The sequence below is a fragment of the Streptomyces sp. WG7 genome (genome assembly GCF_049975785.1).
Classification (GTDB): domain Bacteria; phylum Actinomycetota; class Actinomycetes; order Streptomycetales; family Streptomycetaceae; genus Streptomyces.
In genome coordinates, this window is record NZ_JBNGGE010000021.1 from 1 (window position 1) to 57671 (window position 57671).

The window sequence follows — 57671 nt, forward strand, 5'->3', positions numbered from 1 at the left end:
CATCGGTGCCGGGCGCGGCACGGCCTCCGCCGCGCGGCCGGCCGCCTCGTCGGCCTCCGTGCAGGGCGAAGTGCTGGGGGCCGGCGCGGGTGCCGGCGCCGGTCAGGCGCCCGGTGCTCCGCAGGGCCTGCAGGCCGCGGGCATGAACGCGCCGCAGGGCCAGGACACCTCGCTCTTCGCCGGCGGACGCGGCTCCTCCGCGCCCCCGCAGCGCGGCAAGCGCCGCGGCAACGCGAACGGCGACGCCGAGCAGGGCCGTCGTCCGCAGCTGCCGCCTCGCGGTGGTCCGCGGGCCGAGCTGCCCGGCGGCAACCCGCAGCCCCGCACGCCCAGCTGGAGCGACGAGAACGCGCAGCCCCCCGTGGCGCGTGCCGCGTTGGACGCCCCGCGCGGCCACGAGGAGCCGGACAGCTCCCGTACGGACCGCACGCCGCGCCCCGACGACCGGCAGGGTCCGGGATCGACCACCGAGATGCCGGTCATCCCCCGGCCCGGTGAGTCCCAGGGCCCCGCCGCCACGGCCGAGTTCGCCCGTCCGGACTTCGACGCCCCGGCCGCTCGCCAGGACGACCCGCAGAACACGGGCCAGTTCACCCAGCCCGGCCGGGACCAGTACGGCCAGGACCGGTCCGGTCAGGACCAGTACGGTCAGAGCCAGTCGGGTCAGAACCAGTACGGCCAGGACCAGTCCGGTCAGAACCAGTACGGTCAGAGCCAGCCGGGCCACGACCAGTACGGCCAGAACCAGCCGGGCCACGACCAGTACGGCCAGAGCCAGCCGGGCCAGGACCAGTACGGCCAGAGCCAGCCGGGCCAGGACCAGTACGGCCAGGGCGGCGTGAGCGCCCCGCAGAACGACCAGTTCGCGCGTCCCGAGCCGGCCGCCCCGCAGCAGAACGGCGGGTCCTTCGTCCGCTCGGACGTCTTCGGCGGTCAGCCCGGTCAGGCGGCGCCGAACGGCCCGGCCGCGACCGGCCCGTTCACCGGCGCCCAGGGCTACGACAACGGCTCTACCGGGCAGCACCGTCTGCCGGACCGTCAGGACCCGGCCGTCACCGGCCAGTTCGAGCGTCCCCAGGTCAACGGCGTACAGGGCGGCAACGACTTCGGTGCCCCGCGGCCGTCGGCTCCCTCGCAGCATCCCGTCCACCAGGAGCCTGCGGGCACCAACGGCAACTCCGGCGGACCCGCCGCGCAGCAGCACGGTGACGGATGGGCGCTGCCGCCGGCCGCCGGTCCCGGTGACGGCCGTACGCCCCTGTTCGACACGCTGGAGACCAACTGGTTCCACGGCGACCGCGAGGCGAGGGCGCAGCAGGACGCGCCGGCCCCGGAGCCGGAGCCGCAGGCCTCCCAGCCCCAGACCCCGGCGGCCCCCCAGCGGCCCGCCACCTCCGCCTGGCGCAGCTCGCCGAACGACGACCTCGTCCGGCAGGCGGAACGCGTCCGGCAACCGGCCGCGGGTGGGATCACCACCTCCGGCCTCCCGCGCCGGGTGCCCCGGGCCAACCTCGTCCCGGGAACGGCTCAGCAGCAGTCGCAGCAGAGCGGTCCGCAGGTGTCGCGTGCGCCCGACGAGGTGCGCGGCCGGCTGACCAATCTCCGTCGGGGAATCGCACAGGGCCGTCAGGCCGGTACCAACCAGACCGGCAGCTATCCGCGGCCCACTCACCAGCAGGAGCGTTAGTTGAGCCCGATGAGCCAGGCGGCACAGAACCTCAACTGGTTGATCACGAATTTCGTGGACAACACCCCAGGGGTGTCCCACACCGTCGTCGTGTCCGCCGACGGACTCCTTCTGGCGATGTCGGAGGGCTTCCCGCGCGACCGCGCCGACCAGCTCGCGGCCGTCGCCTCGGGGCTGACCTCGCTGACCGCCGGCGCGTCCCGGATCTTCGAGGGCGGCAGCGTGGCACAGACGGTCGTGGAGATGGAGCGCGGATTCCTCTTCCTCATGTCCGTCTCGGACGGCTCGTCCCTGGCCGTCCTCGCCCACCCGGAGTGCGACATCGGCCTCGTCGGCTACGAGATGGCGCTCCTGGTCGACCGCGCGGGGGCGGTACTCACGCCCGACCTGCGCGCTGAACTGCAAGGAAGTCTGCTCCACTGAACGGCCCCGGCACCACCCGTGTTACCAAATCACCGTCCGGCCGCCACAATCCCCCCACCGGCCTCGTCAGACGGCACGACTGACCAACCTGCTGTCCCGCCCGGAGGATTCATGACCCCGCCCACCGCCTCTCATGATCCGTACGCGGAGCCGTACGAGGACGAGGGCGACCAGCCGCTGGTACGTCCGTACGCGATGACCGGCGGCCGGACCAGGCCGCGCTATCAGCTCGCCATCGAGGCGCTGATCAGCACGACGGCCGACCCGGCAGCGCTCATGGGGCTGCTTCCCGAGCACCAGCGCATCTGCCATCTGTGCCGCGAGGTGAAGTCGGTGGCCGAGGTGTCGGCCCTGCTGGCGATGCCTCTCGGCGTGGCCCGGATCCTCGTCGCGGACCTCGCGGAGGCCGGGCTGGTCGCCATTCACCAGCCTGGTGGCGACGAGAACAACGGCGGTGCACCGGACGTGACACTGCTCGAAAGGGTGCTCAGTGGACTTCGAAAGCTCTGACGGAGGCCGGGCGACCACCTCCGCGAAGATCGTGGTGGCCGGCGGCTTCGGCGTCGGCAAGACCACGTTCGTGGGCGCCGTCTCCGAGATCAACCCCCTGCGCACGGAGGCCGTGATGACCTCTGCCAGCGCCGGGATCGACGACCTCACACACGCCGGGGGCAAGACGACCACCACGGTCGCCATGGACTTCGGCCGCATCACGCTCGACCAGGACCTGATCCTGTACCTGTTCGGCACGCCCGGTCAGGACCGTTTCTGGTTCATGTGGGACGACCTGGTCCGCGGCGCCATCGGCGCCGTGGTGCTGGTGGACACGCGGCGGCTGGCCGACTGCTTCCCCGCGGTGGACTACTTCGAGAACTCGGGTCTGCCGTTCGTCGTCGCGCTCAACGGCTTCGACGGCCAGCAGCCGTACAACCCGGACGAGGTCCGCGAGGCACTGCAGATCGGGCCGGACACCCCGATCATCACGACCGACGCGCGGCACCGCGCCGACGCGAAGAGTGCGCTGATCACGCTGGTGGAGCACGCGCTGATGGCACGGCTGCGGTAGGTCCACAGACGGTCGCAGCCAAGTCGGCAGGGTTCTACGGCACTTGTCGTAGGCGTAACGGAGCCGACTGTGTCCTTTGACACGGTCGGCTCCGCCGTTCATAACGTTTCGGCAGAGGAATCGGGTGGTATCAACACGCGACGCGGTCAACTGGTCTCACTGTGCGCACGGACGCCCCGTCTTTTGACGGGCCTCGCTCTTTATGACCGTTTTACGCGCGGCTTACATCACGTGTAACCCTCGCGTTCCACTGTTTGGAAGAGCGCTGGTCGCCGTGCTGGAATGCCAGAACTGCCCAATGGTCAAAGACGTACTCAGCAGTAGCGCGTACTCCATGACGAACTGGGCTCTGAGACACAGCGGCACGACGTATGTGCCGACCGCCGAGAGGTTGTTGGTCGAGTGAGGCGAAGCAAGAACAGTCCCGAGCCATCGGCCCGGGGCAACTTCACCCCGCCGCCGCGCGCAGCGGCGCCCGCCCCCGAGCCCGCTGCGGAACCCAAGGCCGTGCCCGCCTCGAGCGGAGGCCGCATCTCCCCGCGCAACTGGCGGGTGACCACCCGGCTGAACGCGATCCTGCTCATACCCGTGCTGGTCGGCCTCGTCATGGGCGGCTTCCAGGTGAAGGGCTCGATCGACACCTGGCAGGACGCCGAGGACGCCGAGAGCACCGCACGCCTGGTGCAGGCCTCCCTCGGTTACGCGGGCGCCCTCTACAACGAGCGCGACGTCACCGCCGCCCCGCTGCTGCAGGGCAAGGGCCAGGAGGACGCCGCCGTCGCCGAGGCACGCCGGGCGACCGACGAGGCGGCCGACGCGTTCGACGAGGCCGCCCAGGGCATGCCCGGCAAGGACGGACTCGAGCGCCGGCTGAAGGTGTTCCGCGAGCAGGAGCCCAAGCTCCAGACGCTGCGCGTGGCCGCGTACACCTCCAAGCTCAAGGGCGTGGAGACCGAGGAGGGCTACACCGGCATCGCCCACCCCCTGATGGAGTTCGCCAACGAGCTCGGTCTGGGCACCGGCAACATCACCTCCTACGGCCGTACCGTCTACGCGATCTCCCTGACCAAGGCGGCGCTCTCCCTGGAGCGCTCCATCGGCATGCACATGCTGATCAAGCCGGGTCCGGACCCCAGCCACCTCGCCAGCCAGCGCGTCGCGCTCTCCTCGTACGCCTACCTGGAGCGCATCGCCATCGAGGAGTACATCGGCGGCGGTACCGAGGCGGACGCGCAGAAGCTCGAGGACGCCCAGGCTCGGCTCAAGACGGACGGGGCGGCCATGGCCAAGGCGGCCAAGGCCAAGGACCCGGACTACGTGCCGCCGCCGGCCAACCCGACCACCATGGTCTCGGAGCTGGCCCGGCTTGACTCCACCGACACCAGTGCGCGGGCCGACCTGGCCGAGCAGGGCATCACCCCGGACAACTGGTGGGCGGTCAACACCCTCAAGTTCGACGCGTACGGCAAGATCGAGTCGGACCTCGCGGACAGGGCGGTGTCCGAGGCGTCCACGATCGCCGACGACGCCGAGCGGGACGCCTACATCACGGGTGCCGCGGTCGTGATCGCGCTGCTCGCCGCGTTCATCCTGGCCGGCATGGTGGCCCGCCAGATGAGCCGCTCCATGCGCCAGCTGCGCAACGCCGCCTTCGGCATCGCCGAGCAGCGCCTGCCGATGCTGGTCGACCAGCTCTCCCGCACCGACCCCGGCCGGGTCGACACCCGGGTCCAGCCGATTCCGATCACCACGACCGACGAGATCGGCGAAGTCGCCCGCGCCTTCGACCAGGTGCACCGCGAGGCCGTCCGGCTCGCCTCCGAGCAGGCTCTGCTGCGGGGCAACATCAACGCGATCTTCACCAACCTCTCGCGCCGCAACCAGTCGCTGATCGAGGGCCAGCTGAGCCTGATCACCGACCTGGAGAACAACGAGGCCGAACCCGACCAGCTGGAGAACCTCTTCCGGCTGGACCACCTGGCCACCCGTATGCGCCGCAACGGCGAGAACCTCCTGGTCCTCGCCGGCGAGGAGCCCGGCCGCCGCTGGGACCAGCCGGTCCCGCTGGTCGACGTGCTGCGCGCCGCCTCCTCCGAGGTGGAGCAGTACGAGCGCATCGAGCTGTCCGGCGTGCCGGAGGCCGAGATCCACGGCCGGGCCGTGACCGACCTCGTGCACCTGCTCGCCGAGCTGCTGGAGAACGCCACCACGTTCTCCTCCCCGCAGACCAAGGTCCGCGTCACCGCGACCCGTCTGCCCGACGGCCGCGTGATGGTCGAGATCCACGACAAGGGCATCGGCCTGACCGCCGAGGACTTCGCGGACATCAACCACAAGCTGGCCAACCCGCCGACCGTGGACGCCGCGATCTCGCAGCGCATGGGCCTGTTCGTGGTCGGCCGGCTGTCCGACCGGCACGGCATCCGCGTCCAGCTGCGCCCCTCCGGCGAGCAGGCCGGCACCACGTCGCTGGTCATGCTCCCGGACGCCATCACCCACGGTGGCGGCGGCGAACAGCAGGCGCGCGACGAGTTCACCGTCTCGCAGATCATCCCGGAGCAGGACTTCCAGGGCGGCGAGAGCTTCGGTCAGGTCGGTCAGCCCATGCGGACCGCCGCCGAGCTGGGCTTCGACGACAGCCGGTACTCCGAGGTCCCCGACGACATACGCGAGCTCGACCCGGTCGGCCGCTCGCTGATGCGCGAGGGGCGCCGCGCGGCCCTGGAGGCGCAGGCGCACCCCGAGCTGTCCGGTCCCGCGGAGCGCGGGCCCGAGAACACCGAGGCGTCCGGCTTCCAGGACCAGTTCACGGGGCAGCAGCCGGGGTTCGACCAGGGCCGGGGCGGCTACCCGGAGCAGCAGAACGGCGCGTACGACCCGCAGTCGGCGTACCCGGACCAGCAGCAGTCGTACCAGGAACCGCAGCAGCAGTCGTACGGCGAGCAGTACTACGCGCCGAACGGCGGTCTGCCGCAGAACGGCGGCTACCCGGCCGACGGCGGCTACCCGGACCCCTCCTTCGCGGAGGCGGGCCAGGACGAGCACCGGCCGGCGGGCTCCGGCGCCCAGGAGGCCTACCCGGCCTTCGAACAGCGGCGCTACCAGGACGACTGGCCCCAGCAGGACGGTCACCGGAACGGCTATCCGGACCAGTACCCCGCGGGTGCCCCGGCTCCGGAATCCGCGCAGGCCGCTGACGTGAACGGTGCGGACCGCGTAGGCTTCGACCGTCCGGGTCCGGCCCCCTCCGCCGCCCACGAGATGACCGACGCCGGTCTTCCCCGCCGCGGTTCGGCCGCGAGCGGCACCGGCGACGCGGGGCACGTGGCCCAGGAGACGCCGGCCACCGCGCCGGGGGCGGGCGGCGAGGACAACTGGCGGTCGGCGAACGACGACCGCTGGCAGCAGGCCTCGGCGCTGCGCAAGCCCAAGGCGGGCGGGGTGACCTCCTCGGGCCTGCCGCGACGGGTACCCAAGGCCAACCTGGTCGAGGGCGCCGCCGAAACCACTCCACAGGGAGGCCCCCAGGTCTCCCGCGCCCCGGAGGACGTCCGGGGCAGGCTGAGCAACCTGCGCCGCGGCGTCGAGCGAGGCCGCAGCGCAGGCAGTGAAACGAACGGCCAGGACACAAGGAATGAACACCGTGGTCCTGACAGCACCTACAACCAGGAGCGTTAGTGTGAGCCCGATGAGCCAGGCGGCGCAGAACCTGAACTGGTTGATCACCAACTTCGTGGAAAACACCCCGGGGGTGTCCCACACGGTGGTGGTCTCCGCCGACGGACTCCTTCTGGCGATGTCCGAAGGGTTCCCGCGCGACCGTGCCGACCAGCTCGCGGCCGTCGCCTCCGGTCTGACCTCGCTGACCGCCGGTGCCTCGCGCATCTTCGAGGGCGGCAGCGTGAACCAGACAGTTGTGGAGATGGAGCGGGGATTCCTCTTCATCATGTCCATCTCCGACGGCTCGTCCCTCGCGGTTCTCGCACACCCGGAGGCGGACATCGGTCTCATTGGGTACGAGATGGCACTTCTGGTGGACCGTGCGGGCACGGTCCTGACGCCCGATCTGCGGGCCGAGCTCCAGGGGAGCCTTCTCAACTAAAGGACAGACGGTGCGTTTTGACGTCCCGTGGCCGTAAAGTTTCGGGACGCGGCTTCCCAGTGTTGGATGCCAGGCACAGTCGGAGGAGGAAAAAGTGGCAACACCCCCAGGCGGTCCGTCTTCGGGCAACTGGTCGTACGGCCCTGGCCAGGGTCAGAACGACGGCTCGGCGAACGGATACGGCTACCCCTCCGTGCCGGGCCACCGGCAGCCGTACGCGCCGCAGGGCCCCGGCCCTTCGCCGTACGACCAGCCGCAGGCTCCGCGCATCCAGCCCGTGCAGCCGCAACGCCGCACCCCTGAGCCGGCGCCCGCAGGGGCGTCGAACAACCCCCTGGTGCGCCCGTACGCCATGACGGGCGGTCGCACCAGGCCTCGGTACCAGCTCGCCATCGAGGCACTGGTACACACCACCGCGCAGCCGCACCAGATGCAGGGCCAGCTGCCCGAGCATCAGCGGATCTGCAACCTCTGCCGGGAGATCAAGTCGGTGGCCGAGATTTCGGCCCTCCTGACGATCCCTCTCGGCGTGGCCAGGATCCTCGTCGCCGACTTGGCGGAGGCGGGCCTGGTCGCCATCCATCAGCCCGGCGGCGACGAGAACGCCGGCGGCCAGCCAGACGTGACACTGCTCGAAAGGGTGCTCAGTGGACTTCGCAAGCTCTAGCGGAGGGCCTTCCCGCTCCACCACTTCCGCGAAGATCGTGGTGGCGGGCGGATTCGGCGTGGGCAAGACGACGTTCGTCGGCGCCGTCTCGGAGATCAACCCGCTGCGCACCGAGGCCGTGATGACATCCGCGTCCGCGGGCATCGACGACCTCACCCACACGGGGGACAAGACGACCACGACGGTCGCCATGGACTTCGGACGTATCACGCTCGACCAGGACCTGATCCTGTACCTCTTCGGTACGCCCGGTCAGGACCGCTTCTGGTTCATGTGGGACGACCTGGTCCGCGGCGCCATCGGCGCGATCGTGCTGGTCGACACGAGGCGGCTCGCCGACTGCTTCCCCGCCGTGGACTACTTCGAGAACTCGGGCCTGCCGTTCGTCATCGCCCTCAACGGCTTCGACGGCCAGCAGCCGTACAACCCGGACGAGGTCCGCGAGGCGCTGCAGATCGGGCCGGACACCCCGATCATCACGACGGACGCGCGGCACCGCGCCGACGCCAAGAGCGCGCTGATCACTCTCGTGGAGCACGCGCTGATGGCGCGGTTGCGCTAGCCGCGCCGGGTTGCGCGACGCCCCCTGCGGCCACTGGGCCGCGGGGGGCTGTTTCGTTGCCGGGTGCGGGCGGCGTGCGGCCGGTCGCGCCCACGCGGCGGATCCGCACATCGACACGGCCCCGCGGCCCCTGGGTGCGCTGCCCAGCCGTCAGCTCATGCGTAGAGGCCCCCTCCTGGGCAGGAGGGGGCCTCTACGTGTACGGGTCAGGTCAGCGCCAGCTGTGCGGGGCGCGGAAGCCCGGCTCGCGCTCCAGGCGGCGCCAGCCGGCGCGGACGCGGCCGCCGCCGTGGCTGGGGGCGATCTCGGCGGGGCGGGCGGCGGCGCGGGCCAGGAGGAGGGCCGTGATGGCGGCGACTTCCTCGGGCTCGGCGTGGCCCTTCTCGACGCGGATGTCGGGAGTGGACATGGAGGGGGCTCCTCGGGTCACTGCGGCGGGTTGCCGTGCTTGCGGGAGGGCAGGTCGGCGTGCTTGGTGTGGAGCATCGCCAGGGACTTGATGAGCACCTCGCGGGTCTCGGCGGGGTCGATGACGTCGTCGACCAGGCCGCGTTCGGCCGCGTAGTAGGGGTGCATCAGCTCGGCCTTGTACTCCTTGACCATGCGGGCCCGCATGGCCTCCGGGTCCTCGGCCTCGGCGATCTGACGGCGGAAGATGACGTTGGCGGCACCCTCGGCGCCCATCACGGCGATCTCGTTCGTCGGCCAGGCGTAGGTGAGGTCGGCGCCGATGGACTGGCTGTCCATCACGATGTAAGCACCTCCGTACGCCTTGCGCAGGATGAGCGAGATGCGCGGCACGGTCGCGTTGCAGTAGGCGTAGAGCAACTTGGCGCCGTGGCGGATGATTCCGCCGTGCTCCTGGTCGACGCCCGGCAGGAAGCCGGGTACGTCCAGGAGGGTGATGATCGGGATGTTGAAGGCGTCGCACATCTGCACGAACCGCGCGGCCTTCTCGCTGGCCTCGATGTCCAGGACGCCGGCCAGGGACTGCGGCTGGTTGGCGACGATGCCGACGACCTGTCCGTCGAGGCGGGCCAGGGCGCAGATGATGTTGCGGGCCCAGCGCTCGTGGACTTCGAGGTACTCGCCGTCGTCGACGAGCTCCTCGATGACCTTGGTCATGTCGTACGGGCGGTTGCCGTCCGCCGGGACCAGGTCGAGGAGGGTGTCACCGCGGCGGTCGGCGGGGTCGGCGCACTCGGTGCGGGGCGGGTTCTCCCGGTTGTTCTGCGGGAGGAGGGAGAGGAGGTAGCGCACCTCGGCGAGGCACGTCTCCTCGTCGTCGTACGCGAAGTGGCAGACGCCGCTGGTCTCGGCGTGGACGTCGGCGCCGCCCAGGCCGTTCTGCGTGATCTCCTCGCCGGTGACCGCCTTGACCACGTCCGGACCGGTGATGAACATCTGCGAGGTGTCGCGGACCATGAACACGAAGTCGGTGAGGGCGGGGCTGTAGGCCGCGCCGCCCGCGCACGGGCCGAGCATCACGCTGATCTGCGGGATGACCCCGGACGCCTTGGTGTTGCGCTGGAAGATGCCGCCGTAGCCGGCGAGGGCGCTGACGCCCTCCTGGATGCGGGCGCCGGCGCCGTCGTTGAGGGAGACCAGCGGGGCACCGGCCGCGATGGCCATGTCCATGATCTTGTGGATCTTCGTGGCGTGGGCCTCGCCCAGTGCGCCGCCGAAGATCCGGAAGTCGTGCGCGTAGACGAAGACCGTGCGGCCCTCGACCGTGCCCCAGCCGGTGATGACGCCGTCGGTGTACGGCTTCTTGGTCTCCAGGCCGAATCCGGTCGCCCGGTGCCGGCGCAGCTGCTCGACCTCGCGGAAGGAGCCCGGGTCCAGGAGCAGTTCGATCCGCTCCCGCGCCGTCAGCTTGCCCTTGGCGTGCTGCGCCGCCGTCGCCTTCTCGCTCGGTCCGGCCAGTGCCTGGGCACGGATCTCGTGCAGTTCGGCCACTCGCCCGCGCGCGTCCGTCGGCTCACCCGGCGCCTCATCCAAAACGGTCATGTAGCGACTGTACGAAGCCGACCAAGGATTGCCAGCCGTCGACTCCGTACAGTCTCCGACGCGTTTTCCTGGTAGCACTGAACAGAACCCCTATGCCATGCAGCCATTTCGACTGCTCAGGGGGCCTCATGCTTGTAGGGGTCGCACAAAGTCTTCAGCTGAGAGTCACCTCACATTCGTGGGTGGTACATACCACCCCTGGAGTGACGCGGAGGTGCAGTCGGCGGCCCGTCGCGCGGATCTCGACCGTCCCGCCGGCCCGTGCCGCGGTTCGCACCGGTCGGTCCCGGAGGGCCTCTACGGGCTCGCGGGTGCGCGGTGGTCCGCTCACGCAGAGGGTAGCGGTACGGCCCCTTCGGTGGATCAGCACACCGGCCCCCGCCGTCGTGGTGAGCGGGCCCGCCGTGCCCGCCTGCCAGAAGTTCGCGGCGGTGCGGCCGAGTGGGGGAACCTCTGCCGCCCGGCACCGGTCGTCGTCGGCGCGGACCGTGAACCCGTGGGGGCCGGCATGAGGGCGTGGGCGTGGACGCAGACGACGCCGGCCGGGTCCGTGCCGTGGTCCGGGCAGAGGGTCCGTCAGGAGGTCGCGCCCGCGGCGCTTCCCCGGCGCGGGGTCCGCCAGGCGGCGGTACGGCCGCTGCGGGTGACGGTCCGCCGGGTTACGAAGGGGAGGCCCGACCGCCGTTCCGGTACACCTCCGTTCCGGTGCGTCCCGATCCGCGACGAGGTGACCATGCGCCTGCTGCTCGTCCATCCCAGCGCCCTGCTGTACTCCGAGATCTTCCTGCGCCTGGAACCCCTCGGCCTCGAACGGGTGGCGGGCGCGGCCCGCGAGGCGGGGCACGAGGTCCGGGTCGTGGACCTCCAGGTGCTGGACCGGGCGACCCTGCGGGACGAGGTGCGGTCGTTCCGGCCACAGGCCCTCGGCGTCTCGCTGAACTACCTGGCGAACATCCCGGAGGCGATCGACCTGGCGGCGAAGGTGAAGCGCGAGGTGCCGGGCTGCTTCGTCTTCTTCGGCGGGCACAGCGTCTCCTTCGTCGCCGAGGACGTGCTGGAGCAGGCGGCCGGCGCGGTGGACGCGGTGGTCCGGGGCGAGGGCGAACCGGTGATGGCGCCGCTGCTGGAGGCGGTGCGCGACGGCGGGGTGGACGGCGTCCCCGGGGTCGTCACCGCCGCCGGGCGGGGACCCGCGCCCCTGATGATGCACGGCATCGACTCCCCGCTCCCGGCCCGCGACCTGATGCGCAACCGGCGCCGCTACTTCATCGGCGAGCTGGACCCGTGCGCCTCCATCGAGTTCACCCGCGGCTGCCCCTGGGACTGCTCGTTCTGTTCCGCGTGGACGTTCTACGGCCGCAGCTACCGCAAGGCCTCCCCCGAGGCGGCGGCCGAGGACCTGGCGAGGATCCGCGAGCCCAACGTGTTCATCGTGGACGACGTGGCCTTCATCCGGCCCGAGCACGGCAACGCCATCGCCGCCGAGGTGGAGCGGCGCGGCATCCGCAAGCAGTACTACCTGGAGACCCGCAGCGACGTGCTGCTGCGCCACCCCGAGGTCTTCGAGCGGTGGGCGCGGCTCGGCCTGCGCTACATGTTCCTGGGCATGGAGGCCATCGACGCCGAGGGCCTGGACCTGTTCCGCAAGCGGATCAGCCCGGACGAGAACTTCCGGGCCCTGGAGGCGGCCCGGCGCATGGGCATCCAGGTCGCGATCAACCTCATCGTGGACCCGTCCTGGGACGAGGAGCGCTTCCGGGTCGTCCGGGAGTTCGCGCTGTCGGTGCCGGAGATCGTCCACTTCACGGTGATGACGCCGTATCCGGGGACGGAGATCTGGCACACCGAGTCCCGCCGCCTCACCACCCGCGACTACCGCCTCTTCGACATCCAGCACGCCGTGGTGCCGACCACGCTGCCGCTGGAGCGCTTCTACGAGGAGCTGGTGCGCACCCAGGCCGTGATCAACCGCAAGCACCTGGGTCTGCGGACGGCGTTCGGCGCGGCCCGCATCCTCGGCCGGAACCTGCTGCGCGGGCAGACGAACTTCGCCCGCATGCTGTGGAAGTTCAACCAGGTCTACAACCCGCGCCGCCAGTTCGCGGACCACGGCATGCCCGTGCGGTACGAACTCCCGCTGCCCCGGCCGGTCGACGTCGGTGACCGGCGGCAGTTGTACGTCCACACGCGGCCGGCACCGCAGGCTTCGCCGCCACGCCGTGCGTAACCATTGAAGGGTGAACGGAATAGGTCTACAGTCGTGACCGTTGGAGTGGTTGAACATTCAACATCACGATCGACCTTTCCCGGAGGCCACCATGACCACCACCGCCGACCTCGCCACCCTGACCGGCGAGTACACGATCGACCCCGCCCACACGACGATCGGCTTCACCGCGCGCCACGCCATGGTCACCAACGTCAAGGGCAAGTTCCTCGACTTCAGCGGAACACTCCACCTGGACGGCACCGACCCGACCCGTTCCACGGCGTCCCTCGACATCACGATGGACAGCATCGACACGGGCTCCGCCGACCGTGACGGCCACCTCAAGAGCGCGGACTTCTTCAAGACGGACGAGTTCCCGCGGATGACCTTCCGGTCCACCGGGGCGGAGGCCCTCGGCGGCGACGACTACCGCATCACCGGCGACCTCACGATCCTCGGCACCACCAGGCCGCTCACCATCGACCTCGAGTTCAACGGCGCCGCCAAGGACCCCTTCGGCAACGAGCGCGTCGGCTTCGAGGGCAAGGCCGAGATCAAGCGCTCCGAGTGGGGACTCACCTGGAACGCGGCGCTGGAGACCGGTGGCGTGCTCGTCTCCGACAAGATCAAGCTGAACTTCGACATCTCCGCGATCAAGCAGGCCTGACGCCGCGCGCTCCCCCGGGAGCGGCGAAGTCCACGTCGACGGCGGCCCGGACCCGGATACTCCGGCCGGGCCGGCCGAGCGTCCGGTGGACCGCGTCGTACCGGGCGATCGAGCGGTGCCGGTTTTCTCGGTCGTGTTCCCCGCCGAATCGCGTTAGCCTGCCCTCCGTGAACAGTCCCGAAGCTTCCAGACTCCGGCCACCGGCTCTCCGGTGGCTGTTCGTGATGTCGGGCTGAGGGGCGCGCTCCGCGCGTACCCGGAGTCGTCGTTGTCGTGATCGCCGCCGGACTGCCGTCCGCCGTGTCATGTTCGCCATCGACTTCGGGGTGCGGAGTTTCTTCATGCCGTTCGCAATCCTTCTGCTGGGCCTTGCCGTGTTCGCCCAGGGAACGTCCGAGTTCATGCTGTCCGGGCTGGTGCCGGACATCGCGAGGGACCTGCAGGTCACCGTCCCGGCGGCGGGGGCGCTGACCTCCGCCTTCGCGGTGGGGATGGTCGTCGGGGCGCCGCTGATGGCGGCGCTGGGACGGCGGTGGTCGCGGCGGGGTGCCCTGCTGGGCTTCCTCTGCGTCTTTCTCGCCGTCCATGTCGTCGGTGCCGTCACCGACGGTTTCGGAGTGCTGCTCGCCACCCGGGTGGTCGGGGCACTCGCCAACGCCGGGTTCCTGGCCGTCGCCCTGGTGACCGCCACGGGCATGGTCGGGCCGGAGGCCAAGGGGCGGGCCACGTCCACGCTGCTGGGCGGGGTCACGCTGGCCTGCGTGGTCGGGGTGCCCGCCGGGGCGCTGCTCGGGCAGGTGTGGGGCTGGCGCTCGGCGTTCTGGGCGGTGGCCCTGCTGACGGTGCCGGCCGTGGTGGCGGTGGCCCGGTCCGTTCCGGGCGGGGCCGCGGACACCACGCGTCCGCCGCTGCGGGGCGAGCTGGCGGCACTGCGCGGCCCTCGCCTCCTGGTCACGCTGCTGCTGGGTGCCCTGGTCAACGGAGCCACCTTCTGTACGTTCACCTATCTCGCGCCGCTGGCCACCGAGGTCGGCGGGCTCGACGACGCGTGGGTGCCCGGGGTGCTGGCGTTGTTCGGGGCGGGGTCGTTCGTCGGGGTGAGTGTGGGCGGGCGGTTCGCCGACCGGCGCCCGGTGCTGGTGGTGACGGCGGGCGGGGCCGCGCTGGGCGCCGGGTGGTGCGTGCTGGCGCTCGGTGCCGGAGACCCGGTCCTGCTGCTCGGGCTCGTGTTCCTGCTGGGCGCCCTGGCCTTCGGGGTCGGTTCCACGCTGATCTCCCAGGTGCTGTACGCGGCACCGGGCGCCCCCACGCTGGCCGGGGGCTTCGCGACGGCCGCGTTCAACGTGGGGGCGGCGTTGGGGCCGTGGGCCGGGGGCGCGGCGATCGGCGCCGGGTTCGGATACCGGTCCCCGGTGTGGGTCAGCGCGGGGCTCGTCGCGTCCGCCGCCGTCGCTCTCGCCCTCGCGGCGTCGGCTGCCCGTTCCGGTCGGACGGCGTACCGGACGACGACGCCGGTCTGATCCCCGGAGCCGCCCTCGCCAGGGCGCCGGCGGAGGCGCCGCACGGCCACCCGGTCAGAAGCCTCCGCCGAAGTCCCCTCCGCCGCCGAAGCCGCCCCCGAAGTCGCCGGGGTCGAAGTCGGCGCCGGAGACGTCGCCGCCCTCGTGGCCGCCGAAGTCGCCGTAACCGGCACCGTAACCGGCTCCGTAGGCGGGGCCCGCCATCATGCTGCCCAGCATGGTGCCGACCAGCAGGCCGGGCAGGATGCCGCCGCCGAAGTAGCCGCCGGCCCAGGGGCCGTAGGCCGGGCCCGCGTCCCAGTAGGGGCGGCGGCCGTACTCGGTGTCCACCTCGCGGATCATCGGGTCCCGTCCGTCGGAGAGGCGGGTCCGGTCGGCGGCGCAGACCGGGACCTGGCGGGTGGCGCCGCCCGGCGGGGTCCAGGTGACGTCGGCGACCGACGGACCGTGGCGCGGGTCGAAGAAGCAGGGCGGGCGGCGTTCGGGCAGGGCCCTGCCCTCGCGGCGGGCCGAGAGTTGCGCCAGCGAGAAGCGGCCGTCCTCCAGGGCCTGGGTCACGGCGCGGACGTCCTCCGGTCCACGGGCGTCCGCCATGAACGTCTTGGCCTGCTCGTAGGCGTCGAGGGCGTGTGCGTAGTCGGTGCGCATCGCGTCGTCGGCGCGCGGTTCCGCAGGGTGGAAGTCCAGGCGGTCGAGTTCCTCGCCGAACGCCGTGATGTCCTCGTCGACCACGACCCGCAGCCTCTCCAGTGCCTCCCGCTGCTCCTCCTCCCGGCGGCGCCGGTTGCGCCGGGAGAGCGCGTAGACGCCCGCACCGCCGACGGCCACGACCGCACCGGCGGTGATCAGGGCACCGGTCGGCACGGAGGCGTCGCCCGCGTCCCAGGACGAGGGTCCGGAGCCGCGCACGCTGCGCAGCGCGTCGTCGACGAAGTCGTTCAGCTGGGCCTTGGCGTCGCCCGCGCCCTGCACGGCCGTGACCAGGTTGTTCACGCCCTGGCGGCTCAGCACGCTGCTGTCGGCGCGCGCGTCGAAGCGGTCGCCGAGGCGGACGCCGTACAGGCCGGTGACTCCGGTCTCAGTGCGGAGGTTCTGGAACAGGTTCTGGGTCGGGTAGTCCGCCGGGAGGACCGCCACGAAGACGGGTTCGTCCGAGTCCTCGATCTTGTCGGCGAGGGCCTCCGCGTCCGCCGACGACAGCAGGTCGGAGGCGGCCGGGTCCACGTACACGGGACTCTCGCGCAGGGCGGCGCCGATCTCGGAGACGTCGGTGGCCGCCTGCGCCCCGGACGCGCCGGGCGCACCGGCCATCAGCACCGCCAGCGCGGCGACGACCGGCGCGACCAGGAGGCGTATGAGGACTCGAACACGTATGTCCGCCATACGTTCGAAAATACCCGAATCGCCCTCAATAAGACATCGGTGCGGGCGGGGAAAACCGGCTCACCCGGCGGGCGTGACCCCCGCCCGCAGCAGCCCGTACGTGTACGCGTCCTGCAGGGCCTGCCAGGAGGCGGCGATGACGTTCTCCGCGACGCCCACCGTGGACCACTCCCCCGTCCCGTCGCTCGTGGAGATGAGGACCCTCGTCGTGGACTGGGTGCCGTGCACGCCCTCCAGGATGCGGACCTTGTAGTCGACGAGGTCGAGCTTGGCCAGCTCCGGGTAGATCTTCTCCAGGGCGACGCGCAGGGCGCGGTCCAGGGCGTTGACCGGGCCGTTGCCCTCCGCCGTGGCGACGATGCGCTCCCCCTTGGCCCAGAGCTTGACCGTGGCCTCGTTGGCGTGGGTGCCGTCGGGGCGGTCCTCGGCGATGGAGCGCCAGGACTCGACGTCGAAGTACTTGAGGGGGCTGCCCTCGGCCTCCGCGCGCAGCAGGAGTTCGAAGCTCGCGTCGGCGGCCTCGTACGTGTAGCCCGCCAGCTCGCGTTCCTTCACGCGCTCGACGACCCGGCCGACCAGTTCGCGGTCGCCGCCCAGGTCGATGCCGAGTTCCTTGCCCTTGAGCTCGATGGAGGCGCGGCCGGCCATGTCGGAGACCAGCATCCGCATGGTGTTGCCGACCAGCTCGGGGTCGATGTGCTGGTACAGGTCCGGGTCGACCTTGATGGCGGAGGCGTGCAGGCCGGCCTTGTGGGCGAAGGCGGAGACGCCGACGTAGGGCTGGTGGGTGGAGGGGGTGAGGTTGACGACCTCGGCGATGGCGTGGGAGATGCGGGTCATCTCGCGGAGCCGGCCCTCGGGCAGGACCTGCTTGCCGTACTTCAGCTCCAGGGCGGCCACGACCGGGAACAGGTTGGCGTTGCCGACGCGCTCGCCGTAGCCGTTGGCCGTGCACTGGACGTGGGTCGCGCCCGCGTCGACCGCGGCGAGGGTGTTGGCGACGGCGCAGCCGGTGTCGTCCTGGGCGTGGATGCCGAGCCGGGCGCCGGTGTCGGCCAGCACGGTGGCGACCACGGCCTGGATCTGCGCCGGGAGCATGCCGCCGTTGGTGTCGCAGAGGATGACGACGTCGGCGCCCGCTTCCGAGGCGGCACGGACGACGGCCTTGGCGTACTCGGGGTTGGCGCGGTAGCCGTCGAAGAAGTGCTCGCAGTCGACGAAGACCCGGCGGCCCTGTGCGACGAGGTGGGAGACGGTGTCCCGCACCATCGCCAGGTTCTCGTCGAGCGTGGTGCGCAGGGCGAGCTCGACGTGCCGGTCGTGGGACTTGGCGACCAGGGTGATCACCTCGGCGCCGGACTCCAGCAGTGCCCTGACCTGGTGGTCCTCGGCGGCGGTGGCGCCCGCGCGGCGCGTGGAGCCGAAGGCGACCAGCTGGGCGTGCTGGAAGTCGATCTCCTCGCGGGCACGGGCGAAGAACTCGGTGTCCCGCGGGTTGGCGCCGGGCCAGCCGCCCTCGATGAAGCCCACCCCGAAGTCGTCCAGGTGCCGTGCGATGGCCAGCTTGTCCGCGACCGTGAGGTTGATGCCCTCGCGCTGCGCGCCGTCGCGCAGGGTGGTGTCGAAGACGTGGAACGAATCGTCGAGTTCGCTGGTTGCGGTCATGATCTGAAGGCTCCTGTAGGGGATCTCGGTCTACCGGAATGACCGGTTCCACCGTCCGTCTATGATCCCTCGCGCTCTCTTCCCGGCTGGGGGTGGGGCCAGGAAAACGAAAAACCTCTCGCGGGTGCGAGAGGTCTGCGCGCGGGCCGAGGACGACGGTGTCCACCCGTACCTGGTCGTACGTGGTGGTCACTGCGGACCGGCGCGCCTGCTGCCAATAATCATGGCGAACGAGAGCACGCGGGCATTCTGGCACAGTCTGTCCCCGTGCTCACCGTCCGTCTCAGGATGCGAACAGTGGGCGTTCAGCGCAGGCGTCGCACGAAACCGTCGTAGTGGCCGTTGGTGTCGCCCGGGACCAGTTGCGCGGAGTCGCTGCCGAGGCCGACGCTCCGGGCGTCTGCGCTCACCCAGGACACCGCCACGGAGGCGTCGGTCACCGGGCCCCCGGCGACGGACTCGCTGACCGTACGGGTGGTGCCGTCGCGCAGGTCACGCAGGTAGACGTTGGCCGGTCCGAGCCGCCCGTCCGCCGAGCGGGGATCCGCCTGGTAGGCCAGGTACCGGCCGTCCGGGCTGAGCACCGGCTGGCGCGGCCGCTCCTCGCCGGCCGTTCCGGGATCGACGCGGCGGGTGACGTCCGTGCGCAGGTCGCGGACGTAGAGGTGGGTGTCGTCCCCGGGGGTCTCGCCCGGCACCAGGTCGTCGCCCCAGTACTGGAAGGCGATGGTCCGGCCGTCCGCGGAGAGCGAGGCGGGCAGCGCGTACCGCTCGGCCGGGGTGCCGTCCGCTCGGACGTTGACCCGCTCCTCGGTGCCGGTGCGGCGGTCGTGGACCCAGGTGGCGCCGTTGGAGCTGCGCGGCACCATCTGCGTGTACGCCACGTGGCGGCCGTCGGCGCTGATGGCCTGGAGCAGGGCGGGGTTGTCGGGGCGGTCGCGGTTGCTGATCCGCTCCACGGCGCCGGTGCGCCGGTCGAGGACGTACACGGCTCCGAAGAGGTCGCCGGGTTCGTGCTCCATCCGGTCGGCCTTGGCGTTGAAGGCGATGTGGCGGGCGTCCGCCGACATGACGGCGCCGCCCGCGTGGGCGGAACCTCCGTCGAGGCCGACGCTGATCCGCTCGGTGCGGCCGGTGCGCCGGTCGTGCAGGTAGATGTCGTACGCCCCCGCGTCCGCGGGCGGGGTCTCCCGGTCGACCAGGTTCCGGGCCTGGGAACGGAACAGGACGTGACGCCCGTCGGAGCTGACGGCGAGCGCCGAGGAGTCGCCGTCGGCCTGCGCGCCGTCCGGGCCGACGTTGACCCGCTCGACGGTTCCCTCGCGCAGGTCGCGCACGAAGACGTCCGCGAGCGCGTTGGTGTCGCCGGGTACCAGGTTGGACGCGTATCCCGAGAAGACCGCGAACCGGCCGTCGGCGCTGAGCCGCGGGCCGTACGAGTCGCCGTCGCCCTGCTCCCCCGTCGCCGCCAGGGTGACCCTCTCGGTCCCCGGCTTCGGCGCCGGTGCCGCCGAGGTCGCCGACAGTGCGACCATCGCCCCCGCGAGCACCGCGACGGACGCTCCACGCATGGATCTGAGCACGATTCCCGACCTGAGCACGATTCCCCCTGTTTCCCCGTTGACGCCTTCCCCCGGCCCCGCGCCGAAGGGCTCCTCCGAGCCAAGCGCATCGCACGCACAGGGTCAATCACCCGTATTACGTACAACCCGGGCACGGGTTCAGGCGTCCGCGAAGAGGCCGTCCGTCAGGAACTCCCGTACGTGGTCGAGCACCTGCGCCCGGTCCGTGCCCCGCAGCCCGATCGCCACGTGGATGGCGAAGCCGTCGAGGAGGGCGCGCAGCCGGGACGCGAAGCGGTCCGGGTCGACGGGGCGGAACTCGCCGCGCGAGACGCCCTCGGCGAGCAGTGCGACCAGGTCGCGGTGCCAGGCACCCTCGATGGCGGCCTGCCGGTCGCGGGCCTCGTCGGCGGCGTTCTGCGAGCGGTTCCAGACCTCCAGCCACAGCGTCCAGTGCGGGTCGCGGTGCCCGTCGGGGACGTACAGGTCGACGTAGGCGTGGAGGCGTTCGCGGGCCGTGCCGGGCCGGGTGAGGAGCCGGCCGCGTGCGACGCCGAGGCGGCCCTCGCTCCACTCCAGGGTGCGCAGCAGCAGTTCGTCCTTGGAGCGGAAGTAGTAGAGGAGGTGGCCGCTGCTCATGCCCACCTCGCGGCCGAGCGCCGCCATGGTGAGCTTCTCCAGGCCGCGCTCGGCGATCATCTCCATGGCGGCGGCGAGGACGTCCTCGCGGGGCGGTGCGTTCTTCCGCGCTCGCGCCGCACCGGCCATGGCCTACTCCCTCTGGATCCTCGGCTGCTGTTGCGTGACGCAGTGGATGCCTCCACCGCTCGCGAAGATCGTACGGGCGTCCACCGGTGTCACCGTGCGCCCGGGGAACAGGCGCCGGAAGATGCCCGCCGCGAGTTCGTCGTTCGGGTCGTCGAAGGCGCACAGGACGACGCCGCCGTTGCAGAGGTAGTGGTTGATGTACGAGTAGTCGACCCAGTCACCCGCCTCGTCCTTCAGGACGGTCGGGGCGGGGACCTCGACGACCTCCAGCCGGCGGCCCTCGGCGTCGGTCTGACCGCGGAGGATCTCCAGGTACGTCTGGGAGCGGGCGTGGTCGGGGTGGGCGGGGTCGCGCTGGCTGTGCACGACGACGGTGCCCGGCCGGGCGAAGGCCGCGACGATGTCGACGTGGCCCTGGGTGCCGTACGTGCCGTAGTCGCCGGTCAGGCCGTGCGGGAGCCAGATGGCCTTGGTGGTGCCGAGCTTGGCGTGGATCTCCGCCTCGACCTGCTCGCGGGTCCAGCCGGGGTTGCGGCCGGGGCCGAGCTGGACGGTGTCGGTCAGCAGGACCGTGCCCTCGCCGTCGACGTGGATCGCGCCGCCCTCGTTGACGAGCGCGCTGCCCAGCACGGGGACACCGGCGAGCTGCGCGACATGGCGGGCGATCTCGGAGTCGTGCTCCCAGCGGGCCCAGTCCTGGGCGCCCCAGCCGTTGAACACCCAGTCCACGGCGGCCAGGCCGCCCTGCCCGTCCGTCACGAAGGTCGGGCCGATGTCCCGCATCCAGGCGTCGTCCAGCTCGCGCTCGACCAGGTCGACGTCCGGGCCGAGCAGCTCGCGCGCCGAGTCGCCCTGGCCGGGCCCGTGCACCATCGTCACCGGTTCGAAGCGGCGCACCGCGCGGGCGACGGACGCCCAGGCGGCGCGGGCCTCGGCCAGCTGCCCGGCGTCGGCGAACGTCGGGTTGGGGCCGGGCCAGGCCATCCAGGTGCGTTCGTGCGGGGCCCACTCGGGGGGCATGCGGAAGGTCATGGAGATGTCCCAGGAGGTCAGAGGAAGTAGAGGCGGTTGAGGGAGACGGAGTCGGCCGGTTCCGAGCGCAGCGGGTCGCCGTCCAGGGTGACCAGGCCGGTGCGCCGGTCGACGTCGACCTGTCCGGTGCGGGAGTTCAGGCGCAGGTCGGCCGGTCCTATGCCGCGGGTGCCGCGCACGGCGACCCGGCGGCGGCGGGTCGGCATGGTGTCGCCGCCCTGGTCGAGGGCGGCCTGCGCGACGAAGGCCACCGATATCTCGGCGGGCGTGGCACCGTGCGCGCCGAACTGCGGTCCGAGGACGAGGGGTTCGCAGGTGTCGGTGGCCGCGTTCGGGTCGCCGACGACGCCGTACGCCGGGAAGCCGGACTTGAGGACGAGCTGCGGCTTGGCACCGAAGTGGTCCGGCCGCCACAGCACGATGTCGGCGAGCTTGCCGGCCTCGATGGAGCCGACCTCGTGGGCCAGGCCGTGGGCGATGGCGGGGTTGATGGTCAGCTTGGCGATGTAGCGCAGGACGCGTTCGTTGTCGTCGTCCCCGTCGGCGCCGAACTGGGCCTTCATCTTCCCGGCCATGGCGAAGGTGCGGCGGACGGTCTCGCCGGCCCGGCCCATGCCCTGTGCGTCGGAGGAGGTGATGCCGATGGCGCCCAGGTCGTGCAGCACGTCCTCGGCGCCCATGGTCCCGGCGCGGATGCGGTCGCGGGCCATGGCGGCGTCGCCCGGCAGGTCGGTCTTGAGGTCGTGGACGGAGACGATCATGCCGTAGTGCTCGGCGACCGCGTCCCGGCCGAAGGGCAGGGTGGGGTTGGTGGAGGAGCCGATGACGTTGGGGACACCGGCCATCTTCAGCACGTTGGGGACGTGTCCGCCGCCGCAGCCCTCGATGTGGAAGGCGTGGATGGTGCGGCCCTCCAGGACGCGGAGGGTGTCCTCCACGGAGAGGCACTCGTTCAGGCCGTCGCTGTGCAGGGCGACCTGGACGTCGTGTTCCTCGGCGACGCGCAGGGCGGTGTCGAGGGCGCGGGTGTGGGCGCCCATGTCCTCGTGCACCTTGAAGCCGGACGCGCCGCCCTCGGCCAGCGCCTCGATCAGGGGCGCCCGGTCGGACGACGATCCCCGGCCCAGGAACCCGATGTTGACCGGCCAGGCGTCGAAGGCGCCGAACGCGTGCTTGAGCGCCCAGGGCGAGTTGACGCCGACGCCCCAGACGGGGCCGAACTCCTGCCCGATGACCGTCGTCACGCCGGACGCGAGTGACGCCTCCATGATGCGCGGGGAGAGCAGGTGGACGTGGGTGTCGACGGCTCCGGCGGTGGCGATGAGGCCCTCGCCGGAGACGATGGAGGTGCCCGTGCCGACCACGACGTCGACGCCGTCGAGGGTGTCGGGGTTCCCGGCCCGGCCGATCGCGTGGATCCGTCCCTCTCGGATGCCGATCGACACCTTGCGGATGTCCTGCGCCGCGTCGATCACCACGACGTTGCTGATGACGACGTCGCAGGTCTCGCGCACGGCGGCGGCCTTCAGGTGGAGTCCGTCGCGGGCGGTCTTGCCGAAGCCGGCGAGGAACTCGTCGCCGTGGCGCTGGGCGTCGGACTCGACGCGGATCACCAGCCCCGAGTCGCCGAGGCGGAGGCGGTCGCCGGCGCGGGGGCCGTGGGTGGCGGCGTAGGCGTGGGCGTCGACGCGGACCGCCTCGCTGACCTCGCGTCCCTTCGAGCGGCTCATCGCCCGTCTCCTTCCGGTGCCTGTCGTGCGACGCCGAGATACCCGCAGGCCGCCGCCCGCCGCAGGGCCTCTTCCTTCGCTCCCGGCGCGTCCAGCGGTCCGTCGACAAGACCGGCGAACCCGATCGCGACCCGCCGCCCGCCGATGGGCACCAGGCCGACCTCGGCGCTCTCCCCGGGCCCGAAGCGGACCGAGGACCCGGCGGGGACGGCGAGGCGCATGCCGTAGGCCCGCGCGCGGTCGAAGTCCAGGCGCGGGTTGGCCTCGAAGAAGTGGAAGTGGGAGGTGACGGAGACGGGCACGGTCGCGGTGTTGGTGACCGGGACGCGTACCGCCGCCTCCGGTTCGGCGAGGGCGGGACCCGGCAGCAGAGCGCCCGGCGCCCGCTCCCCCAGTCCGCCCCCGATCGGGTCGGAGACGACCGCGAGCCGGGAGCCGTCGTCGAAGACCGCCTCCACGTGCACCTCGGTGACGACGTCCGCGACGCCGGGCAGCACGTCGTCCGGGCCGAGCGCGGACCGGGCGCGCTCGACCGCCTCCGCGAGGCGGGCGCCGTCGCGGGCGGCCTCGCACACGGTGTCCGCGATCAGCGCGGTCGCCTCCGGCACGTTCAGCCGCAGCCCGCGGGCGCGCCGGGAGCGGGCCAGCTCGGCCGCCCCGAAGAGCAGCAGCCGGTCACGTTCCGTGGGAGTCAGTCTCACGACGCGACACCTCCTTGCCATCCATAGGTTAGAGCATCACTCTAAACGCGGATTCCTTGGAAGAGAAGCGTTGGTGAGCTCGCCTATAGGCATCGTATTGAACGTCGCTCTAAATGCTGGGCAAGGCGGTGGACATGCCGCCGCCCCCGGGCTCTGCCTCGGCAGGGCCCGGGGGCGGCGCGGACTCAGCCCGTCCGGTGTCCGGTGTCCGGTGTCCGGGAAGGGGGCTGTTCAGCGGGGGCGGTTCAGACCAGGCGGTGCATCCACCCGTGCTTGTCCTCCGCGGTGCCGCGCTGGATGTCCAGCAGGGCCCCGCGCAGGCGCTGCGTCACCTCGCCCGGCTCGCCCCCGCTCTGCTGCCACTGCGCCCCGGCCCGCTTCACCGTGCCGACCGGCGTGATCACGGCCGCCGTACCGCAGGCGAAGACCTCCGTGAGGGTGCCGTTCTCCGAGTCGCGCTGCCACTGCTCGACGGAGACGCGGCCCTCCTCGGCCTCGTAACCGAGGTCGCGGGCGACGGTGAGGAGGGAGTCGCGGGTGACGCCCTCCAGGATGGAACCGGTCAGGGTCGGGGTGACGATCCTGTCGCCGTACACGAAGTACAGGTTCATGCCGCCGAGCTCCTCGACCCACTGGTGCTCGACCGCGTCGAGGTAGCAGACCTGGTCGCAGCCCTTGGCGGCCGCCTCGGCCTGGGCGAGGAGGGACGCGGCGTAGTTGCCGCCGGTCTTGGCGTCGCCCATGCCGCCGGGCACGGCGCGGACGCGGTCCTCGGAGACCCAGATGGAGACCGGCTTGACGCCGCCCGGGAAGTAGGCGCCGGCCGGGGAGGCGATGACGATGAAGAGGTACTCGTTGGCCGGCTTCACGCCCAGGCCGACCTCGGTCGCGATCATGAAGGGGCGCAGGTAGAGGGATTCCTCACCGCCGTGCGCCGGAACCCAGCCCTGGTCCTGCCGCACCAGCGCGTCGCATGCCTCGATGAAGGTCTCCACCGGCAGCTCCGGCATGCCGAGCCGGCGCGAGGACGCCTGGAAGCGCTGCGCGTTCTTCTCCGGGCGGAAGGTGGCGACGGACCCGTCGGGGCGCCGGTAGGCCTTCAGCCCCTCGAAGATCTCCTGCGCGTAGTGCAGGACCATGGTGGCCGGGTCGAGGGAGAGCGGGGCGTACGGAACGAGCCGGCCGTCGTGCCAGCCGCGGCCCTCGGTCCACTTGACCGTCACCATGTGGTCGGTGAAGTGGCGGCCGAACCCGGGGTTGGCCAGGATCGCCTGCCGCTCCGTGTCGGAGAGCGGGTTGGCGGAGGGCTTGAGCTCGATCGTGGGCGTCGTCATGGGTTGATGTCCTTCACCGGTTTGGTTGTGACGGGCCGCGGTCACGCCCGTACGGCCGGTGGCCGGTGCTAGGACGTCCGAGCATTCCCTCATGTCACGGCTTCGCGTTCGATTATCGCGCGCGGTCCGTGACGGATGAAGCGGGGTGAATGCGGCCCAGGTCTCGATGGTCGCACCTTGCGGACGCAGGAGAAAGCCGCCGGGTGCCTTGTTTCTCGGACCCGGCGGCTTCGAAAGGTTGGATTTCGAGTGTGCCGGGTCAGCCGGCTACGCGTACGGCGAGCGCGTCGCCGATCTCGGAGGTGCTCCGGGCGGGCAGGTCACCGCGCTCACCGAGGTCGGCGGAGACGGCGTCCTCGATGCGGGCCGCCTCGGCCTCGTGGCCGAGGTGGCGCAGCAGCAGGGCGACGGACAGGACGGTGGCGGTGGGGTCGGCCTTGCCCTGGCCGGCGATGTCGGGCGCGGAGCCGTGGACCGGCTCGAACATCGAGGGGAAGTCGCCGGAGGGGTTGATGTTCCCGCTCGCGGCGACGCCGATGCCACCCGAGACGGCCGCGGCGAGGTCGGTGATGATGTCGCCGAAGAGGTTGTCGGTGACGATCACGTCGAAGCGCTCGGGCTGGGTGACGAGGTAGATCGTGGCCGCGTCGACGTGCATGTACTCGGTGGTGACGTCGGGGTACTCGGCGGCCACCTTGTTGAAGACGTTCGTCCACAGGTGACCGGCGAAGGTCAGCACGTTGTTCTTGTGGATGAGCGCCAGCTTCTTGCGCGGGCGGGCCTGTGCGCGGGCGAAGGCGTCGCGGACGACGCGCTCGACACCGTAGGCCGTGTTGACGGAGACCTCGGTGGCGACCTCGTGCTCGGTGCCCTTGCGGATGGTGCCGCCGTTGCCGGTGTACGGGCCCTCGGTGCCCTCGCGGACGACGACGAAGTCGATCTCCGGCTGGCCGGCGAGCGGGGTGGCCACACCCGGCAACAGCTTGGACGGCCGCAGGTTGACGTGGTGGTCGAAGGCGAAGCGGAGCTTCAGCAGGAAGCCGCGCTCCAGCACGCCGGACGGCACCGACGGGTCGCCGATCGCGCCGAGCAGGATGGCGTCGTGCGCCTTGAGGGCGTCGAGGTCGGCGTCGGTGAGGGTCTCACCGGTGGCGTGGTAGCGCCGGGCGCCGAAGTCGAACTCCTTGGTCTCCAGCTTCACATCCTGCGGAAGGACGGCGGAGAGGACCTTCAGGCCTTCGGCCACGACCTCCTGGCCGATGCCGTCACCGGGAATCACTGCGAGATTGAGGCTGCGAGACATGACGGCACCCTACCCCTCGTCCCACGGGATGACATGCGACGTCCGGCATGCGGACGCTGGCCCGTCACGCCCGGCTCAGTGGCCGGTGGCGCCGCCGTTGTCGCGGCGGTCGAGGGAGCGCTGGAGGGCGGCGGCCGCGTTCTTGCGGTCGGAGTCGCTGGTGCGGGAGAGGTGGCGGACTCGGCGGCGGACGGTCGTCTCGGCCATGGGAATCGTCTCCTTCGGCGCGCGGGAGCGCGGAAAGCGAGTGGTACGGGGAGACGCCGGAAGGGCGGGGAGCGCGGTGCCGCAGGGGTTGCCTGCACGGGGCCCGGCTCACGACCGCCTTTCGCTCGATCGAGCGGGACGTTCGGCTCCTACAAAACTAAGGGAACGCGGTGCGTCTGTCTCCACAATTACTCGGACTTCCTACTATCTGAGACAGTGCCGTCGGTCACTCCGCCGCGACCTGCGAAAACGTCGGACGGGCCAGGTCGGGGGGAGACCTGGCCCGTCCGGGATCGGGTGGGCGTCAGCCCATGTGCGGGTACGTGTAGTCGGTCGGCGCGACCAGCGTCTCCTTGATGGCGCGGGTCAGGGTCCAGCGCATCAGGTTCTGCGGGGCACCGGCCTTGTCGTTGGTGCCGGAGGCACGGCCGCCGCCGAAGGGCTGCTGGCCGACGACGGCGCCGGTCGACTTGTCGTTGATGTAGAAGTTGCCGGCCGCGTAGCGCAGCTTCTCCATCGTGTACGCCGCCGCCGCGCGGTCGCCCGAGATGACCGAGCCGGTGAGCGCGTAGTCGGAGACCGACTCCATCTGGGTCAGCATCTCGTCGTACGCGTCGGCCTTGCTGTCGTCGTACACGTACACCGCGAGGAACGGGCCGAAGTACTCGGTGCGGAACACCTCGTTCTCCGGGTCGGTGCACTCGACGACCGTCGGGCGGACGAAGTAGCCGACCGAGTCGTCGTAGGAGCCGCCCGCGACGATCGTGCAGGTCTCGTCGGCCTTGGCGCGGTCGATGGCGGCCTTGTTCTTGGCGAAGGACCGCTCGTCGATGACGGCGCCGATGAAGTTCGACAGGTCGGTGACGTCACCCATGGTGAGGTAGTCGACCTCGGCGGCGAACTCCTCCTTGAAGCCGTCGTTCCAGATGGACGCCGGGATGTACGCGCGGGAGGTGGCGCTGCACTTCTGGCCCTGGTACTCGAAGGCACCGCGGGTCAGGGCGGTCTTCAGCACGGCGCGGTCGGCGCTCGGGTGGGCGACCAGGAAGTCCTTGCCGCCGGTCTCGCCGACCAGGCGCGGGTAGGTGCGGTACTTCTCGATGTTGTTGCCGACCGTCTTCCACAGGTGCTGGAAGGTCTTGGTCGAGCCGGTGAAGTGGATGCCCGCGAGGTCGCGGTGCTCCAGGGCGACCTCGGAGACCGCGATGCCGTCACCGGTGACGAGGTTGATGACGCCCTTGGGCAGCCCGGCCTCCTCCAGCAGCTGCATCAGCAGCACGGCGGCGTGGGTCTGCGTCGGGGACGGCTTCCAGACCACCACGTTGCCCATGAGGGCGGGGGCGGTGGGCAGGTTGGCGGCGATCGCGCTGAAGTTGAACGGCGTGATCGCGTAGACGAAGCCCTCCAGCGGGCGGTGGTCCATGCGGTTCCACACGCCCGGGGAGTTGGCCGGGGGCTGCTCGGCCAGGATCTGGCGGGCGTAGTGGACGTTGAAGCGCCAGAAGTCGATCAGCTCGCAGGGGCTGTCGATCTCGGCCTGCTGGGCCGTCTTGGACTGGCCGAGCATGGTGGAGGCGGCGATGGTCTCGCGCCACGGGCCGGACAGCAGCTCGGCGGCGCGCAGGATGATCGCCGCGCGGTCGTCGAAGGACATCGCGCGCCACGCGGGTGCGGCGGCCAGGGCGGCGTCGATCGCGTCCTGGGCGTCCTGCTGGGTGGCGTTCGCGTACGTGCCCAGACGCGCCTTGTGGTTGTGCGGCTGCACGACGTCGAAGCGCTCACCGCCGCCCATCCGCTTCACACCGCCGATGGTGCAGGGCAGGTCGACCGGGTTGTCGGCCAGCTCCTTGAGCTTGGCCTCCAGACGGGCACGCTCGGGCGAGCCGGGGGCGTAGCCGTGCACCGGCTCGTTGACGGGGGTGGGGACCTGGGTCACAGCGTCCATGGGTTCCGTTACTCCTTGACTTGAGCGGGTTGTGCGAGCGGGTGCGGGCTCAGCCCTTGCTCACCATCGAGCGGGCGAAGAACCGGAGGTTGGCCGGCTTCTCCGCGAGACGGCGCATGAAGTAGCCGTACCAGTCGGTGCCGTAGGCGGTGTACACGCGCATGCGGTGGCCCTCGGCGGCGAGCCGCAGGTGCTCGTCGCCGCGGATGCCGTACAGCATCTGGAACTCGTACTCGTCGAGCTTGCGCCCGGCGGTGCGGGCCAGTTCCTGCGCGATGGAGATCAGGCGCGGGTCGTGGGACCCGATCATCGGGTAACCCTCGCCCTCCATCAGCGTCCGCAGGATGCGCACGTACGCCTTGTCGATCTCGTGGCGCTGCTGGTAGGCGACCTCGGCGGGCTCCTTGTAGGCGCCCTTCACCAACCGTACGCGAGAGCCGTTCTCGGCGAGCCGGCGCGCGTCGGCCTCGGTGCGGAAGAGGTAGGCCTGGATGACACAGCCGGTCTGCGGGAAGTCCTTCCGCAGCTCCTCGTGGATGGCGAACATCGAGTCGAGGGTGGTGTGGTCCTCGGCGTCGAGGGTGACCGTGGTACCGATCTCGGCGGCGGCCTCGACGACCGGGCGGACGTTCTTCAGAGCCAGCTCGTGGCCGCCGTCCAGCGCCTGGCCGAACATGGACAGCTTCACCGACATCTCGGCGCGGGTGCCGAGATCCAGCGGCTTCAGCCGGTCGATCAGCTCGAGGTAGGCGTCGCGGGCGGCCTCGGCCTGCTCGGGGGTGGTGATGTCCTCGCCGACGACGTCCATCGTCAGCTCCAGGCCCTGGTCGGTCAGGTCCCTGATGATCGGCACGATCTGGTCGACCGTCTCGCCGGGGATGAACCGGTCGACGACCGGCTTGGTCACCGGCGCGGCCGAGACCAGACGACGCATCCGGTCGCTGCGCGACGCGGCGAGAATCACGGGACCCAGCACGGGGCACCTCCACTTACCAACCAACACGAGGCCGTAGCCCGACGAACGGGGGACGGCACGGAGAACCACCGTGAAATCTAAGGATCCCCCCGATCGTGGGCCATCGACAGCTGTCACGCATCCGTGCCGCAGATCTCAGACAGATGTATGAACCAGGCACGCAAATGCGGCAGAATGCCCGGGTGACGACGGATTCCAGGGGTGACTACCAGGAGCTGGTCGACGAGATCTCCGAACTGCTGGGCGCGCCCGCGACCCTGGAGAACCGCGACTTCGAGCTGATCGCCTTCGGCGCGTACGACAGCGAGGGCGACCTCGACCCCTCCGCGCTGGACCCGGTGCGCACCCGCTCGATCCTCACCCGGCGCTCCACCACGGCGGTCCGGGCCTGGTTCGAGGGCTTCGGCATCACCCGCGCGACCGGCCCGGTCCGCATCCCGCCGACCCCGGAGGCGGGCGTGTACCGGGGGCGCACCTGCCTGCCGGTACGCCATCGGGGCGTCGTCCTCGGCTACGTGTGGCTCCTGGACACCGAGCCCGGCCCGACGGAGCGGCAGCTGACGGCGGCCATGGAGGTCACCGCCCGGATCGGCGCGCTGCTCGCGGACGAGGCGCAGCACGGCGCGGACCTGAGCCGGGAGCTGCGGGCGGTCCTCACCGCCGACCGGGACTGGCAGCGGGACATGGCCGTGGCGGAACTGCGCACCGCGCTCGGCGCCCGCGCGGACACGCCGCACGCGGTGGTGTGCGTGGCCCCCTGGCCTTCGGCCGGCCCCGACGACGCGCCCTCGGTCCGTACGGTGCCGGGGGCGACGGCGCTGTGCACGATGCCGTGGGACGGGGACGCCGCTCACGCCCTCTGGGCGGCGGGGGCCGCGGGCCAGTCGCTGGCGCTGCTGGTGCGGCTGCGTTCGGTGGACGTGCCGACCCCGGCGACGACGGCGGCGGGGCGGCTGCTGGAGCGGGCGCGGGGCGCGGCGGGGGCGGCCGGAGCGGCAGCCGGGGCGACGGCCGGGGTGGCGGCGGGGGTGGCGGCGGGGGTGTCCGCGCCGCGCACCGGGCTGGCGGAGCTGGGGGACGCCTGGTGGGAGGCGTCGGCGGCGGCCCGGGCGGCGCGCGCCGAGAGCCGGTTCGGGCCGGTCGCCGAGTGGACGTCCATCGGGGCGTTCCGCCTGCTGACCGCACTGCCCGCGCGGGTCGTCCACGATCCCGCCGTACGGGGGCTTTTCTCCCCCGCCCACCGCGAACTGGCCCGCACGGCCGAGGTCTACCTCGACTGCGCGGGCCAGGCCGGCCGTACGGCGGCCGAGCTGGGCATCCACCGCCAGACGCTGTACTACCGCCTCTCCCGCGTCGAACAGCTCACGGGCCTGGACCTGGACGACGGCGAGGACCGGCTGCTGTTGCACATGGCGCTGAAGAGCGCGCGCCTCTGACGCACGGTCACGCGGCCATACGGCCACCCCCGGGGCCACTTCTGAAAACGATTGTCATCGTGTTACGGTCATCGAACGCTCAACCTTTGACCGGCCCCTTACTCGGAGTGACCCCGTGCGCGTCTCCGCCCGCCTCCTGCCCGTCCCCGCGGCCCTCGCCGCCTCCGCCCTGCTCACCGGCTGCTTCGCGTCCACGGAGGCCACCGGCACCGGCGCGGGTGGGGGCGAGCGCATCCGCGTCGCGATGATGCAGCCGCCGCGCTCGGGCCTGTCCCCGCTCTCCGACGACGCGTTCAAGCTGTCCCGCTGGTCCACCGCGGAGACGCTCGTCAAACTGAACGCGGACGGCGACGCCCAGCCCTCGCTGGCCACCGAGTGGAAGCAGTCCGGCCGGAGCTGGACGTTCACCCTCCGCAAGGGCGTCACCTTCCACGACGGCACGGAGCTGACCGCCGAGGCCGTCGTCCGCTCCCTCACCGAGGCCGCCACCGCCTCCCCCAAGCCCCGCATCCTGGACGGCGTCGAGCTGACCGTGAAGGAAGGCGGTGCCGGCACCGTGGTCGTCACCACCGCCGAGGTGGACCCCCTGGTCCCGCAGCGGCTCAGCTCCCCGCAGCTGTCGGTCCTCGCGGCGAAGGCGTACCGGGGGAAGACGGTGAACCCGGTCGGCGCCGGCACCGGCCCCTTCGAGCTGACCGAGGTCAACGGCACCTCCTCCGCCGCCCTCGACCGCTACGACGACTACTGGGGCGGCAAGGCCAAGGCACCCGGCATCGACGTGACGTTCGTACCGGACGGCACCGCGCGCGCCGCCGCCCTGCGCAGCGGCGAGGCCGACATCGTCGAGGCGGTGCCCGTCTCGCAGGCCGCGCTGCTGGAGAAGGACCTGATCACCGAGGTCCCGATGCCGCGCACCAACACGCTGTACCTCAACACGGAGAAGGGCCCCTTCAAGGACCCGGCGCTGCGGGCGGCGGCCCGGGAGGCGATCGACGCCGAGTCGATCGTGAAGGGCGTCTACGAGGGGCGGGCCGACGTGGCCGAGGGGCTGCTCGGACCCGCGCTGCCGTGGGCGGCCGGGCTGCGCGAGCCGGTGCGGCGGGCGAAGGCGGGCGACCCGTCCGGGAAGAGCATCACCATCGGCACCTTCACCGACCGGGCCGAGCTGCCCGAGGTGGCCGCCGCGCTGCAACAGCAGCTGAAGAAGGCGGGGTTCGAGGTGAAGCTGGAGGTCCGCGAGTACGCCAACATCGAGTCCGACGCCCTGGCGGGCGCGTTCGACGCGTTCATCCTCTCCCGCGCCACCGTCCTCGACTCCGGCGACCCGGCCGCCTACCTCTACAGCGACTTCGCCTCCGACGGCTCCTTCAACATCTCCCAGCTCGCCGACCCGGCCGTGGACAAGGCCCTGCACAAGGCGGGCACCACCCCGACCGGTGACGCCCGGCGCCGGGCGGTCGTCGACGCGGAGGCCGCCGTGCTCGCCACCGACGCGGCCGTGCCGATGCTGCACGAGCGCGTGATCCAGGGCGACGCCGCCGACGTGGTCGGCACGGCCCACGACCCGCGCGAGCGGGAACTGGTCACGCTCGACACGCACGTCAAGTGAGGCCGACCGCAGCGGGGGTGACGCGCGCCGTCTCCCTCGTCGCCGTGCTGGCCGCCGTGGGCCTGCTGCCCTGGCTGTCCGGCCGGGACCCGGCGCTGACCGTGCTGCGCGCCCGGTCCGCCGAGCAGGAACCGACCGAGGAGGCGCTGTCCGCGATCCGCCGGGACCTCGGCCTGGACGCCGGCCCGCTCTCCCTGCTGGGCGACTGGGCGTCCGGGCTGCTCCGCGGCGACCTCGGCACCTCGTGGGTCTCGGGGACCGAGGTCGCGCCGTCCGTCGTCTCCGGACTCCAGGTGTCACTGGGCCTGATGGCCGCCGCGCTGACGGTGGCCGTGCTGCTGGCGGTGGCGCTGGTGGCACCCGTACTGGTGCGGGGGCGGGGGTCGGCCGGGGCGTTCGCCGCGATGGCCGCCGCCGTCCCCGAGTTCCTGCTGGCGACGGTCGGGCTGCTGGTGTGCGGGGTGTGGCTGGGATGGCTGCCGACGTCCGGCTGGCAGGGGCCCGAGTACCTGGTCCTGCCCGCCCTCGCGCTCGGCGTCCCCGCGGGCGGCCTGCTCGGGCGGCTGGTCGCGGACGCGCTGCCCGCCGTACTGGACGAACGGTGGGTGGAGCTGTGGCGGGGCGCGGGAGTGAGCCGTGCCCGCGTCTCGGCCGCCGCACTGCGCCGCGTACTGCCGCCGCTGGTCCCGCAGTTCGGGATGGTCGCCGTCGGGCTGACGGGCGGCGCGGTCGCGGTGGAGACGGTGTTCGCGGTCCCCGGCATCGGGCGTACGGCGCTGGGGGCGGCCAAGTCGCAGGACCTGCCGCTGCTCCAGGGTGCGGTCCTCGCCCTGCTCGCCCTCGGCCTGGTGGCCGGCGCGGCATCCGCCCTCGTACGGCGCCGGCTGCTGGGCCCCGCCCTGCGCGACGCCGGGCTCTCGCTGCCGCCGGCCCGCCCGGTCCGGGCGCATCCGGCGATCCCGGCCGCCCTCGCCGCCGTACTGCTGGCGGCGATCGGCTGGGGCCTGCTGCGCGACCCGTACGCGGTGGACACGGCCGCCCGCCTCTCCCCACCCTCCTGGGCGTACCCGCTCGGCACCGACGGGCTCGGCCGCGACGTGCTGGCCCGGCTCGGGCACGGCGCCGCCTCGACGGTCGGCACGGCGGCGGCCGTCTGCCTGCTGAGCCTGCTGGCCGGGCTGGCGCTGGGCTTCTGGCCGGGTGTCGCGGCGGGTGCGGCGGACATCGCCAACGCCCTGCCGCCCGTCATCGTCGGCATCCTGGTCGCGGCTGCGGCCGGTCCCGGCACCGGAGGCGCGGCCCTCGCCGTCGCGCTGATCTCCTGGCCGCCGCTGGCCGCGCACGCGGCTGCGCTGGTGCAGGAGGTACGGGCGTCGGCGTTCCTGACCGCGCAACGCGCCATCGGCGCACCGCCGCTGTGGATCCTCACCCGGCACGTCCTGCCGTCCGTCGCCGCCCCGGTCGCCCGCCACGCCCTCCTCCGGCTGCCCGGCATCGCGCTCGCCCTGGCCTCCCTGGGCTTCCTGGGCCTGGGCGCCCAGCCACCGGCCCCCGAGTGGGGCCTGCTCCTGGACGAGTCCCGCGCCTACATCGAACGCGCCCCCTGGGCGGCCCTGGCCCCTGCCGTCGCCCTCGCCCTGCTGGCGGGGCTGGCGGTGTCGGGCGCGGCGCTCGCCCGCGGTCGCGGCACCCGCCGCGGCCCGCACGCCAGGCCCACTGCCGGCCCCGCGTCCCGGAAGGAGACCAACGATGCGGTCCGAGGCACTGCCGTCGGTGCGTGACCCGCGCACCGCCTCCGGCCCCACGGCGGCCCCCCGCGCGAAGCCGCCGGCAGCGGCAACGAGGCCAACAGAGCCCGCGTTGTCCGTGCGTGACACCTCCTCCGGCCTGCCGGCGGCCCCGCACGCGGAGCCGTCGGCATCAGGCGCGGCGCACGGTGACCGCCACGCCCCGCACGCCACACCCGCCCCCCGGAAGGAGGCCACCGATGTCACCCGAGCCCCTGCTGTCCGTGCGTGACCTGCGTATCTCCTTCGGCGCGGCACAGGCCGTGCGCGGTCTGTCCTTCGACGTGCACCCGGGTGAGGTCCTGGGCGTCGTCGGGGAGTCGGGGGCGGGCAAGTCCCTCGTCGCACGCGCGCTGCTGGGCATGGTGCCGCGGAGCGCGGCCACCGGCGGCAGCGTCCGGTTGCGGGGAGCGGCCGACCTCGCCGACGAGCGCGGGCGCCGGATCGCCCTCGTGCCCCAGGACGCCCTGTCCGCCCTCTCCCCCGTCCACCCGGTGGGCGACCAACTTGCGGCCGCCGTACGGTCGGTGCGCCGCGTCTCCCGCAAGGAGGCCCGGGCGCGGGCGGTGGCGGCCCTCGACCGGGTCGGCATCCCCGATGCCTCCCGCCTGGCGCGCGCCTACCCGCACGAGTACTCGGGCGGCATGCGCCAGCGCGCGGTGATCGCCATGGCGACGGTCAACGAGCCGGACGTGGTCGTCGCCGACGAACCGACCACCGCGCTGGACGAGGAGCGCCGCGAGCAGGTGCTGCGCGTGCTCGCCGAGCAGCGGGAGGCGGTGGGCGCCGCACTGGTCCTGGTCACCCACGACCTGGACGTCGTACGCGGCCACGCGGACCGCGTACTGGTGATGTACGCCGGGCGGGCGGTCGAACTCGGACCGGCCGAAGGGGTGCTGTCCCGCCCGCGTGCCCCGTACACGGCGGGCCTGCTGGCGTCGCTCCCGCAGGACGGCCCCCGGCGCCGCCGCCTCCCGGCCCTCCCCGGCACCCCGCCCGCCCCGGACGCCCTCGGCCCCGGCTGCGCCTTCGCCCCGCGCTGCCCACTGGCGGTGGAGCAGTGCCGTACGGCCGAACCGGTGCCCCAGACGGTGGACGGCCGGCTGGTCGCCTGCCACCGCGCGGCCGAGATCCCCGAGCCCCTCAAGGAGTTCGCGTGAACGACCTTCTCCTGGACGTGCGCGACCTGGTCGTCCGCTACGGACCGGTGACCGCCGTGGACCACGTCTCCTTCACCCTGGACGCCGGTGAGACCCTCGCCCTCAACGGCCCCTCCGGCTGCGGCAAGTCCTCCACCGCCCTGGCGGTGCTCCAGCTGCGCCGGCCGGACGGCGGCGAGGTCCGCTTCGAGGGGCGGGAGCTGACGGGCCTGTCCGAGCGGGAACTGCGGCCGCTGCGCCCGCGCATGCAGCCCGTCTTCCAGGACCCCTACGGCTCCCTCAGCCCCCGCCACCGCATCCGCGACGCGGTGGCCGAGCCGCTGAAGGTGCAGGGCCGCTGGAACCCGGCCGACGGCCCGGACCGGGTGGCCGGACTGCTCGACCGGGTCGGCCTGGACCCGTCGTACGGCGACCGGCGCCCGCACGAGCTCTCCGGCGGCCAGTGCCAGCGCGTCGGCATCGCCCGCGCCCTCGCCTCCGAGCCCCGCCTGCTGGTCCTCGACGAGCCGGTGTCGGCCCTGGACGCCTCGGTACGGGCCGGGGTGCTGAACCTGCTCGCCGACCTCCAGGACGAGCTGGGCCTCGGCTACCTGTTCATCTGCCACGACCGGGCCGTCGTACGGCATGTGGCGGACCGGGTGGTCGAGATGCGGGACGGGCGGATCAGCTCCGGGTGACGCCCTCGACCACCCGGCGCAGCCCCTCGGCGAGCTGCTCCGCCTCGGGGGCGTCCTTGGGAGCGAAGGACCACTGCGTCATGAGTCCCATCAGCAGCGTGACGTAGAAGTTCCCGAGGGTGTCCACGGTCTCCTCCGGTACGTCCTCCTCACGCCCGCCCATGAAGAGCGTGACCAGGCCCCGCGCACCCTCCCGCTGGGCCCGTGCCAGGTGATCCCGCACCTCCGGCATCTGGTCGCCCATGGACACGATCTCCATGCTGAGCCGCCACAGCGAGCCCGGGTCGCGCATGGTGCCGATGATGTTCGAGCACACCGCCGAGAACCGCTCCAGCGAGCCGGGTTCGCCGGGCAGATCGCCCTCGGCACCGCCCTCGAAGGCGCCGGACATCGCCTCCACCAACTCGACGTAGGCCTGTACGAGCAGCGCGTCCTTGGACCCGTAGTGGTAGCCGATCGACGCGAGGTTGGTCCCCGACTCCTTGACGATGTCCCGCGCGGTCGTGCGCGCGAACCCCTTCTCCAGCAGGCAGCGCTTGGCGCCGGCGAGCAGATCCTCACGGTGTCCCATGCGCCCACCCTATCCCCGGTCCATACGGACGTCCTATACAAGCGTCATAGACAGACGTCTTACACGTTCGTATAGTCGCTCGCATGACACCCACCCCGTCCCGTGCCGGCCGCCGCGAATGGACCGCGCTCGCCGTGCTGATGCTTCCGCTGATGCTCGTCTCCATGGACGTGTCGGTCCTGTACTTCGCCGTCCCGGCGATCAACGCCGACCTCGCGCCGAGCGGCACCCAGCAACTGTGGATCTTCGACGTCTACGCCTTCGCCGTGGCCGGCCTGCTGATCACCATGGGGTCGGTCGGCGACCGCATCGGCCGCCGCAGGCTGCTGCTGATCGGCGCCGCGGCCTTCGGCGCCGCCTCACTGACCGCGGCGTACGCGGACAGCGCCGGGACGCTCATCGCGGCCCGCGCGCTGCTCGGCATCGGCGGCGCGACGCTGATGCCCTCGACCCTGGCCCTGGTCCGCTCCCTGTTCACCGACCCCGCCCAGCGGGCGCGGGCCATCGCGATCTGGTCCGCCGTGATGACGGCCGGCGTGGCGCTCGGCTCGGTGCTGAGCGGGATGCTGGTGGAGTTCTTCTGGTGGGGTTCGGTCTTCCTGGTGAACCTGCCGGCGATGGCCCTGCTCCTGATCCTCGGGCCGCTCCTGCTGCCCGAGTCGAAGGACCCGGCGCCGGGACGCTTCGACTGGGTGAGCATTCCGCTGTCGATGGCCGCGGTGCTCCCGGTGGTCTACGGCCTCAAGGAGATCTCGGCCGACGGCTGGAACGTCCGGTACGTCATGGCGGTGACCGTGGGTCTGCTGTTCGCGGCGCTGTTCGTGCACCGGCAGCGGACCACCGCCTCGCCGATGGTCTCCCCCGCCCTCTTCCGCGCGCGCGGTTTCGCCCCGGCCGTCGTCCTCAACCTGGTCACGATGTTCGCGATGATGGGCTCGGCGTTCTTCACCTCGCAGTACATCCAGTCGGTCGTGGGCAAGAGCGCGCTGGAGGCGGCCCTGTGGGCGCTGCTGCCCTCGGTGCCGATCGGCTTCGCGGCCCCGCTCGCGGCCCACCTGGTGCAGAAGGGCGTCAACCGCGCCCACGTGGTGTCGGCGGGCTTCGCCCTCGCCGCTTGCGGCTACGCCCTGCTGACGCTGGTGGACACGGACGCGCTGGCACTGGGGCTGGTGGCCGCCGGGGTCCTCGCCTCGGGCGTCACCATGGTGATGTCCCAGATCATGGACCTCGCGCTGAGCGCCGCTCCGGTGGAGCGGGCGGGCTCCGCGTCCTCCCTCATGGAGACCGGCGCCGAGTTCGGCGGGGCGCTGGGGATGGCGGTGCTCGGTTCCATCGGTACGGCGGTCTACCGGCAGGAGATGCCGGACTCCGCTCCGGAGCCGGCACACGAGACGCTGGGCGGCGCGCTGGCCGTCGCCGGGCAGTTGCCGGGGCGCGCGGGAGACGCCCTGGCCACCGCGGCACGGGAGGCGTTCACCGACGGGATGCACGCGGCGGCGATCGCGGGCGCGGTGGTGCTCGCCGGTGCGGCGGTCCTGGCGTCGGTGACGCTGCGGAAGGTCCGGGTGCGCGAGGAGACGTGCGCACAGGACGCCGGACGGGGGGCTGGACGTCCCAGCCCGTCCGGCGTGTGAGGACGAGCCCGTTCGGGGCGAAAGGGTCTCCGGGGGCGGCAGCCCCCGGAGACGGTCGCTCAGACCAGGTTCACCGAACGGGCCGACGTCGCCCCGATCTCCGCCGAGACCTCGGCGAGCACTCCGGCAGGCACCGTGTCGTCGACGGTCAGCACGGCCAGCGCCTCGCCGCCGACCGTCGCGCGGGCGACCTGCATGCCGGCGATGTTGATGCCGGCCTCGCCGATGACGCGGCCGACGGTGCCGACGACGCCGGGACGGTCCTCGTAGCGCAGGACGACCATGTGGTCGGCGAGGGCGAGGTCCACGTCGTACTCGCCGACGGCGACGAGCTTCTGGAGGTGCTTCGGGCCGGCCAGCGTGCCGGAGACCGACACCTCCTCGCCGTCCTGGAGGGTGCCGCGCACGGTGACGACGTTGCGGTGCTCCGGGGACTCCGAGCTGGTCGTCAGCCGGACCTCGACGCCGCGCTCCTGGGCGAACAGCGGGGCGTTGACGTACGACACGGTCTCGTCGACGACGTCCTCGAAGACGCCCTTGAGGGCGGAGAGCTCCAGCACCTTCACGTCGTGCTGGGTGATCTCGCCGTAGACCTCGACGTCGAGGCGGACGGCGACCTCGCCGGCGAGCGCGGTGAAGATGCGGCCGAGGCGCTCGGCGAGCGGCAGACCCGGCTTGACGTCCTCGGCGATGACACCGCCCTGCACGTTCACCGCGTCGGGGACCAGCTCGCCGGCGAGGGCGAGGCGGACCGACTTGGCGACGGCGATGCCGGCCTTCTCCTGGGCCTCGTCGGTGGAGGCGCCGAGGTGCGGGGTGCAGACGACCTGGTCGAACTCGAACAGCGGCGAGTCGGTGCAGGGCTCCTTGGCGTACACGTCCAGGCCGGCGCCGGCGACGCGGCCCTCCTTGAGCGCCGAGTACAGCGCCTCCTCGTCGACGATGCCACCGCGCGCGGCGTTGACGATGCGGACGCTCGGCTTGACCTTGCGCAGCGCCTCGTCGCCGATCAGGCCGAGGGTCTCGGGGGTCTTGGGGAGGTGGACGGTGATGAAGTCGGAGACCTCGAGCAGTTCGTCCAGCGACAGCACCTTGACGCCCATCTGCGCGGCCCGCGCGGGCTGCACGTAGGGGTCGTAGGCGACGACCTTCATGCCGAAGGCCGACATGCGCTGCGCGACGAGGGCGCCGATGCGGCCCAGGCCCACGACGCCGAGGGTCTTCTCGGCCAGCTCGACACCGGTGTACTTGCTGCGCTTCCACTCGCCGTTCTTGAGCGCGGCGTTGGCCTGCGGGATGTTGCGGGCGGTGGCGACGAGCAGACCGCAGGCGAGCTCGGCGGCGGTCACGATGTTGGAGGTCGGGGCGTTGACCACCATCACGCCGGCCTTGGTGGACGCGGCGACGTCCACGTTGTCCAGGCCGACCCCGGCGCGGGCGACGACCTTGAGCTTCTTCGCGGCGGCGATGGCCTCGGCGTCGACCTTGGTCGCGGAGCGGACCAGGATCGCGTCCACGTCGGCGATGGCGGGGAGCAGCTCGGCCCGGTCCGCGCCGTTGCACTGGCGGATCTCGAAGTCGGGGCCGAGCGCGTCCACGGTCGCGGGCGACAGCTCTTCGGCGATGAGTACGACGGGTTTCGAGCTCACGTGAGTCCTCACAAGTCCAATGCGGACGGCCGTCCCGACGGCCGCATGCGGTGGAGGGTTGGTGGCCGCGTGGAAGACGCACGACGCTGTGGGCCTGACGCGTATGTTGTCAGCAGTCTAGTGGCGTGGCGGAGGTCGTCCTGCGCCTTGGCGGAAGGATCACCCGTCCGTGGCCGGACGGGTTGGACAACGCCGCCCCCACGACGTTACCCGGGGTTCGCCGAGGGGGCCGGAGCGGTGTGCTCCGGCCCCCTCGGCCGTGAGGGCTTACGCCTCCTCGTCGACCCAGCTCATGAGCTTGCGCAGCTCCTTGCCGGTGGTCTCCAGGAGGTGCTCGGAGTCCTGCTGCTTGTACTCGTTGTACTTCTTCAGACCGCCGTGGTACTCGTCCATCCAGTTCTTGGCGAACGTGCCGTCCTGGATCTCGGCGAGGACCTTCTTCATCTCGGCCTTGGTGGCGTCGGTGATGATCCGCGGGCCGGTGACGTAGTCGCCCCACTCGGCGGTCTCGGAGATCGACCAGCGCATCTTCTCCAGGCCGCCCTCGTACATGAGGTCCACGATCAGCTTTAGCTCGTGGAGGCACTCGAAGTAGGCGATCTCCGGCTGGTAGCCGGCCTCGGTCAGGGTCTCGAAGCCCGCCTTGACCAGCGCGGCCGTGCCACCGCAGAGGACGGCCTGCTCGCCGAAGAGGTCGGTCTCGGTCTCCTCGGTGAAGGTCGTCTTGATGACGCCGGCGCGGGTGCCGCCGATGCCCTTCGCGTACGACAGGGCCAGCGCGAAGCCGTTGCCCGTGGCGTCCTGCTCGACGGCCGCGATGCAGGGAACGCCGCGGCCCTCCTCGTACTGGCGGCGCACCAGGTGGCCCGGGCCCTTCGGGGCGACCATGCAGACGTCCACGCCGGCCGGGGGCTTGATGAAGCCGTAGCGGATGTTCAGGCCGTGGCCGAAGAACAGGGCGTCGCCGTCCTTCAGGTTGTCCTTGATGTGCTCCTCGTAGACCTGGGCCTGGATCGGGTCCGGGACGAGGATCATGATGACGTCGGCCTCGGCGGCCGCCTCGGACGGGCTCACCACGCGCAGGCCCTGCTCCTCGGCCTTGGCCTTGGACTTGGAGCCCTCGTGCAGACCGACGCGCACGTCGACGCCGGAGTCGCGCAGCGACAGGGCGTGGGCGTGGCCCTGGCTGCCGTACCCGATGACCGCGACCTTGCGGCCCTGGATGATGGACAGGTCGGCGTCGGCGTCGTAGAACAGCTCGGCCACTGGGTTCTCTCCTTGTGTGCAGGTGTTGCGTCCCACCGTATGCCGGTGGGCGGAAGGAAGTTTCGGGGTCTCGGAATGCGGGCGGCAGGAATTCTCACCGGCCGCCCGTTTCCGTCGTTATGCGGACCGGTCGAGTGCGCGCAGCGAGCGGTCCGTGATCGAACGGGCGCCGCGGCCGATGGCGATCGTGCCGGACTGGACGAGTTCCTTGATGCCGTACGGTTCCAGCATCTTGAGCATGGCGGACAGCTTGTCGCTGCTGCCGGTGGCCTCGATGGTCACGGCCTCCGGGGAGACGTCGACGGTCTTGGCGCGGAAGAGCTGGACGATCTCGACGATCTGGGAACGCGTCTCGTTGTCGGAGCGCACCTTCACCAGGACGAGTTCGCGCTGGACGGCCTGGGTCGGCTCCAGCTCGACGATCTTGAGCACGTTCACCAGCTTGTTGAGCTGCTTGGTGACCTGCTCCAGCGGGAAGTCCTCGACGCTCACCACGATGGTGATGCGGGAGATGTCGGGGTGCTCGGTGACGCCGACGGCGAGGGAGTCGATGTTGAAGCCGCGGCGGGAGAAGAGGGCGGTGATCCGCGCCAGGACGCCGGGGGTGTTCTCCACCAGGACGGAGAGCGTGTGCTTGGACATGGTCTCTTCGGTCTCTCTCGCTCAGTCGTCTTCGTTGTCGCCGAAGTCGGGGCGGACGTCCCGGGCGGCCATGATCTCGTCGTTGGAGGTGCCGGCGGCGACCATCGGCCAGACCATCGCGTCCTCGTGGACGATGAAGTCCACGACGACCGGGCGGTCGTTGATGGAGTTGGCCTCCTCGATGACCTTGTCGAGGTCGGCCGGGTCCTCGCAGCGGATGGCGTAGCAGCCCATGGCCTCCGACAGCTTCACGAAGTCGGGGACGCGGGTGCCGCGGGCCCCCGGGTTGACGTCGTCGGGGCCGGAGTGCAGCACGGTGTTGGAGTACCGCTGGTTGTAGAACAGGGTCTGCCACTGGCGGACCATCCCGAGGGCGCCGTTGTTGATGACGGCGACCTTGATCGGGATGTTGTTCAGGGCGCAGGTGGTCAGTTCCTGGTTGGTCATCTGGAAGCAGCCGTCGCCGTCGATCGCCCAGACGGTCCGGTCGGGGACGCCCGCCTTGGCGCCCATGGCGGCCGGGACGGCGTAGCCCATGGTCCCGGCGCCGCCGGAGTTCAGCCAGGTGGCGGGCTGCTCGTACTGGACGAAGTGCGCGGCCCACATCTGGTGCTGGCCGACGCCGGCCGCGAAGACCGTGCCCTCGGGCGCGAGCTGCCCGATGCGCTCGATGACCGCCTGCGGGGAGAGCGAGCCGTCCTCGGGCTGGTCGTAGCCGAGGGGGTAGGTGTCGCGCCAGCGGCTGAGGTCCTTCCACCAGGCGCTGTAGTCGCCCGTGCTGCCCTCGCTGTGCTCCTTCTGGACGGCCTGCACGAGGTCGGCGATGACCTCGCGGGCGTCGCCCACGATCGGCACGTCGGCGGCGCGGTTCTTGCCGATCTCGGCCGGGTCGATGTCGGCGTGGACGATCTTGGCGTACGGCGCGAAGCTGTCCAGCTTGCCGGTGACACGGTCGTCGAAGCGGGCTCCGAGGGCGACGATCAGGTCGGCCTTCTGCAGCGCGGTGACGGCGCTGACCGAACCGTGCATGCCCGGCATCCCCACGTGCAGCGGGTGGCTGTCGGGGAACGCGCCGAGCGCCATCAGGGTGGTGGTGACGGGCGCTCCGGTGAGCTCGGCGAGGACCTTCAGCTCGGCGGTGGCCTGCGCCTTGAGGACGCCGCCGCCGACGTACAGCACCGGCCGCTTGGCGGCGGTGATCAGCTTGGCGGCCTCGCGGATCTGCTTGGCGTGCGGCTTGGTGACCGGGCGGTAGCCGGGCAGGTCCATGACCGGGGGCCAGGAGAAGGTGGTCTTCTTCTGGAGGATGTCCTTGGGGATGTCGACCAGGACCGGGCCGGGGCGGCCGGTGGAGGCGATGTGGAACGCCTGCGCGATCACCCGGGGGATGTCCTCGGCCTTGGTGACCAGGAAGCTGTGCTTGGTGACCGGCATGGTGATGCCGACGATGTCCGCCTCCTGGAAGGCGTCCGTGCCGATCGCGGAGGACACGACCTGGCCGGTGATCGCGACCAGCGGCACGGAGTCCATGTGCGCGTCGGCGATCGGGGTGACCAGGTTGGTGGCGCCGGGGCCCGAGGTCGCCATGCAGACGCCCACCTTGCCGGTGGCCTGCGCGTAGCCGGTGGCCGCGTGGCCGGCGCCCTGCTCGTGGCGGACCAGGACGTGGCGCACCCGGGTGGAGTCCATCAACGGGTCGTACGCCGGGAGGATGGTGCCGCCGGGAATGCCGAATACCGTGTCGACTCCGACCTCCTCGAGGGAGCGGATGAGGGACTGCGCACCCGTGACGTGCTCGGGGGCGGACTGTCCTCCGGATCGGGGCCGGGGCTGCGGGTGATGGGCCCCGGTGGCCTGCTCGGTCATCGGCATTCTCTTCTCGATGCTGAGGGTTTATGCGAGGTTTGTACGACGTGCGGCTGGTGCTCGGCAGGTGCCTGTGCAACAAAAAACCCCTCGTGCCATAGGCAAGCGAGGGGAGCGCGTCGGGTGTGGGGCGCTGGGAGTCCGGGTCGGTCCGGACGTCACCAGCTCAGCCGACGCGCTGTCCAAGTACGAGAATTCGGGTGCGCATGGCACTGACCCTCCCCCCGGCACGCACCCACTGTCAAGTAGGTGGGACGGGAGTCTCATCATGTGAGCGGAGGGCCGTGCCACCACCCAGGACCGCGGGCAGTCCGGGGGCGACACCGCCGACGATCTGGCCGGCGGCGGCGTTGCCGATGCCGGGGCCGACGCCCGTACCGACCCCTGCGCCGCCTCCCGTGCCGACACCCTTCGCGTACACTCCCGCGCCACCGCCCGCGAAGGCCGGTTCGGCGGGTCCGTGCGGCACCGGGTAGTGGCCGGTCCCGAGCACTCTGCGCAGCCGGTACTCGTCCAGCGGCCCGGAGAACGCCATCCCCTGCCCGTGTGTGCAGCCCATCGCGCGCAGGGCGACGATCTGCTCGGGCAGGTCCACCCCGTCGGCCACGGACTTCAGCCCGAGGTCGGTGGCGATGCGCAGCAGACCACTGGTGATCTTGTGCAGCCGCGCCGACTCCACCACGCCCTCGACCAGGCCGCGGTCGAGCTTGATGACGTCCACGGGGAGTCGCCGCAGCGCGGTGATCGCCGCGTAACCGCTCCCGAAGCCGTCCAGGGCGATGCGGACGCCCACCCTCCGCAGGGCGTTCAGCCGACGGTCCAGCTCGTCCAGTCCGACCCGTGGGTCGATGTCCGACAGCTCGATCACAAGGGAACCAGGAGGAAGCCCGTGTCGGGTCAGCAGGGCCTCCACGGAACCCAGCGGCATGGACCGGTCCAGCAGCCGGCGGGCTCCGATGCGTACGGCCACGGCCACCGGCAGCCCGGCGCCCGCGCGTTCGGCGGCCTGCTCCACGGCCTCCTCGAGCACCCAGCGGTCCAGTTCGGCGGTCTTGTCGCCGCCCTCGGCCACCCGCAGGAACTCGGTGGGGGTGAACAGCACCCCCTGCGACGAGCGCCAGCGCGCCTGGGCGCAGACGGATGTGATCCGGCCGTCCGTCAGGGAGACCACGGGCTGGTGCAGCAGCGCGAACTCGCCGTCGTGCAGCGCGGCGCGCAGGCGCGTGGCCAGCTCGGCCTTGCGTACGACGTCCTGCTGCATCTGTGGCCGGTACAGCTCGACACGCCCCTTGCCGGCCGCCTTGGCGCGGTACATGGCGAGGTCGGCGTTGCGCAGCAGTTCGCCCGCGCCCAGGCCCGGTTCGGCGAAGGCGACCCCGATGGAGGCGTTGACCCGGACGTCGTTGCCGTCGATGAGGTAGGGCTGCGAGAGGGTCATCCGGAGCCGGTCGGCCAGTTCCACGATGTGCCTCTCGCGGGCGGCACGGTCCCGGGCTCCGTCCCCGACGATCAGGGCCGCGAACTCGTCGCCGCCCAGCCGGGAGGCGGTGTCCCCCTTGCGTACGGCCTCGTGGAGTCTGCGGGCTGCCTGCACGAGCAGCTCGTCGCCGGCCTGGTGCCCGATGGTGTCGTTGACGGCCTTGAAGCCGTCGAGGTCGATGAAGAGCACCGCCGTGCCGCGCAGGGCGGCGCCGCGGTCGGAGGCACGGCGGCCGGACAGGGCCTGCTGGACGCGCCGGGTGAACAGGGCGCGGTTGGGCAGGTCGGTCAGCGGGTCGTGTTCGGCGTTGTGCTGGAGCTGCGCCTGGAGGCGCACTCTCTCGGTCACGTCCCGGCTGTTGAAGATCAGGCCCCCGTGGTGGCGGTTGACGGTGGACTCGACGTTGAGCCAGCCGCCGCCCCCCGAGCGGAAACGGCACTCGATGCGCGTGGTGGGTTCCTCGACCGGGCTCGCGGCGAGGAACCGGCGCACCTCGTGCACCACGCAGCCGAGGTCCTCCGGGTGGATGAGACCGGCCAGCTCGCTGCCGACGAGCTCCTCGGCGGGGCTTCCGTAGACCCCGGCGGCGGCCGGGGAGACGTAGCGGAGGATGCCGTTGGGCGCGGCGATCATGATGACGTCGCTGGACCCCTGCACCAGGGACCGGAAGTGGTTCTCCTTCTGGGCCAGTTCCTGGGTGAGGGTGATGTTGTCGAGCAGCATGATGCCCTGGCGCACGACGAGCGCGAGCACCACGGTGCCGCCGGTCAGCAGCACCACACGGTCGACGCTGCGGCCGTTGAGGACGTTGTAGAGGATGCCCAGGGTGCAGACCGCGGCGGCCAGGTACGGCGTGAGCGCGGCCAGCGACCCGGCGATGGGCCGGGCCGCCGGATAGCGGCCACGCTCGCCCACCGGTCCGGGTCCCGGTACGGGCCCGGTCATGGACACGGAGGTCTCCTGGCCGACGGTGCCGCGTGGTGCGGGTACGTCCTCGCGCGTCACGCTCGGGTGCCCGTCGGAACCCTCCTCGGCGATCGGCAGCCCGCGCCGGGACGCCGCCCAGGGGGCGTACGCGAGCAGCAGCGAGCCCGCGAACCAGCCCGCGTCGAGCAGTTGACCGGAGCGGTAATTGTTGTGCAGCAGCGGCGAGGTGAACAGGGCGTCGCACATCACGGTCAGGGCGAGCGCGCAGATCGCCGTGTTGACGGCCGACCTGCAGACGGGCGAGCGCCTGAAGTGCAGCGCGAGCACCATGCTGACCAGTGCGATGTCGAGCAGCGGGTACGCCACCGAGAGCGCGGAGTGCGCCACGCTGGACCCGCCGCCGGCCTTCGCCGCCTGGGCGAGCGCCAGGCTCCACGCCAGAGTCAGCAGCGAACCGCCGATCAGCCAGGCGTCGAGGCCCAGGCAGATCCAGCCGGCCTTCGTCACCGGCCGTTTGGCCAGCACCAGCAGCCCCACGATGGCGGGCGGCGCGAAGCACAGGAAGAACAGGTCCGCGTAACTGGGGGTGGGCACGGGCTGGCGCAGGACGACCTCGTACCACCCCCAGACCAGGTTGCCCAGGGCCGCCATCGCCGAGGAGAGGGCGAACAGCAGCCAAGCCGGACGGAAACGGACGTGGCGCCCGCGGGCGTAGAGGAAGCAGGAGACGGCGGCGGTGGCCGCGGCGGCGCTCAGCCCGAAGTCACCCATGATCTTGGCGACGTGCTCCGAACCCCAGCCGAACGCGGAACCGACGGCATATCCCGCGCAGACCAGGGCCAGTACGAGCTGGCGGACGAGGTTCGGTCCGCCGACGGCGGCCGACGGCCGGGGCAGCGACGACCCGGGGGAGGACTGCGTCCGCAGCGCTCCGTCCAGGGTGGACACGGGGGGTGGCGGACTCACCGGAGCCTCCCGGTCCTCGCCGCTCCCGCGTTCCCCGGGCCCCGCCGCACCGGGTGGGGCGGCCTCCCGCGCCCGCTCCGCCGACGCCGGTGAGGGCCGTACCGACCGTCGTGGTCGCCGGGGCTGCCGAGCTGACCGCGTCTGCGCACGGCCGTGGTCGCAGTCGCGGTCGTGATCGTGGTCGCGCTCGTGGTGGTCGTGCGCCAGGGTCGTCGGCGGCGGCTCCGCCGCGTCGGGTCGTTCGTCCATCGGCAGTGCATCGCCCGTCGCCCCCCTCACAGTCTGAGATGTCCATCCCCGGCGCCGAACGGTGCGCGGCGCATCCCCTGTCGGACGATACACCAGTCTCGTCACTCAGGGACATAGGTTCTCTACGCTCCGTGACGACCAGCGGATATGCGCGTACCCTGCGCATCCGGGGAGTCGCGGAGGGTACCTGAAGCGGATTACGCGCCCGTCGTCAAAATCACGTTGCGCAGCGGCTCCTGGTTCACGAAACGGCTCAACTGGTCCACCAGCAGCCGCTTGGCGCGGGGCGGGAAGGCGGAGGTCGGCCCCCCTGCGTGCGGGCTGACGAGTATGCCCGGAGCCTGCCACAGGGGATGGCCCGGCGGCAGCGGCTCGGGGTCGGTCACGTCGAGGGCGGCGGTGAGGCGCCCGCTCTCCAGTTCGGCGAGCAACGCCTTCGTGTCGACGACGGGGCCGCGCGCGACGTTGACCAGCAGGGCGCCGTCCTTCATCCGGGCCAGGAACTCCGCGTCGACCATGCCACGGGTGGCTTCGGTGAGCGGTGTGGAGAGGACGACGACGTCGGCATCCGGCAGCAGGGCGGGAAGTGCGGTGAGCGGGTGCACCGGGCCGCGCGCCGTGGTGCGGGCGGAGCGCGCGACGCGCACCACCGGCGCGACCTCGAAGGGCACGAGCCGGTCCTCGATCGCGGCGCCGATCGAGCCGTACCCGACGACGAGCACCTTCCGGTCGGCGAGCGCCGGCCGGAACCCGCCGAGCCACTCGCCCCGGTCCTGGGCCCGGACGAAGTCGGGGATGCCGCGCAGCGACGCCAGGATCAGGGCGAGGGTGAGTTCCGCGGTGCTGGCCTCGTGCACGCCGCGCGCGTTGCACAGCCGTACGCCCGCGGGCAGGTGCTTCAGTCCGGGCTCCACGTGGTCGATGCCGGCGGAGAGGGTCTGGACGACCTGGACGGAGCGCATCCGCGGCAGCGGGCGTACGCCGATCCCGCTGGGCTTCATGTAGGGGACGACGTAGTACGCGCAGTCGGCCGGATCCGCGGGGAACGACTCCTCGCCGTTCCAGTAGCGGTAGGCGGGGCCCTCGGGGAGGCCCTCGATCTCGTCCGGCGGGATGGGCAGCCACACGTCAGGAGTCATGGTCGGGAGGCTACGTCAGGAGCGCGGAAGGGCAGAGGTTAGGTTGGGTGGCCTGACGAGGGAGGGTCACGACCAGGTGGAGCGCAGGACGATCGGCGCGACGGCACTCGCGGTGGGGGCCGTCGGACTGGGGTGCATGCCGATGAACTGGGCGTACAGCGCGTCGCGGCAGCGCGGCGAGGAGTCGGTCAGGGCGGTGCACCGGGCCCTCGACCTGGGTGCTTCCCTGCTGGACACGGCGGACATGTACGGCCCGTTCACCAACGAGCTGCTGCTGGGGCGGGTGTTGCGGGAGCGGCGGTCCGAGGCCTTCGTGTCGACCAAGGTCGGTCTGCTGGTGGGCGATCAGCACATCGTGGCCAACGGCCGCCCCGGCTATGTGAGACGTGCCTGCGACGCCTCGCTGCGCCGGCTGCAGACGGACGTCATCGACCTCTACCAACTGCACCGTGCCGACCCGGAGATACCCGTCGAGGAGACCTGGGGCGCGATGGCGGAGCTGGTCCGGGCCGGGAAGGTACGGGCGCTCGGGCTCTGCGCGGTCGGTGCGCGGTCGGCCCGGCGGCCGGGGGCGCGGCTGCACGACGCGACGATCCGGCAGCTGGAGCGGGTGCAGCAGGTCTTCCCGGTGAGCGCGGTGCAGGCCGAGCTGTCGGTGTGGTCGCCGGAGGCGCTGCGGACGCTGCTGCCGTGGTGCGTCTCGCGCGGTGTCGGTTTCCTCGCCGCGATGCCGCTCGGCAACGGCTTCCTGACCGGCACGCTGACGCCCGGGCAGGGCTTCGAGCCGGAGGACCTGCGCGCCCGGCACCCCCGCTTCACCGCCGAGATGATGGCCGCCAACCAGCCGATCGTGGCCGGTCTGCGCCGGATCGCGGCCCGGCACGGGGACGGGGTCACACCGGCGCAGGTGGCGCTGGCGTGGGTTCTCGCGCAGGGCCGGCACGTGGTGCCGGTGCCGGGCAGCAAGCGGGAACGCTGGGTGGCCGAGAACGCGGGCGCGGCCCGGCTGCGGCTGACCGAGCGGGACCTGGCGGAGGTGCGGGGGCTGCCGGCGGCGCAGGGGTCGTGGGAGTGACGCGCGCGTGATTGCCGGGTTCGGGATCCGGCGTTCGGGAACTTGGAGGGCGCGTGCGGTGTATGACAAGGAGAACCGCCGCGTCGAAGGGACCATGATCGTGCAACGTCGAGCCGTGTCGGCCGTGTTGGCCGCCACCGCCCTGCTGCTGACGGCCGGCTGCTCCTCCGGCGGCGGAGAACCGTCCGGCGCGGCCGGGAGCACCGCCCCGAGCCGTACGGCGGCGCAGTCGTCGCCCTCGGGTTCCGCCACCGAGGAGACGCCGCCCGCGAAGGGCTCCGTGAAGGTGGTCCGTACGGTCGCCACGGGGCTGACGAGTCCCTGGGGTCTGGCCCCGTTGCCGGGCGGTGACCTGCTGGTCTCCTCCCGTGACGAGGCGACGGTCACCCGGGTGGACGAGGAGACGGGCGAGAAGACGGAGCTGGGCGAGGTGCCCGGGGTGGCGCCGTCCGGCGAGGGCGGCCTCCTCGGCATCGCGCTCTCCCCCGACTACGCGTCGGACCGGATGGTCTACGCCTACTTCACCTCGGCGTCGGACAACCGCATCGTGCGCATGCGGTACGACGAGAAGAAGCCGGCCGGTGAGCAGCTGGGCGCGCCGGACACGGTCTTCCGGGGCATCCCCAAGGGCGTCGTCCACAACGGCGGCCGGATCGCGTTCGGACCCGACGGGATGCTGTACGCGGGCACGGGCGAGAGCGGTGACACGGGCCTGTCCCAGGACAAGGAGTCCCTCGGCGGGAAGATCCTGCGGATGACACCGGACGGCGACCCGGCGCCCGGCAACCCCTTCCCCGACTCCACCGTCTACTCGTACGGCCACCGGAACGTGCAGGGGCTGGCCTGGGACGACAAGCAGCGGCTGTTCGCGGCGGAGTTCGGGCAGAAGGCCTGGGACGAGCTGAACGCGATCAAGCCGGGCGACAACTACGGCTGGCCGGAGGCGGAGGGCGACTCCGAGGGGTCGCAGTTCCACGACCCGCTCGCGCAGTGGAGCACCGACGAGGCCTCCCCCAGCGGCATCGCCCACGCCGAGGGCTCGGTGTGGATGGCGGGCCTGCGCGGCGAGCGGCTGTGGCGTGTCCCGCTGAAGGGCACGGAGGCCGCGGCCGACCCGCAGGCGTTCCTGGAGGGCGAGTACGGCCGGCTGCGCACGGTGGCCCCGACGGGCGAGGGCAAGCTGTGGCTCGTGACCAGCAACACGGACGGCCGGGGCGACGCGAAGGACGGCGACGACCGGATCCTGGAGCTGGAGGTGACGTAGGAGCCGCCGTCACTCGTCCTCTGTGAGGGTCTCCGCCTCCTTGGGGCGCGGCAGGTGGACGACGACGACCTTGCCCGAGGTGAGGTCTATCGGGCCGTGGCTCGGGTCGCCGTCGCCGACGTCCTCGCGGGTCAGTTCCAGTCGGTTCTGCTCGTCGTGGGTGTGCTTGTGGCCCGGGGAGAAGAGTTCCTCGAATGTGTTGAACACAAAGCCTCCGTCGGTCGGCGTCCCGTCCAGCGTAAGCCTGATTCCGCGGAACGGGCGTGAGTTGTCCGGCCGTGAACGGCGCCGGGCCGGTGTGCGGCGGTGGCGAACTCCTCGACGAGGCGGGTCTTGCCGACGCCCGCCGCGCCGCCGAGCAGCAGTGCCTGCGGCTCGGCGGCGTCGGCGCGCACGAGGGCGTCCTTCAACGTGTCCGGTCTACCTGCGCGGCCGACGAACACGGGGCTCACGGACCTGGTCTCCACGGGCCCGGGCATCGCACGCGGGTACGACAGCGGGGCAGCGGTCTCCGGAAGGAGGGCGGCGTGCCCGACGGCGACGGGGAGGGCGGCCGTGCGGCAGCCCTCCCCGGTCCCCGCGCTCACGCGGCCCGGGCGAACCGGTGCCGGCGGAACCGGGACGTATGACTCTCCACCGGGACGGCACCGCGGCGGGTTTCCCGGCGGGCTGCGCGACGGGCGCGGACGGCCTCGCGGGCCAGCCTGGCCCGGTCGGCGCGGCGGATCAGTCCGGCGGCACGGGTTTGCTGGAGCTCGTACGCGTACATGGTGCGTCCCTCGGTGAGAGGTCGGTATCCGCTTCGCTCGCTGCGGTGCCTCGACCGTCTTCTCCCGGGTGGGTCCGCCACATCGGGCGAGTTCCGCGTCTTCGGGCGGAGGGCGGGACCTCAGACGTGCGTGAGGGGTCTCAGGGCCGGCGCCTGATGGACGCCGGGTGCCCCAAGACCCCTCAGGGGCGGGGGAAGCGTCACCCCACGGACGGCACGTCCAGCATGACGTTGGTGTACTTGAGCACGGCCAGGATCAGGCCGATCACGCCCAGCGCGACACCGGCCCAGGAGACCGACTTGATCCACGCGGCCTGCGGCTTGCCGGGCACGCCGAACGCGGGCCGGACCAGGACCACGACGCCGACGATCAGCGCGACCAGCGCGAAGACGCCGCCCCAGAGCGCGGTGGCCTGCCAGGCCTCGCCGTAGCCCTTCTCGAGCATGGTCTGGACGTTCGAGGACGCGGTCGTCTCGAGTTGTCCGAAGACCGACTCGCGCGCGGAGGCGACGGTGCCGACCCAGCTCCCCGTCAGGGACACGATGCCGAGCCCCGCGGAGACGACGGCACCCGCGCCCTGGCCGACGCCGGTTGCGGCCTGGTCCCCGGCAGTGCCGGTCCCGGCCTTGTCGATGGCCGCGTCTTCGCCGGCCGCGTCGTCGAGGTCCACGTCGTCGAGGTCCGCGGTGCCGGCGCCGTCCGGGGTCTCGGCCGCGACGGTTTCGGCCCCGGTGTTCTCAGGAGACTCCGTGGCCTCGCCCGTCTTGTCCTTGTCGGTCTTCACGCCGGTCTCGTCCACTGTCTTCGTTCCCATGTCTCGCACCGTACGGACGCTGTCTGAGAGGTCCCTTAATGATCCTTGTGAGCGGCACGCGCGCGTGCCTCTCGTGCCGCACGCCACTCGGGCGCGAGCACCGCCCACACCTCCATGTCCTGGCGGGCGCCCCGGTAGGGGAAGCTCTCGCGCAGCACGCCCTCCCGCATCATGCCGAGTCGCCGTGCGGCGTTGACGCTCGGGGTGTTGGCGGACGACGCGTGCCACTCCACGCGGTGCATGCCGCGCTCGTCGAACGCCCAGTCGATCAGGACCCGGGCGCCGCGTGTGACGAGGCCCCGGCCCGTCCCGGCGGGCTCCAGCCAGCAGCCGATCTCGCAGACGCCGGTGGCGGCGTCGAAGACCCGGAAGAGCAGGCCGCCGACGAGCTTGCCGTCCAGCCACAGCCCGTGCAGGAAGCCGCTGCCGGCGGCACGGCGGTCGGCGTAGGTCTGGATCAGTTCGCGGGCGGAGTCGAGGTCGGTGGCCTTCACCCCGAAGGGGATGTGCTGTGTGATGAACTCCCTGCCCCGGTCCAGGTGGGCCAGGAACTCCTCGGCGTGCCAGGTCTCCAGGGGGCGCAGTTCGGCTCCGTCGTCACCCAGTGGTATCGCGTACATCCTGCTGCCGTTCCTCCTCCGCAAGGACGTCCGCCACTTCGGCGTCCGTCGCCGCGGCCAGCCTCTCATGTGCGACGCGGCACTCGGGCGGCTCGATGCTGATGCGCGGCAGGAGCTTGTCCAGCCGTCGCGGCAGCCACCAGTTGGCGCTGCCGAGCAGGTGCATCAGGGCGGGCACCAGGAGCGTACGGAGGACGAAGGCGTCCAGGGCGACGGCGGCGGCGAGCGCGATGCCGAACATGGCGATCACGCGGTCGCCGCTGAGGACGAAGGCGAGGAACACCGCGATCATGATGACGGCGGCGGAGTTGATCACCCGGCTGGTCTCGGCGAGGCCGACGCGGACGGCACGGCGGTTGTCGCCGGTCTCCAGCCATTCCTCGTACATCCGGCTGACCAGGAAGACCTGGTAGTCCATGGAGAGCCCGAAGAGGACCGACACCATGATCACGGGCAGGAAGGGTTCGATCGGGCCTGCGCTGCCGAGGCCGAGCAGTTCGCTCCCCCAGCCCCACTGGAAGATCGCCACGACGACACCGAAGGACGCGGCGACGGCGGCGACGTTCATCGCGGCGGCCTTGACCGGTATGCCGACGGAGCGGAAGGCCAGCAGGAGCAGCAGGCTGCCCAGGCCTATGACGACGCCGACGAAGAGGGGCAGCTTGCCGACGATGACGTCGGCGAAGTCGTCGTAGCCGGCCGTCACGCCGCCGACGTGCACGTCGAGCGTGGTGCCGGACTCGGCGCGCGGCAGCACCTCGGAGCGCAGCCGGTCGACGAGGTCGCTGGTGGTCCGGGACTGCGGGGCCGACTCGGGTACGACGGTGAGGTACGCGGTGTCGCCGCCGGAGTCGTACGTCACCGGGGTCACCGAGGAGACGCCCTCGGTGGTGCGCAGGGAGGCTCCGAGGTTGTCCAGCGCGAGCCGGTCCTCGGCTCCGCCGACCTCGGTGACCAGGGTGAGAGGGCCGTTCACGCCGGGTCCGAAGCCCTCGGCGAGGAGGTCGTAGGCCTGGCGGGTGGTGGTGCCCTTGGGGTCGTTGCCCTGGTCGGAGGTGCCCAGGCGCAGCCCCAGGGTGGGCAGCGCGAGGACGGTGATGACGACGAGGGCGACGGCGCCGAGCAGCTTGGGGCGGCGCTCGACCAGCGCCGACCAGCGGGCGGCGAACCCGGTCGGCAGCTCGGGTTCGGGACCGTGCTCCGCGATCCGGCGCCGCTCGCGCCTGCTCAGGGAGCGCGGGCCGATGTACGACAGCAGCGCCGGCAGCAGGGTCACGGAGGCCGCGACGGTGAGGACGACGGTCAGCGCGGCGGCGATGGCCACCCCGTTGAGGAAGCTGAGCCGGAGGATCAGCATGCCCAGCAGGGCGATGCAGACGGTGGCACCCGCGAAGACGACCGCCCGTCCGGTGGTCGCCACGGCGTTCTCGGCGGCCTCGGCCACGGAGAGTCCACGCTTCAGTCCGCGCCGGTGCCGGGTGACGATGAACAGCGCGTAGTCGATGCCGACGCCGAGTCCGATGAGGGTGCCCAGCATGGGCGCGAAGTCCGCGACGGTCATGGCGTGGCCGAGCAGGGTGATGCCGGCGTAGGCGGTGCCGACGGAGACCAGCGCGGTGGCGATGGGCAGCAGGGCGGCGGCGAGGGAACCGAAGGCGAGGAAGAGCACGACCGCGGCCACGGCCACACCGAGGGCCTCGGCGAGATGGCCGTCCGGCGCCTCGGTGAGCGCGACGGCGCCGCCGCCCAGTTCGACCTGGAGCCCGGCGGTCTCGGCCGCCTCGGCGGCGTCGGCCACGGCGCGCGCCTCGCCCGCGTCGATGTCCTGGGAGGCGTCCTCGAAGGTGACCGGGGCGTACGCGGTGTGGGCGTTCTCGCTGATCAGGGGCGAGTCGGGGTCGTCGTACGGGTTGGTCACCGAGGCCACCCCGGGCAGCTCCGCGATACGGTCCAGGGTGCGGGTCATGGCCTGTTCGACGTCGGTGGCGCGGACGGTGTCCGTCGTCGTGTGCCACACGATCGTGTCGCTGCCGCCGCCGAGGCCGGGGAAGCCGGAGGCGAGCAGCCGGGAGGCACGGTCGGCGTCGGTGCCCGGTACCCCGTAGTCGTTGGAGTACGCCGAGCCGGTGACCGCGGCGGCCGTGGCGGCGCCGCCGAAGGCGACGAGCCAGAGCAGGACGGCGACGAGGCGGCGCTGGATGCACCAGCGTGCTAGGGCTGCCACGAACGTGCTCCCAGGGTGTCCGATTGTTGATCTTTGACCGGGAACAGTCGTTCATCGTGTGAACAGCCCGCAAAGAACGCATCAGCGATGCCGAGCCACTCTTTCAGGCATAGATGATCGTTTGAGGTTTTCGTGGGCTTATTCACAATACCGCCGCATCGACCCGCGGGAACTCCCGAGGCAACTCCCGAGGGAACCGCTGGGCCGCATGGTGCTGTCGTTGACTTGGGCGACGAGTGCCGGGCAAGCTGACGCGCGCTCACCTACGGCACCGCATGCTCGTACTGGGCCGTCAACACGTCTACGCCGGGGGGCAATCAACTTGAACAGTGCCATGCACTACATCGGACCGGACACGGCACCCGACCGGTACCGGCTCCTCAACTCGATCGGCCGGGGCGGCGAGGCCGTGCTGTACCGGGCGACGATCCAGCTGGACGGCGAGCCCGAGACGGTGGTCGTCAAGGTGCTCGACGCGAAGAACACGCTCACGCCGGACCAGTTCGAGCGGCTGAGCGCCAAGTGGAACGACCAGGCGGAGCTGCTGCGTTTCGTGGGGCGGCCGGGGGTCGTGGGGGTCCGGGAGCACTTCGAGGGGCCGCCGATCCACTCGCAGGGCGGGGCCGCGTCCGCCGCGGGGCGGGCGCTGGTCCTGGTCATGAACCACGTCGACGGCCTCGACCTGCGGGACTGGCGGGCCGAACGCACCCTCGCCACGCATGCCGAGCGGCGCGAGGCCGGCCGGGTGCTGGAGCAGCTCGCCGACACCCTCGACTGGCTGCACTCCGGCCGGGCCACACCGTCCGGGCGCACCGTGGTCCACGGTGACCTGTCGCCGGGCAACATCATGGTCGACGTCCACGGGCAGGCCACGCTCGTCGACTTCGGCCTCAGCAAGCTCACCGCGGACCACCAGACCGCGGAGGTCTGGTTCACCCCCGGGTACGCGGCGCCCGAGGTGTTCGACGGCAAGCGCACCCCGAACACGGACCGGTACGCGTTCGGGGCCATCGCGTACTTCCTGCTGAGCGGGCAGACGCCGCCGAGCACCCCGGAGCAGCTGCGCGCCGCGCTGGCGGAGCTGCCGTCGGTACAGGCGCTCGTCCCGGACCGTGCCGAGCAGGTCCTGACGATCTGCGCCACGGACCCGGCACAGCGGCCGGAGAGCCTGCGTGCCTGGCTGAGCGACGTACGGGACGCGGTGGTGTCGACGACGAACCCGGTCCGGGACGTCGTACCCCCCGGGTTCACCGGCACCCAGCAGCCGCCCACGACGGTGACGGCCGCACCGACGGCACCGCCGCCGCGCCCGACCCAGGCTCCGCCGACGACGGTGACCGGTTCGGCCGTCTCCGGCCCGGCGGAGCCCCAGGCACCGCCGACCACGGTGACGCACTCGCCCGAGCCCGGGCCGGTCGGCGCCCCGGCGGCTCCGGTGGCCCCGGCGGCGCCGGAGGCGGACGCGGGCGGCAGCGGGCCCGAGCACCCTGCCCCGCTCGGGAGCTTCGGACCACCCGTCGCGCCGCTCCCCGGTGCCGGGGCCGCTACCGGCGCCACGACCGGTGCCGCTCCGGGTCGTCCGGCCGGCGGGGACGGGGCGCGGCGGGTACTGGTCCCCGTGCTGGCCGTGGCGCTCGTCGCCTCGCTGGCCGTCATCGGCGTCCAGGCCATGGCCGACGACGACGGCACCACGAACGGCGCGTCCCCCGCCGTGACCAGGACGGTCACGGCGACGGCCACGGTCACGGCGGCGCCGAGCGCCGCGGAGGAGAGCCCGGTGGCGGACGGGGGGACGACCGCCGGTCCGTCCTCGGACGAGTCTTCGGCGGGTACCGGGAACGACGGGGTGGCGGACCAGGCATCCTCGGTGTCGCTGACGACCTTCGAGACGGTCGCCCAAGCCGTGAGCGCCTCGCTCGCCGTCGGCGACGGCACCATGAACAACCGGCATTACGAGACGGCTCTCGTTCCCGACGGTGGGGACAGGGCGTGCGATGGGTGGGCCGAGTACAACCTGGGTCGTGAGTGGAAAAACCTCACCCTGACCGCCGGGGTGTCCGACGTATCGGCGAACACATCGTCCCGCGTCGAGGTGTCCGTGGACGGACAGTCCCTGTTCACCGGGCAGGTCGATCTGGGCAAGCCGCGCGAGCTGACGATCAAAATCGAGAACGGGCTGCGGCTGCGCATCGCGTACAGCGACCCGGACAACAGCTGCGACATGGGCGACCTGCTGCTCGCCGACCCCACGCTGACGAGGTGAGCACGAGGGGCGGTGCTCCGGGACACGAGGTCCGGGAGCACCGCCCCGTCACGTGGCGCGGGCG

The 57671-nt window shown here is 72.0% G+C and carries 47 protein-coding genes and 1 pseudogene; 20 read left to right on the forward strand and 28 right to left on the reverse strand.

The features are described 5' to 3' along the window. The 8 genes and pseudogenes from ACP4J0_RS21115 to ACP4J0_RS21150 all read left to right on the forward strand — a co-directional run. A pseudogene (locus ACP4J0_RS21115) lies at nucleotides 1-1687 on the forward strand (nitrate- and nitrite sensing domain-containing protein); the annotation flags it as partial. 9 nt (nucleotides 1688-1696) lie between these two features. Next, nucleotides 1697-2110, forward strand: coding sequence for a roadblock/LC7 domain-containing protein (locus tag ACP4J0_RS21120; protein WP_003993189.1), 414 nt, complete (start codon nucleotides 1697-1699; stop codon nucleotides 2108-2110). 111 nt (nucleotides 2111-2221) lie between these two features. Beyond that, on the forward strand, nucleotides 2222-2620 hold the full coding sequence (locus tag ACP4J0_RS21125; protein WP_003973454.1) for a DUF742 domain-containing protein: 399 nt from the start codon (nucleotides 2222-2224) through the stop codon (nucleotides 2618-2620). Continuing rightward, entirely contained in the window at nucleotides 2601-3176 is a 576-nt protein-coding gene (locus ACP4J0_RS21130) for a GTP-binding protein (protein WP_426522086.1), read from the forward strand. Before ACP4J0_RS21125 ends, ACP4J0_RS21130 begins: the two co-directional genes overlap by 20 nt. Before the next feature lie 402 nt (nucleotides 3177-3578). After that, nucleotides 3579-6854, forward strand: a complete 3276-nt coding sequence (locus ACP4J0_RS21135) for a nitrate- and nitrite sensing domain-containing protein (RefSeq protein WP_426600219.1) — start codon at nucleotides 3579-3581, stop codon at nucleotides 6852-6854. 10 nt (nucleotides 6855-6864) lie between these two features. Next, entirely contained in the window at nucleotides 6865-7278 is a 414-nt protein-coding gene (locus ACP4J0_RS21140; protein WP_055421938.1) for a roadblock/LC7 domain-containing protein, read from the forward strand. Nucleotides 7279-7372: 94 nt separating this feature from the next. After that, complete coding sequence (locus ACP4J0_RS21145; RefSeq protein ID WP_426522088.1) at nucleotides 7373-7945, forward strand: DUF742 domain-containing protein; 573 nt, start codon at nucleotides 7373-7375, stop codon at nucleotides 7943-7945. Then, nucleotides 7926-8507, forward strand: coding sequence for a GTP-binding protein (locus ACP4J0_RS21150; protein ID WP_009314218.1), 582 nt, complete (start codon nucleotides 7926-7928; stop codon nucleotides 8505-8507). Before ACP4J0_RS21145 ends, ACP4J0_RS21150 begins: the two co-directional genes overlap by 20 nt. 211 nt (nucleotides 8508-8718) lie before the next feature. Here the strand turns inward: ACP4J0_RS21150 and ACP4J0_RS21155 are convergent, their stop codons facing one another. The 3 genes from ACP4J0_RS21155 to ACP4J0_RS21165 all read right to left on the reverse strand — a co-directional run bounded on the left by ACP4J0_RS21155 (nucleotide 8719) and on the right by ACP4J0_RS21165 (nucleotide 11271). Then, the gene (locus tag ACP4J0_RS21155) at nucleotides 8719-8916 is read right to left on the reverse strand and encodes an acyl-CoA carboxylase epsilon subunit (RefSeq protein WP_426600220.1); all 198 of its coding nucleotides are present in this window, start codon (nucleotides 8914-8916) and stop codon (nucleotides 8719-8721) included. 17 nt (nucleotides 8917-8933) lie between these two features. After that, nucleotides 8934-10517 carry an acyl-CoA carboxylase subunit beta gene (locus tag ACP4J0_RS21160; RefSeq protein WP_426600221.1) on the reverse strand — a complete coding sequence of 528 codons (1584 nt, stop codon included), beginning with the start codon at nucleotides 10515-10517 and terminating at the stop codon, nucleotides 8934-8936. A gap of 154 nt (nucleotides 10518-10671) precedes the next feature. Beyond that, nucleotides 10672-11271 carry a polysaccharide lyase beta-sandwich domain-containing protein gene (locus tag ACP4J0_RS21165; RefSeq protein WP_426600222.1) on the reverse strand — a complete coding sequence of 200 codons (600 nt, stop codon included), beginning with the start codon at nucleotides 11269-11271 and terminating at the stop codon, nucleotides 10672-10674. On the opposite strand from ACP4J0_RS21165, the gene hpnR reads away from it, so the two are divergent. The 3 genes from hpnR to ACP4J0_RS21180 all read left to right on the forward strand — a co-directional run bounded on the left by hpnR (nucleotide 11251) and on the right by ACP4J0_RS21180 (nucleotide 14913). Continuing rightward, nucleotides 11251-12744, forward strand: coding sequence for a hopanoid C-3 methylase HpnR (gene hpnR / locus ACP4J0_RS21170; RefSeq protein WP_426600223.1), 1494 nt, complete (start codon nucleotides 11251-11253; stop codon nucleotides 12742-12744). The genes ACP4J0_RS21165 and hpnR overlap by 21 nt on opposite strands. A gap of 91 nt (nucleotides 12745-12835) precedes the next feature. Then, nucleotides 12836-13393 carry a YceI family protein gene (locus tag ACP4J0_RS21175; protein ID WP_426600224.1) on the forward strand — a complete coding sequence of 186 codons (558 nt, stop codon included), beginning with the start codon at nucleotides 12836-12838 and terminating at the stop codon, nucleotides 13391-13393. A gap of 341 nt (nucleotides 13394-13734) precedes the next feature. Beyond that, the gene (locus ACP4J0_RS21180) at nucleotides 13735-14913 is read left to right on the forward strand and encodes a Cmx/CmrA family chloramphenicol efflux MFS transporter (RefSeq protein WP_426600225.1); all 1179 of its coding nucleotides are present in this window, start codon (nucleotides 13735-13737) and stop codon (nucleotides 14911-14913) included. 54 nt (nucleotides 14914-14967) lie between these two features. On the opposite strand, the gene ACP4J0_RS21185 is transcribed toward ACP4J0_RS21180, so the two are convergent. From ACP4J0_RS21185 to ACP4J0_RS21240, 12 genes are all read right to left on the reverse strand, one after another. Then, the gene (locus tag ACP4J0_RS21185) at nucleotides 14968-16296 is read right to left on the reverse strand and encodes a hypothetical protein (RefSeq protein ID WP_426600226.1); all 1329 of its coding nucleotides are present in this window, start codon (nucleotides 16294-16296) and stop codon (nucleotides 14968-14970) included. 60 nt (nucleotides 16297-16356) lie between these two features. Further along, nucleotides 16357-17961 carry a citramalate synthase gene (cimA, locus tag ACP4J0_RS21190; RefSeq protein WP_426600227.1) on the reverse strand — a complete coding sequence of 535 codons (1605 nt, stop codon included), beginning with the start codon at nucleotides 17959-17961 and terminating at the stop codon, nucleotides 16357-16359. A 305-nt stretch (nucleotides 17962-18266) separates the two neighbouring features. Continuing rightward, nucleotides 18267-19532 carry a TolB family protein gene (locus ACP4J0_RS21195; protein ID WP_426600228.1) on the reverse strand — a complete coding sequence of 422 codons (1266 nt, stop codon included), beginning with the start codon at nucleotides 19530-19532 and terminating at the stop codon, nucleotides 18267-18269. A gap of 150 nt (nucleotides 19533-19682) precedes the next feature. Continuing rightward, a complete protein-coding gene (locus ACP4J0_RS21200) occupies nucleotides 19683-20291 on the reverse strand; it encodes a TetR/AcrR family transcriptional regulator (protein WP_426600229.1) in 609 nt (202 codons plus the stop codon). A 3-nt stretch (nucleotides 20292-20294) separates the two neighbouring features. After that, a complete protein-coding gene (locus ACP4J0_RS21205; RefSeq protein WP_426600230.1) occupies nucleotides 20295-21323 on the reverse strand; it encodes an agmatine deiminase family protein in 1029 nt (342 codons plus the stop codon). A 17-nt stretch (nucleotides 21324-21340) separates the two neighbouring features. Continuing rightward, nucleotides 21341-23053, reverse strand: coding sequence for an urease subunit alpha (locus ACP4J0_RS21210; protein WP_426600231.1), 1713 nt, complete (start codon nucleotides 23051-23053; stop codon nucleotides 21341-21343). After that, a complete protein-coding gene (gene ureA, locus ACP4J0_RS21215; RefSeq protein WP_426600232.1) occupies nucleotides 23050-23754 on the reverse strand; it encodes an urease subunit gamma in 705 nt (234 codons plus the stop codon). The genes ACP4J0_RS21210 and ureA overlap by 4 nt, the downstream gene beginning before the upstream one ends. A gap of 245 nt (nucleotides 23755-23999) precedes the next feature. Further along, nucleotides 24000-25088, reverse strand: a complete 1089-nt coding sequence (locus ACP4J0_RS21220) for a branched-chain amino acid aminotransferase (RefSeq protein ID WP_426600233.1) — start codon at nucleotides 25086-25088, stop codon at nucleotides 24000-24002. A gap of 259 nt (nucleotides 25089-25347) precedes the next feature. Continuing rightward, nucleotides 25348-26391: a 3-isopropylmalate dehydrogenase gene (locus tag ACP4J0_RS21225; protein WP_426600234.1), complete on the reverse strand. Its 1044-nt coding sequence runs from the start codon at nucleotides 26389-26391 to the stop codon at nucleotides 25348-25350. A gap of 75 nt (nucleotides 26392-26466) precedes the next feature. Then, a complete protein-coding gene (locus ACP4J0_RS21230; RefSeq protein ID WP_011030289.1) occupies nucleotides 26467-26598 on the reverse strand; it encodes a hypothetical protein in 132 nt (43 codons plus the stop codon). A 304-nt stretch (nucleotides 26599-26902) separates the two neighbouring features. Continuing rightward, nucleotides 26903-28543 (reverse strand): L-glutamate gamma-semialdehyde dehydrogenase, encoded by a 1641-nt coding sequence (pruA, locus tag ACP4J0_RS21235; protein WP_426600235.1) that lies wholly within the window; start codon nucleotides 28541-28543, stop codon nucleotides 26903-26905. A 49-nt stretch (nucleotides 28544-28592) separates the two neighbouring features. Continuing rightward, a complete protein-coding gene (locus ACP4J0_RS21240) occupies nucleotides 28593-29519 on the reverse strand; it encodes a proline dehydrogenase family protein (protein WP_426600236.1) in 927 nt (308 codons plus the stop codon). Nucleotides 29520-29683: 164 nt separating this feature from the next. Here ACP4J0_RS21240 and ACP4J0_RS21245 point away from each other — a divergent pair, with 164 nt between their 5' ends. The 5 genes from ACP4J0_RS21245 (at nucleotide 29684) to ACP4J0_RS21265 (ending at nucleotide 36188) form a co-directional block, all read left to right on the forward strand. After that, a complete protein-coding gene (locus tag ACP4J0_RS21245) occupies nucleotides 29684-30955 on the forward strand; it encodes a PucR family transcriptional regulator (protein ID WP_426600237.1) in 1272 nt (423 codons plus the stop codon). A 115-nt stretch (nucleotides 30956-31070) separates the two neighbouring features. Continuing rightward, nucleotides 31071-32564 carry an ABC transporter substrate-binding protein gene (locus ACP4J0_RS21250; RefSeq protein WP_426600238.1) on the forward strand — a complete coding sequence of 498 codons (1494 nt, stop codon included), beginning with the start codon at nucleotides 31071-31073 and terminating at the stop codon, nucleotides 32562-32564. Continuing rightward, nucleotides 32561-34345: an ABC transporter permease subunit gene (locus ACP4J0_RS21255; RefSeq protein ID WP_426600239.1), complete on the forward strand. Its 1785-nt coding sequence runs from the start codon at nucleotides 32561-32563 to the stop codon at nucleotides 34343-34345. Before ACP4J0_RS21250 ends, ACP4J0_RS21255 begins: the two co-directional genes overlap by 4 nt. 206 nt (nucleotides 34346-34551) lie before the next feature. Further along, on the forward strand, nucleotides 34552-35511 hold the full coding sequence (locus tag ACP4J0_RS21260) for an ABC transporter ATP-binding protein (RefSeq protein WP_426600240.1): 960 nt from the start codon (nucleotides 34552-34554) through the stop codon (nucleotides 35509-35511). Next, the gene (locus ACP4J0_RS21265) at nucleotides 35508-36188 is read left to right on the forward strand and encodes an ATP-binding cassette domain-containing protein (protein ID WP_426600241.1); all 681 of its coding nucleotides are present in this window, start codon (nucleotides 35508-35510) and stop codon (nucleotides 36186-36188) included. The genes ACP4J0_RS21260 and ACP4J0_RS21265 overlap by 4 nt, the downstream gene beginning before the upstream one ends. Here ACP4J0_RS21265 and ACP4J0_RS21270 read toward each other — a convergent pair. After that, on the reverse strand, nucleotides 36175-36759 hold the full coding sequence (locus ACP4J0_RS21270) for a TetR/AcrR family transcriptional regulator (RefSeq protein ID WP_426600242.1): 585 nt from the start codon (nucleotides 36757-36759) through the stop codon (nucleotides 36175-36177). The two genes, ACP4J0_RS21265 and ACP4J0_RS21270, sit on opposite strands and share 14 nt — an antisense overlap. An 83-nt stretch (nucleotides 36760-36842) precedes the next feature. Here ACP4J0_RS21270 and ACP4J0_RS21275 point away from each other — a divergent pair, with 83 nt between their 5' ends. Continuing rightward, a complete protein-coding gene (locus tag ACP4J0_RS21275; protein WP_426600243.1) occupies nucleotides 36843-38393 on the forward strand; it encodes an MFS transporter in 1551 nt (516 codons plus the stop codon). Nucleotides 38394-38452: 59 nt separating this feature from the next. Here the strand turns inward: ACP4J0_RS21275 and serA are convergent, their stop codons facing one another. From serA to ACP4J0_RS21305, 6 genes are all read right to left on the reverse strand, one after another. Then, nucleotides 38453-40042 (reverse strand): phosphoglycerate dehydrogenase, encoded by a 1590-nt coding sequence (gene serA, locus ACP4J0_RS21280; RefSeq protein ID WP_426600244.1) that lies wholly within the window; start codon nucleotides 40040-40042, stop codon nucleotides 38453-38455. Nucleotides 40043-40309: 267 nt separating this feature from the next. Further along, the gene (ilvC, locus tag ACP4J0_RS21285; RefSeq protein ID WP_073936415.1) at nucleotides 40310-41308 is read right to left on the reverse strand and encodes a ketol-acid reductoisomerase; all 999 of its coding nucleotides are present in this window, start codon (nucleotides 41306-41308) and stop codon (nucleotides 40310-40312) included. Nucleotides 41309-41425: 117 nt separating this feature from the next. Next, a complete protein-coding gene (gene ilvN / locus ACP4J0_RS21290; RefSeq protein ID WP_189234138.1) occupies nucleotides 41426-41950 on the reverse strand; it encodes an acetolactate synthase small subunit in 525 nt (174 codons plus the stop codon). Between the two features lie 21 nt (nucleotides 41951-41971). After that, nucleotides 41972-43816 carry an acetolactate synthase large subunit gene (locus ACP4J0_RS21295; protein ID WP_426600245.1) on the reverse strand — a complete coding sequence of 615 codons (1845 nt, stop codon included), beginning with the start codon at nucleotides 43814-43816 and terminating at the stop codon, nucleotides 41972-41974. Nucleotides 43817-44057: 241 nt separating this feature from the next. Further along, entirely contained in the window at nucleotides 44058-47189 is a 3132-nt protein-coding gene (locus tag ACP4J0_RS21300) for a putative bifunctional diguanylate cyclase/phosphodiesterase (protein WP_426600246.1), read from the reverse strand. A gap of 446 nt (nucleotides 47190-47635) precedes the next feature. After that, complete coding sequence (locus ACP4J0_RS21305) at nucleotides 47636-48577, reverse strand: 2-hydroxyacid dehydrogenase (RefSeq protein ID WP_426600247.1); 942 nt, start codon at nucleotides 48575-48577, stop codon at nucleotides 47636-47638. Nucleotides 48578-48653: 76 nt separating this feature from the next. On the opposite strand from ACP4J0_RS21305, the gene ACP4J0_RS21310 reads away from it, so the two are divergent. Then, the gene (locus tag ACP4J0_RS21310; RefSeq protein ID WP_426600248.1) at nucleotides 48654-49652 is read left to right on the forward strand and encodes an aldo/keto reductase; all 999 of its coding nucleotides are present in this window, start codon (nucleotides 48654-48656) and stop codon (nucleotides 49650-49652) included. A 94-nt stretch (nucleotides 49653-49746) separates the two neighbouring features. Next, entirely contained in the window at nucleotides 49747-50916 is a 1170-nt protein-coding gene (locus ACP4J0_RS21315; RefSeq protein WP_426600249.1) for a PQQ-dependent sugar dehydrogenase, read from the forward strand. Nucleotides 50917-50925: 9 nt separating this feature from the next. On the opposite strand, the gene ACP4J0_RS21320 is transcribed toward ACP4J0_RS21315, so the two are convergent. The 6 genes from ACP4J0_RS21320 to ACP4J0_RS21345 all read right to left on the reverse strand — a co-directional run bounded on the left by ACP4J0_RS21320 (nucleotide 50926) and on the right by ACP4J0_RS21345 (nucleotide 55344). Then, nucleotides 50926-51123, reverse strand: a complete 198-nt coding sequence (locus ACP4J0_RS21320) for a DUF6191 domain-containing protein (RefSeq protein ID WP_426600250.1) — start codon at nucleotides 51121-51123, stop codon at nucleotides 50926-50928. Next, nucleotides 51048-51395: an ATP-binding protein gene (locus ACP4J0_RS21325; RefSeq protein WP_426600313.1), complete on the reverse strand. Its 348-nt coding sequence runs from the start codon at nucleotides 51393-51395 to the stop codon at nucleotides 51048-51050. The genes ACP4J0_RS21320 and ACP4J0_RS21325 overlap by 76 nt, the downstream gene beginning before the upstream one ends. 104 nt (nucleotides 51396-51499) lie before the next feature. Further along, nucleotides 51500-51685: a hypothetical protein gene (locus ACP4J0_RS21330; RefSeq protein WP_426600251.1), complete on the reverse strand. Its 186-nt coding sequence runs from the start codon at nucleotides 51683-51685 to the stop codon at nucleotides 51500-51502. Nucleotides 51686-51885: 200 nt separating this feature from the next. Then, a complete protein-coding gene (locus tag ACP4J0_RS21335) occupies nucleotides 51886-52500 on the reverse strand; it encodes a hypothetical protein (RefSeq protein ID WP_426600252.1) in 615 nt (204 codons plus the stop codon). 35 nt (nucleotides 52501-52535) lie between these two features. Continuing rightward, nucleotides 52536-53120: a GNAT family N-acetyltransferase gene (locus ACP4J0_RS21340; RefSeq protein WP_426600253.1), complete on the reverse strand. Its 585-nt coding sequence runs from the start codon at nucleotides 53118-53120 to the stop codon at nucleotides 52536-52538. After that, nucleotides 53098-55344 (reverse strand): MMPL family transporter, encoded by a 2247-nt coding sequence (locus ACP4J0_RS21345; protein WP_426600254.1) that lies wholly within the window; start codon nucleotides 55342-55344, stop codon nucleotides 53098-53100. The genes ACP4J0_RS21340 and ACP4J0_RS21345 overlap by 23 nt, the downstream gene beginning before the upstream one ends. A 334-nt stretch (nucleotides 55345-55678) precedes the next feature. Between ACP4J0_RS21345 and ACP4J0_RS21350 the strand changes: the two genes are divergently transcribed. Further along, nucleotides 55679-57607, forward strand: a complete 1929-nt coding sequence (locus ACP4J0_RS21350; RefSeq protein WP_426600255.1) for a protein kinase domain-containing protein — start codon at nucleotides 55679-55681, stop codon at nucleotides 57605-57607. Nucleotides 57608-57671: the final 64 nt, after the last annotated feature.

Bases quoted from the DNA above. Each gene is read 5' to 3' on its own strand.
- ACP4J0_RS21220 (WP_426600233.1), bottom strand. From the start codon at position 25,088: ATGACGACGCCCACGATCGAGCTCAAGCCCTCCGCCAACCCGCTCTCC.
- ACP4J0_RS21270 (WP_426600242.1), bottom strand. From the start codon at position 36,759: ATGGGACACCGTGAGGATCTGCTCGCCGGCGCCAAGCGCTGCCTGCTG.
- ACP4J0_RS21245 (WP_426600237.1), top strand. From the start codon at position 29,684: ATGCGGCAGAATGCCCGGGTGACGACGGATTCCAGGGGTGACTACCAG.
- ACP4J0_RS21210 (WP_426600231.1), bottom strand. From the start codon at position 23,053: ATGAGCCGCTCGAAGGGACGCGAGGTCAGCGAGGCGGTCCGCGTCGAC.
- ACP4J0_RS21175 (WP_426600224.1), top strand. From the start codon at position 12,836: ATGACCACCACCGCCGACCTCGCCACCCTGACCGGCGAGTACACGATC.
- hpnR (WP_426600223.1), top strand. From the start codon at position 11,251: ATGCGCCTGCTGCTCGTCCATCCCAGCGCCCTGCTGTACTCCGAGATC.
- ACP4J0_RS21315 (WP_426600249.1), top strand. From the start codon at position 49,747: ATGATCGTGCAACGTCGAGCCGTGTCGGCCGTGTTGGCCGCCACCGCC.
- ACP4J0_RS21305 (WP_426600247.1), bottom strand. From the start codon at position 48,577: ATGACTCCTGACGTGTGGCTGCCCATCCCGCCGGACGAGATCGAGGGC.
- ilvN (WP_189234138.1), bottom strand. From the start codon at position 41,950: ATGTCCAAGCACACGCTCTCCGTCCTGGTGGAGAACACCCCCGGCGTC.
- ACP4J0_RS21195 (WP_426600228.1), bottom strand. From the start codon at position 19,532: ATGCGTGGAGCGTCCGTCGCGGTGCTCGCGGGGGCGATGGTCGCACTG.
- ACP4J0_RS21260 (WP_426600240.1), top strand. From the start codon at position 34,552: ATGTCACCCGAGCCCCTGCTGTCCGTGCGTGACCTGCGTATCTCCTTC.
- ACP4J0_RS21340 (WP_426600253.1), bottom strand. From the start codon at position 53,120: ATGTACGCGATACCACTGGGTGACGACGGAGCCGAACTGCGCCCCCTG.
- ACP4J0_RS21325 (WP_426600313.1), bottom strand. From the start codon at position 51,395: ATGCCCGGGCCCGTGGAGACCAGGTCCGTGAGCCCCGTGTTCGTCGGC.
- pruA (WP_426600235.1), bottom strand. From the start codon at position 28,543: ATGGACGCTGTGACCCAGGTCCCCACCCCCGTCAACGAGCCGGTGCAC.
- ACP4J0_RS21180 (WP_426600225.1), top strand. From the start codon at position 13,735: ATGCCGTTCGCAATCCTTCTGCTGGGCCTTGCCGTGTTCGCCCAGGGA.
- ACP4J0_RS21165 (WP_426600222.1), bottom strand. From the start codon at position 11,271: ATGGACGAGCAGCAGGCGCATGGTCACCTCGTCGCGGATCGGGACGCA.
- ACP4J0_RS21275 (WP_426600243.1), top strand. From the start codon at position 36,843: ATGACACCCACCCCGTCCCGTGCCGGCCGCCGCGAATGGACCGCGCTC.
- cimA (WP_426600227.1), bottom strand. From the start codon at position 17,961: ATGACCGCAACCAGCGAACTCGACGATTCGTTCCACGTCTTCGACACC.
- ACP4J0_RS21230 (WP_011030289.1), bottom strand. From the start codon at position 26,598: ATGGCCGAGACGACCGTCCGCCGCCGAGTCCGCCACCTCTCCCGCACC.
- ACP4J0_RS21160 (WP_426600221.1), bottom strand. From the start codon at position 10,517: ATGACCGTTTTGGATGAGGCGCCGGGTGAGCCGACGGACGCGCGCGGG.
- ACP4J0_RS21205 (WP_426600230.1), bottom strand. From the start codon at position 21,323: ATGACCTTCCGCATGCCCCCCGAGTGGGCCCCGCACGAACGCACCTGG.
- ACP4J0_RS21155 (WP_426600220.1), bottom strand. From the start codon at position 8,916: ATGTCCACTCCCGACATCCGCGTCGAGAAGGGCCACGCCGAGCCCGAG.
- ACP4J0_RS21330 (WP_426600251.1), bottom strand. From the start codon at position 51,685: ATGTACGCGTACGAGCTCCAGCAAACCCGTGCCGCCGGACTGATCCGC.
- ACP4J0_RS21350 (WP_426600255.1), top strand. From the start codon at position 55,679: ATGCACTACATCGGACCGGACACGGCACCCGACCGGTACCGGCTCCTC.
- ACP4J0_RS21225 (WP_426600234.1), bottom strand. From the start codon at position 26,391: ATGTCTCGCAGCCTCAATCTCGCAGTGATTCCCGGTGACGGCATCGGC.
- ACP4J0_RS21185 (WP_426600226.1), bottom strand. From the start codon at position 16,296: ATGGCGGACATACGTGTTCGAGTCCTCATACGCCTCCTGGTCGCGCCG.
- ACP4J0_RS21140 (WP_055421938.1), top strand. From the start codon at position 6,865: ATGAGCCAGGCGGCGCAGAACCTGAACTGGTTGATCACCAACTTCGTG.
- ACP4J0_RS21200 (WP_426600229.1), bottom strand. From the start codon at position 20,291: ATGGCCGGTGCGGCGCGAGCGCGGAAGAACGCACCGCCCCGCGAGGAC.
- ACP4J0_RS21335 (WP_426600252.1), bottom strand. From the start codon at position 52,500: ATGGGAACGAAGACAGTGGACGAGACCGGCGTGAAGACCGACAAGGAC.
- ACP4J0_RS21125 (WP_003973454.1), top strand. From the start codon at position 2,222: ATGACCCCGCCCACCGCCTCTCATGATCCGTACGCGGAGCCGTACGAG.
- ACP4J0_RS21120 (WP_003993189.1), top strand. From the start codon at position 1,697: ATGAGCCAGGCGGCACAGAACCTCAACTGGTTGATCACGAATTTCGTG.
- ACP4J0_RS21295 (WP_426600245.1), bottom strand. From the start codon at position 43,816: ATGACCGAGCAGGCCACCGGGGCCCATCACCCGCAGCCCCGGCCCCGA.